General features: G+C 36.4%; 60 protein-coding genes. 57 read left to right on the top strand and 3 right to left on the bottom strand.

Annotated elements, in window-relative coordinates; all coding sequences use genetic code 11:
* Positions 1 to 105: 105 nt before the first annotated feature.
* The gene (locus BZK16_RS12605) at positions 106 to 810 is read right to left on the bottom strand and encodes an XRE family transcriptional regulator (RefSeq protein ID WP_077929253.1); all 705 of its coding nucleotides are present in this window, start codon (positions 808 to 810) and stop codon (positions 106 to 108) included.
* A gap of 137 nt (positions 811 to 947) precedes the next feature.
* Between BZK16_RS12605 and BZK16_RS12600 the strand changes: the two genes are divergently transcribed.
* The 45 genes from BZK16_RS12600 (at position 948) to BZK16_RS12385 (ending at position 25,356) form a co-directional block, all read left to right on the top strand.
* Complete coding sequence (locus BZK16_RS12600) at positions 948 to 1,241, top strand: hypothetical protein (RefSeq protein ID WP_077929252.1); 294 nt, start codon at positions 948 to 950, stop codon at positions 1,239 to 1,241.
* Positions 1,242 to 1,243: 2 nt separating this feature from the next.
* Positions 1,244 to 1,453, top strand: a complete 210-nt coding sequence (locus BZK16_RS12595) for a hypothetical protein (RefSeq protein ID WP_077929251.1) — start codon at positions 1,244 to 1,246, stop codon at positions 1,451 to 1,453.
* A complete protein-coding gene (locus tag BZK16_RS12590) occupies positions 1,450 to 2,322 on the top strand; it encodes a helix-turn-helix domain-containing protein (protein WP_077929250.1) in 873 nt (290 codons plus the stop codon). Before BZK16_RS12595 ends, BZK16_RS12590 begins: the two co-directional genes overlap by 4 nt.
* A complete protein-coding gene (locus BZK16_RS12585) occupies positions 2,210 to 2,830 on the top strand; it encodes a hypothetical protein (protein ID WP_143691181.1) in 621 nt (206 codons plus the stop codon). Before BZK16_RS12590 ends, BZK16_RS12585 begins: the two co-directional genes overlap by 113 nt.
* Before the next feature lie 2 nt (positions 2,831 to 2,832).
* A complete protein-coding gene (locus BZK16_RS12580; protein ID WP_077929248.1) occupies positions 2,833 to 3,513 on the top strand; it encodes an antA/AntB antirepressor family protein in 681 nt (226 codons plus the stop codon).
* Positions 3,513 to 3,710: a hypothetical protein gene (locus BZK16_RS12575; RefSeq protein ID WP_077929247.1), complete on the top strand. Its 198-nt coding sequence runs from the start codon at positions 3,513 to 3,515 to the stop codon at positions 3,708 to 3,710. The genes BZK16_RS12580 and BZK16_RS12575 overlap by 1 nt, the downstream gene beginning before the upstream one ends.
* Positions 3,704 to 4,330, top strand: a complete 627-nt coding sequence (locus BZK16_RS12570) for a hypothetical protein (protein ID WP_077929246.1) — start codon at positions 3,704 to 3,706, stop codon at positions 4,328 to 4,330. The genes BZK16_RS12575 and BZK16_RS12570 overlap by 7 nt, the downstream gene beginning before the upstream one ends.
* Positions 4,323 to 4,982, top strand: a complete 660-nt coding sequence (locus tag BZK16_RS12565) for a DNA methyltransferase (protein ID WP_077929245.1) — start codon at positions 4,323 to 4,325, stop codon at positions 4,980 to 4,982. Before BZK16_RS12570 ends, BZK16_RS12565 begins: the two co-directional genes overlap by 8 nt.
* The gene (locus tag BZK16_RS12560; RefSeq protein ID WP_077929244.1) at positions 4,979 to 5,446 is read left to right on the top strand and encodes a recombination protein NinB; all 468 of its coding nucleotides are present in this window, start codon (positions 4,979 to 4,981) and stop codon (positions 5,444 to 5,446) included. The genes BZK16_RS12565 and BZK16_RS12560 overlap by 4 nt, the downstream gene beginning before the upstream one ends.
* Positions 5,446 to 5,757, top strand: a complete 312-nt coding sequence (locus tag BZK16_RS12555) for a hypothetical protein (RefSeq protein ID WP_077929243.1) — start codon at positions 5,446 to 5,448, stop codon at positions 5,755 to 5,757. Before BZK16_RS12560 ends, BZK16_RS12555 begins: the two co-directional genes overlap by 1 nt.
* Positions 5,758 to 5,760: 3 nt before the next feature.
* Positions 5,761 to 6,156 (top strand): hypothetical protein, encoded by a 396-nt coding sequence (locus BZK16_RS12550; protein ID WP_077929242.1) that lies wholly within the window; start codon positions 5,761 to 5,763, stop codon positions 6,154 to 6,156.
* Entirely contained in the window at positions 6,156 to 6,362 is a 207-nt protein-coding gene (locus BZK16_RS12545) for a hypothetical protein (RefSeq protein WP_077929241.1), read from the top strand. The genes BZK16_RS12550 and BZK16_RS12545 overlap by 1 nt, the downstream gene beginning before the upstream one ends.
* Positions 6,349 to 6,642: a DUF1364 domain-containing protein gene (locus tag BZK16_RS12540; RefSeq protein WP_096777524.1), complete on the top strand. Its 294-nt coding sequence runs from the start codon at positions 6,349 to 6,351 to the stop codon at positions 6,640 to 6,642. Before BZK16_RS12545 ends, BZK16_RS12540 begins: the two co-directional genes overlap by 14 nt.
* Complete coding sequence (locus tag BZK16_RS12535) at positions 6,636 to 6,848, top strand: helix-turn-helix domain-containing protein (protein ID WP_077929240.1); 213 nt, start codon at positions 6,636 to 6,638, stop codon at positions 6,846 to 6,848. The genes BZK16_RS12540 and BZK16_RS12535 overlap by 7 nt, the downstream gene beginning before the upstream one ends.
* Positions 6,842 to 7,018 carry a helix-turn-helix domain-containing protein gene (locus BZK16_RS12530; RefSeq protein ID WP_077929239.1) on the top strand — a complete coding sequence of 59 codons (177 nt, stop codon included), beginning with the start codon at positions 6,842 to 6,844 and terminating at the stop codon, positions 7,016 to 7,018. Before BZK16_RS12535 ends, BZK16_RS12530 begins: the two co-directional genes overlap by 7 nt.
* Positions 7,018 to 7,383 (top strand): RusA family crossover junction endodeoxyribonuclease, encoded by a 366-nt coding sequence (locus BZK16_RS12525; protein WP_077929238.1) that lies wholly within the window; start codon positions 7,018 to 7,020, stop codon positions 7,381 to 7,383. Before BZK16_RS12530 ends, BZK16_RS12525 begins: the two co-directional genes overlap by 1 nt.
* Positions 7,380 to 7,844: a hypothetical protein gene (locus tag BZK16_RS12520; RefSeq protein WP_077929237.1), complete on the top strand. Its 465-nt coding sequence runs from the start codon at positions 7,380 to 7,382 to the stop codon at positions 7,842 to 7,844. Before BZK16_RS12525 ends, BZK16_RS12520 begins: the two co-directional genes overlap by 4 nt.
* 791 nt (positions 7,845 to 8,635) lie before the next feature.
* On the top strand, positions 8,636 to 8,809 hold the full coding sequence (locus tag BZK16_RS14480; protein WP_198932463.1) for a hypothetical protein: 174 nt from the start codon (positions 8,636 to 8,638) through the stop codon (positions 8,807 to 8,809).
* 54 nt (positions 8,810 to 8,863) lie between these two features.
* Positions 8,864 to 9,238: a D-Ala-D-Ala carboxypeptidase family metallohydrolase gene (locus BZK16_RS12515; protein ID WP_077929236.1), complete on the top strand. Its 375-nt coding sequence runs from the start codon at positions 8,864 to 8,866 to the stop codon at positions 9,236 to 9,238.
* Positions 9,239 to 9,692: 454 nt separating this feature from the next.
* Positions 9,693 to 9,923, top strand: coding sequence for a hypothetical protein (locus tag BZK16_RS14165; RefSeq protein ID WP_143691180.1), 231 nt, complete (start codon positions 9,693 to 9,695; stop codon positions 9,921 to 9,923).
* Positions 9,895 to 10,110 carry a DUF2644 domain-containing protein gene (locus BZK16_RS12510; RefSeq protein WP_077929235.1) on the top strand — a complete coding sequence of 72 codons (216 nt, stop codon included), beginning with the start codon at positions 9,895 to 9,897 and terminating at the stop codon, positions 10,108 to 10,110. The genes BZK16_RS14165 and BZK16_RS12510 overlap by 29 nt, the downstream gene beginning before the upstream one ends.
* 62 nt (positions 10,111 to 10,172) lie before the next feature.
* Positions 10,173 to 10,604, top strand: coding sequence for a hypothetical protein (locus BZK16_RS12505; protein ID WP_077929234.1), 432 nt, complete (start codon positions 10,173 to 10,175; stop codon positions 10,602 to 10,604).
* 20 nt (positions 10,605 to 10,624) lie between these two features.
* Entirely contained in the window at positions 10,625 to 10,879 is a 255-nt protein-coding gene (locus BZK16_RS12500; RefSeq protein ID WP_077929233.1) for a hypothetical protein, read from the top strand.
* 152 nt (positions 10,880 to 11,031) lie between these two features.
* Entirely contained in the window at positions 11,032 to 11,334 is a 303-nt protein-coding gene (locus BZK16_RS12495) for a hypothetical protein (protein WP_077929232.1), read from the top strand.
* 50 nt (positions 11,335 to 11,384) lie between these two features.
* Positions 11,385 to 11,819, top strand: a complete 435-nt coding sequence (locus BZK16_RS12490) for a hypothetical protein (RefSeq protein WP_077929231.1) — start codon at positions 11,385 to 11,387, stop codon at positions 11,817 to 11,819.
* A 75-nt stretch (positions 11,820 to 11,894) separates the two neighbouring features.
* Positions 11,895 to 12,341, top strand: coding sequence for a terminase small subunit (locus tag BZK16_RS12485; RefSeq protein ID WP_077929230.1), 447 nt, complete (start codon positions 11,895 to 11,897; stop codon positions 12,339 to 12,341).
* Complete coding sequence (locus BZK16_RS12480) at positions 12,304 to 13,785, top strand: terminase (protein WP_077929229.1); 1,482 nt, start codon at positions 12,304 to 12,306, stop codon at positions 13,783 to 13,785. The genes BZK16_RS12485 and BZK16_RS12480 overlap by 38 nt, the downstream gene beginning before the upstream one ends.
* 528 nt (positions 13,786 to 14,313) lie before the next feature.
* The gene (locus BZK16_RS12470) at positions 14,314 to 15,231 is read left to right on the top strand and encodes a DUF4055 domain-containing protein (protein WP_077929227.1); all 918 of its coding nucleotides are present in this window, start codon (positions 14,314 to 14,316) and stop codon (positions 15,229 to 15,231) included.
* Positions 15,228 to 16,232 carry a minor capsid protein gene (locus BZK16_RS12465; RefSeq protein ID WP_077929226.1) on the top strand — a complete coding sequence of 335 codons (1,005 nt, stop codon included), beginning with the start codon at positions 15,228 to 15,230 and terminating at the stop codon, positions 16,230 to 16,232. Before BZK16_RS12470 ends, BZK16_RS12465 begins: the two co-directional genes overlap by 4 nt.
* Entirely contained in the window at positions 16,229 to 16,465 is a 237-nt protein-coding gene (locus BZK16_RS12460) for a hypothetical protein (RefSeq protein WP_077929225.1), read from the top strand. The genes BZK16_RS12465 and BZK16_RS12460 overlap by 4 nt, the downstream gene beginning before the upstream one ends.
* A gap of 89 nt (positions 16,466 to 16,554) precedes the next feature.
* Entirely contained in the window at positions 16,555 to 17,313 is a 759-nt protein-coding gene (locus BZK16_RS12455) for a DUF6651 domain-containing protein (protein WP_077929224.1), read from the top strand.
* Positions 17,314 to 17,322: 9 nt separating this feature from the next.
* Entirely contained in the window at positions 17,323 to 18,300 is a 978-nt protein-coding gene (locus BZK16_RS12450; RefSeq protein WP_077929223.1) for a major capsid protein, read from the top strand.
* A 46-nt stretch (positions 18,301 to 18,346) separates the two neighbouring features.
* Positions 18,347 to 18,616, top strand: a complete 270-nt coding sequence (locus tag BZK16_RS12445; RefSeq protein ID WP_077929222.1) for a hypothetical protein — start codon at positions 18,347 to 18,349, stop codon at positions 18,614 to 18,616.
* A 23-nt stretch (positions 18,617 to 18,639) separates the two neighbouring features.
* Positions 18,640 to 19,047: a hypothetical protein gene (locus BZK16_RS12440; protein WP_077929221.1), complete on the top strand. Its 408-nt coding sequence runs from the start codon at positions 18,640 to 18,642 to the stop codon at positions 19,045 to 19,047.
* The gene (locus BZK16_RS12435; protein ID WP_077929220.1) at positions 19,044 to 19,394 is read left to right on the top strand and encodes a hypothetical protein; all 351 of its coding nucleotides are present in this window, start codon (positions 19,044 to 19,046) and stop codon (positions 19,392 to 19,394) included. The genes BZK16_RS12440 and BZK16_RS12435 overlap by 4 nt, the downstream gene beginning before the upstream one ends.
* Positions 19,391 to 19,735: an HK97 gp10 family phage protein gene (locus tag BZK16_RS12430; protein WP_077929219.1), complete on the top strand. Its 345-nt coding sequence runs from the start codon at positions 19,391 to 19,393 to the stop codon at positions 19,733 to 19,735. The genes BZK16_RS12435 and BZK16_RS12430 overlap by 4 nt, the downstream gene beginning before the upstream one ends.
* Positions 19,713 to 20,105: a phage tail terminator-like protein gene (locus BZK16_RS12425; protein ID WP_077929218.1), complete on the top strand. Its 393-nt coding sequence runs from the start codon at positions 19,713 to 19,715 to the stop codon at positions 20,103 to 20,105. The genes BZK16_RS12430 and BZK16_RS12425 overlap by 23 nt, the downstream gene beginning before the upstream one ends.
* Positions 20,106 to 20,113: 8 nt before the next feature.
* Entirely contained in the window at positions 20,114 to 20,590 is a 477-nt protein-coding gene (locus BZK16_RS12420) for a hypothetical protein (protein ID WP_077929217.1), read from the top strand.
* The gene (locus BZK16_RS12415; protein ID WP_077929216.1) at positions 20,590 to 20,952 is read left to right on the top strand and encodes a hypothetical protein; all 363 of its coding nucleotides are present in this window, start codon (positions 20,590 to 20,592) and stop codon (positions 20,950 to 20,952) included. Before BZK16_RS12420 ends, BZK16_RS12415 begins: the two co-directional genes overlap by 1 nt.
* 2 nt (positions 20,953 to 20,954) lie before the next feature.
* The gene (locus tag BZK16_RS12410) at positions 20,955 to 21,314 is read left to right on the top strand and encodes a phage tail assembly chaperone (RefSeq protein WP_077929215.1); all 360 of its coding nucleotides are present in this window, start codon (positions 20,955 to 20,957) and stop codon (positions 21,312 to 21,314) included.
* Positions 21,315 to 21,405: 91 nt separating this feature from the next.
* Positions 21,406 to 21,921 (top strand): Rha family transcriptional regulator, encoded by a 516-nt coding sequence (locus BZK16_RS12405; protein WP_158076863.1) that lies wholly within the window; start codon positions 21,406 to 21,408, stop codon positions 21,919 to 21,921.
* A 91-nt stretch (positions 21,922 to 22,012) separates the two neighbouring features.
* On the top strand, positions 22,013 to 22,375 hold the full coding sequence (locus tag BZK16_RS12400; protein ID WP_077929213.1) for a hypothetical protein: 363 nt from the start codon (positions 22,013 to 22,015) through the stop codon (positions 22,373 to 22,375).
* 230 nt (positions 22,376 to 22,605) lie between these two features.
* Positions 22,606 to 23,955: a glycosaminoglycan attachment protein gene (locus BZK16_RS12395; protein ID WP_233145301.1), complete on the top strand. Its 1,350-nt coding sequence runs from the start codon at positions 22,606 to 22,608 to the stop codon at positions 23,953 to 23,955.
* 106 nt (positions 23,956 to 24,061) lie between these two features.
* Positions 24,062 to 24,880: a hypothetical protein gene (locus tag BZK16_RS12390; RefSeq protein ID WP_077929211.1), complete on the top strand. Its 819-nt coding sequence runs from the start codon at positions 24,062 to 24,064 to the stop codon at positions 24,878 to 24,880.
* A gap of 293 nt (positions 24,881 to 25,173) precedes the next feature.
* Entirely contained in the window at positions 25,174 to 25,356 is a 183-nt protein-coding gene (locus BZK16_RS12385) for a phage antirepressor N-terminal domain-containing protein (RefSeq protein WP_077929210.1), read from the top strand.
* Positions 25,357 to 25,389: 33 nt separating this feature from the next.
* On the opposite strand, the gene BZK16_RS12380 is transcribed toward BZK16_RS12385, so the two are convergent.
* The gene (locus BZK16_RS12380) at positions 25,390 to 26,232 is read right to left on the bottom strand and encodes a hypothetical protein (protein ID WP_077929209.1); all 843 of its coding nucleotides are present in this window, start codon (positions 26,230 to 26,232) and stop codon (positions 25,390 to 25,392) included.
* A gap of 383 nt (positions 26,233 to 26,615) precedes the next feature.
* Here BZK16_RS12380 and BZK16_RS12375 point away from each other — a divergent pair, with 383 nt between their 5' ends.
* From BZK16_RS12375 to BZK16_RS12365, 4 genes are all read left to right on the top strand, one after another.
* Positions 26,616 to 27,494, top strand: a complete 879-nt coding sequence (locus BZK16_RS12375) for an antA/AntB antirepressor family protein (protein ID WP_077929208.1) — start codon at positions 26,616 to 26,618, stop codon at positions 27,492 to 27,494.
* 157 nt (positions 27,495 to 27,651) lie between these two features.
* Positions 27,652 to 27,819, top strand: coding sequence for a hypothetical protein (locus tag BZK16_RS14335; protein ID WP_158076862.1), 168 nt, complete (start codon positions 27,652 to 27,654; stop codon positions 27,817 to 27,819).
* A gap of 89 nt (positions 27,820 to 27,908) precedes the next feature.
* Positions 27,909 to 28,424, top strand: a complete 516-nt coding sequence (locus BZK16_RS12370; protein ID WP_077929207.1) for a hypothetical protein — start codon at positions 27,909 to 27,911, stop codon at positions 28,422 to 28,424.
* A 93-nt stretch (positions 28,425 to 28,517) separates the two neighbouring features.
* Positions 28,518 to 31,784, top strand: a complete 3,267-nt coding sequence (locus BZK16_RS12365) for a tape measure protein (protein WP_077929206.1) — start codon at positions 28,518 to 28,520, stop codon at positions 31,782 to 31,784.
* A gap of 123 nt (positions 31,785 to 31,907) precedes the next feature.
* Here BZK16_RS12365 and BZK16_RS12360 read toward each other — a convergent pair whose 3' ends face one another.
* Entirely contained in the window at positions 31,908 to 32,558 is a 651-nt protein-coding gene (locus BZK16_RS12360) for a pilin (protein ID WP_077929205.1), read from the bottom strand.
* Between the two features lie 115 nt (positions 32,559 to 32,673).
* Between BZK16_RS12360 and BZK16_RS12355 the strand changes: the two genes are divergently transcribed.
* The 8 genes from BZK16_RS12355 (at position 32,674) to BZK16_RS12320 (ending at position 41,428) form a co-directional block, all read left to right on the top strand.
* Complete coding sequence (locus tag BZK16_RS12355; RefSeq protein WP_077929204.1) at positions 32,674 to 33,006, top strand: phage tail protein; 333 nt, start codon at positions 32,674 to 32,676, stop codon at positions 33,004 to 33,006.
* Positions 33,003 to 33,722: a phage minor tail protein L gene (locus BZK16_RS12350; protein ID WP_077929203.1), complete on the top strand. Its 720-nt coding sequence runs from the start codon at positions 33,003 to 33,005 to the stop codon at positions 33,720 to 33,722. The genes BZK16_RS12355 and BZK16_RS12350 overlap by 4 nt, the downstream gene beginning before the upstream one ends.
* An 87-nt stretch (positions 33,723 to 33,809) precedes the next feature.
* Entirely contained in the window at positions 33,810 to 34,511 is a 702-nt protein-coding gene (locus BZK16_RS12345; RefSeq protein WP_077929202.1) for an NlpC/P60 family protein, read from the top strand.
* Positions 34,492 to 35,214: a tail assembly protein gene (locus BZK16_RS12340; RefSeq protein WP_077929201.1), complete on the top strand. Its 723-nt coding sequence runs from the start codon at positions 34,492 to 34,494 to the stop codon at positions 35,212 to 35,214. The genes BZK16_RS12345 and BZK16_RS12340 overlap by 20 nt, the downstream gene beginning before the upstream one ends.
* 1 nt (position 35,215) lies before the next feature.
* Positions 35,216 to 38,833, top strand: a complete 3,618-nt coding sequence (locus tag BZK16_RS12335; RefSeq protein ID WP_077929200.1) for a host specificity protein J — start codon at positions 35,216 to 35,218, stop codon at positions 38,831 to 38,833.
* A 113-nt stretch (positions 38,834 to 38,946) separates the two neighbouring features.
* Positions 38,947 to 40,038 (top strand): carboxypeptidase-like regulatory domain-containing protein, encoded by a 1,092-nt coding sequence (locus BZK16_RS12330; protein ID WP_077929199.1) that lies wholly within the window; start codon positions 38,947 to 38,949, stop codon positions 40,036 to 40,038.
* Positions 40,039 to 40,048: 10 nt separating this feature from the next.
* Positions 40,049 to 40,627, top strand: a complete 579-nt coding sequence (locus BZK16_RS12325) for a tail fiber assembly protein (RefSeq protein WP_077929198.1) — start codon at positions 40,049 to 40,051, stop codon at positions 40,625 to 40,627.
* A gap of 72 nt (positions 40,628 to 40,699) precedes the next feature.
* Positions 40,700 to 41,428, top strand: coding sequence for an endonuclease (locus tag BZK16_RS12320; RefSeq protein WP_077929197.1), 729 nt, complete (start codon positions 40,700 to 40,702; stop codon positions 41,426 to 41,428).
* Positions 41,429 to 41,593: the final 165 nt, after the last annotated feature.

Below are 41,593 nucleotides of genomic sequence, written 5' to 3'. Positions count from 1 at the left end.
TCAAGATGCACAATATATGGTTTTAAAGCATCTGCGGTAGTTTATTGGATATTTATTGCAATAAAAAACATTGTGTTACAGTAAAAATCAAAATTGTGCACAAATTTATTTTTCTGAGATATATAGACAAACTCTTCCTATTATTTTTAGATCATTGGTTTTTGCTTCCAATGCTGGATATGCTGAATTTTCTGATGTTAATAGCACGGTGTCAGGCGAAATTCTACGTAGATATTTAATAAATACATCACCACTATAGTTAACTACATAAGCATCACCATCAATGATATTTACAGCTCCTCTATCTACAGCAATTGTGCTGCCATTCATATAAATAGGGTACATGCTATCACCTCTTACGCGCATACAAAATGCATCTTCAGGTTTAATTCCTTTCGCTATAAAAAATGAATCATGCAGCCATACTCTATCTTCTGTGTCATCTTCAATTGCCTCGCACCCATTGCCAGCAGAAGCACATGTCTCTGTATAGTATGGGATTGCTCGCATACCTTGAGGAAGCTGAGTGTTTTTGTCCCATGATGAAACTTCAGAATGATATTCAACGCTAGGGTCTCTTTGTGAGTTTTTATTAATTGGTACAACATCACCACCATACATTAACCATTCAGTTGTAGTTTTTAATGCTTTTGCTAAATCTGCAATCTGAGGTGTTTTCTTGTACTCGCCTCTTTCTAATTTAGAAATGCTGGCCTGACTTAATCCAAACTCCTCAAAGTCATCTTGTTTCATTCCTAGTTCTAAGCGACGCATTTTAATTCTTTTACCTAATTCGTTGTTACTTTCCATAATATTATATTCCAAATGGAATAATTATGACGCATAAAAAAGATTTAAACAAATCTTTATAGAATATTCTTGTTGAGTAAAATAAATTCTTCTATATAATTAAAAGAATATTAAATATGTTTGGAGAATAATATTTTATGAATGCATTTAGAGAGGCTGTTAAATTGATCGGTGGTCAAGAGGCAGTAATCCAAGAGTTATCCAAGCATGGAATCATGGTAACTCAAAGCTGTATCAGTAAATGGCTTAATACAGGCGTTGCTCGTCCAGATTGGGCGGTGATACTTGAGGCTAAGACGAATATTAGCAAAAAGAAATTATGTCCACAGTTTGCTTTTGATAAATCAGATCTTAAGAAAATATCATTGGCTGAAAGCTCTCTATCTCCAAAATTTAGATTGGGCGGGTTTCAGAAACCACAGGAGAGCTAATCATGACTCCAAAATCAGTACGTGATCACATCATCAGTGATCTGAAAAATGGTCGCTCTGTAACTGTGCGTGGAATTAATCTCAAATATCACACAAATGGCGCTACAGCACGATTAAGTGAGATTGGCACTATTTATCCACTTGCTAAACGCTGGGCGACTAATCAGCGTACAGGCAAGCCATACAAGATTTATTCGTTGGAGGTTCAATGAGTAGGTTAGCCACTAATTGGGCTTGGGATTTAGATATCAAGCCAGCAACACTGAAATTAATACTTTTATCAATGGCTGATAGAGCAGATGAATATCACTCATGCTATCCAAGCAATTCACGCTTAGAGAAAGATACTGGATTGAATATTAAAACTGTTCAAACAGGTATTTTGAAATTAATTGAAATGGGGTTGATTAAAGATACTGGTAAACGTAAAGGTCCTACAAATTCAGTCCGCGTATTTCAATTAAATATTGAGATTAAAGAGGTTAAAACAAGCTCACCCAAAAACGGTAGCTCTACCAAAATTGGGGTTGCTATAAGCGAACCCGAAAATGGGGTAGGTAGCTCACCCGAAATTGGGGTGGATAGCTCACCCGAAATTGGGGTACAGAATCTACCAACTGAACCTCCCATTGAATCTATTAGTAGTAGTGGTGGTAAGGCAGATGATTTTAATGATTCAGAAATTAAGCCAAATCCATATCAACAAATTATCGACAAGTGGAATGATTCAGGATTTACAAAAATTAGAGCAATTGGTGGAGAGAGAGAAAAGTTACTTAAAGCAAGAATCAAGGAATATTCACTTGAATTAATCATTGAAGCTATCGAAGTGGCTAGTCAATCCAATTTCCTAAAAGGTGGCGGAGATAGAGGCTGGGTAATGGATTTTACATGGTTCGTTAAGCCTAATAATTTTATCAAAGTTTTAGAGGGTGGCAGATATGTTGATCGACCACAAGGAGGAGTTTATGCAACCAATCAATCAAATCACACAGACAACTCGCTTGTTGGTAGGGCAAGAGCCAAAGCAGAAGCAAGCTATCAAGCAATGCTCGACGAAGAAGCAAGAAGCAATCGTTGATCGGTTTTGGTTAAAAATGGCTGAGATTTGGGGGCATAAATGGGGTTCACAATATGGTGCAAATGCTAATTACGATGGTGAGTGGGCTGAAATGCTTTTATCCCTAAGCATGCAAGAAATCGCAAGAGGCTTGGAGGCTGAAAAGCGCAGCGAAGATAAATGGCCGTCACCAGTACCAGTGTTCAGAAAAAATGCAGAAGGTGGGTCGCTTGCTTTCAATGAAATTTATGAAACTTGCATCTACTGGGGCAATGAATCGGTACTTGAGCGTAAAGGGCTAAGTCGTACAAGAGAATGTTTATTCATCATGAGCTTGATAGGTGCAGATATTAAAACAGCAACAACCAAACAGGCAGAAATATTGGTTAGATCAGGAATCAATCAGCTTAAAAAACATTTGGAAATGGGAAATGAATTACCTGATTTTCTAGTTGAAATTGATGAATTTCCTCAGGGTGAAAAAGTTGGATTTAGCTTGGCGGCATTTAATGAATTGGCGGAGGGTTAAACATGGAATTAATTAAAATCGAGTTATCAAATATCAATAACCAGGACATTAAGACTGTAAATGCTCGTGAATTACACGCTTTCTTAGAAAGCAAACAGGATTATTCAACCTGGATAAAATCACGCATTGAAACCTATGGTTTTGAAGAGAGCGCAGACTTTATCCGCTTCCACAAAAAAATGGAAGCGAACAATGCAACTGTTATTGAGTATCACATCTCAGTGGATATGGCTAAAGAATTGTCTATGGTTGAGCGCAATGAAAAAGGCAAGCAAGCGCGTCAATATTTTATCAAGTGCGAAGAAATTGCAAAATCAGCAGTTCCACAAATCCCAACTAATTTTGCTGATGCTCTTCAATTAGCAGCAGACCAAGCAAAGCAATTGGAGCAACAAGCTCCAAAAGTGAATTACTTCGACAAAGTTGTTGAGCGTGAAAACTTGCTCAATGCAACTCAAGTGGCTCAAAAATTAAAGATGTCAGCAGTCAAGATGAATCGCTACTTGGATGAAATGAAAGTTTACAACAATACGATCAAGCGTGGTCGTGCGTTCCAACAGTGGTTTGTAGATAAAAGCTATGGCGTTATGCGTCAAACAGAATTGGGCTATGCACAGCCAATGTTTACGCTAACTGGCGAGGCTTGGATTATTGAATGTTTAACTGCTGAAGGTGTGGCGTGATGAGTGTTTTAGAATCGCAAGAAGAACGACAAGAAAGACTGAAAAGAACATTAGCCCTCATGTTTTCAGATGCTAAATCGCATAAGTGTAAATGCGGAACAATGATTTTTCTTGATGCAGAGGAAGAGCAAGCGTTTAAAGATGGGCGATTACAGTGTGCAATATGCGGCGAGATTTTGAGAGGTACAGAATGTTAAAAATTGAAGATGTGAAAGCTGGTGATAAGTTGGAGTGTATTGATCGTGATGGTTATGTTAACCAAGATAATGGCTATGGCCGTATTCGCAAGCAAATACTAAAAGGCCCTATTGTTGTTTTTGAGATCACAAAAAATGGTGTGAGCTTGACTAGATCAGGCCTTCAAATTCCTTTGGATTCACTCAAATACTTCAAAAAGAAAGAGCAATCACAGCAATATACGTTTGATGATCTGATTGATGTAGCGACTAAAGCATTTAAAGATAGAGCAATATTCAGTGTAGGAATTACTATTTGTGCGGTCAGCATTAAACTGCATGATAAAAGTGAAGAAGTTTTTACAATTGCGGATATTGACGAAGGCATTGAGTTTATCCAATCCCTCTACAAAGAAACCTTTGTGATCGAATGTGAAGAAGATATTAAGCGCATCAAAGTTGATTCGACAATTACATTAGCGAATGGAAATATCATAAAAGTTAAAGAGTTGTGTAGATATGGTGTTGAGTATTCAAATTTATCTATCGTGTATAGAGATGAAAACTATCATGTAATCATTCATACAATATTAGAATTAAAAGGCGCAACAGTAGAGCAAGAGCGAGGTCGCGATGACTAAGTTAATTAATGCTGATTGCATGGAAACAATGCGTGAATTTAAAGATGGCCAATTTGATTTGGCAATTGTAGATCCACCTTATTTTCACGACTCAAAAAGAATGATTACACCAGGCGCAAAGATTTCAACAACTGGTGTTGAAAGAAATAATACAGATTTTGATTATAAGTATTGGCAAGTGCCAAGCTTTGAATATTTTGCTGAACTGGCTCGAGTATCGAAACATCAAATCATTTGGGGTATTAACTATTTTGATTTTGCAGGATTGGCGAAAGGTGGGCGATTGATTTGGGATAAAAAGAATGATCAATCTACATTTAGTAATGCTGAAATTGCATCGTGCAGCATGATCGATGCAGTTAGAATTTTTCGATATACGTGGGATGGAATGCGCCAAGAGAGAATGGATTGGCGTAAAGAAGAAAAAATACATCCAACTCAGAAGCCAATCGCACTTTATGAATGGTTGATGATGAATTATGCCGAAAGCGGTCAAAGTATTTTAGATACTCACATGGGAAGTGGTTCAAGTGCTATTGCTGCTGCAAATCTTGGAATCGATTATACAGGTATTGAAATTGATCCAGTTATGTTTGAAAAAGCCAAGTGTCGAATTGAACAAATGACACAACAAGAGAGGTTATTTGCATGACTAAGTTCTACATCATCAATAACAACATTCTACAAAATGCCATCACTGAGATTCGCGCAGTCATGGCAAAAGGAATCACGCCTTTAGTTTCTATCTCTGAAAAAAAAGAAGATCGTTCAAAAGCTCAGAATCGCTTAATGCATCAATGGTTTAAAGACATTCATAACATGACAAACCACGGCTTAGAGTTTGAATCTGGTCGCTGTAAGTATGCATATTTCTTGCCTGTAATGGCTTCAAGTGAAGATGAAGAAGTCAGAGATCAGTATTTGCTAATTAAAGAAATCGAAAAATTACGTGACTATGAATACGTTTGCAAGGCTCTTGGTGCGAGCGCTATTTCATCAACAAGTATGTTGAAAGTAAAAGAATTTGCACAGGCATTAACAGCAATGCAACAAGGCGAATATCAATATTGTTTAACTGATCCGTCAATGATGGGCTTGGATATGGGGAGGTTTTAGTGGCTGATAAGGAAATTAGCAATGTGATTCAATTCAAAAGGGATTGCGAGCATATATTTATTGGCAGGCTACATCATCCAGAAGCGTTGACAGCAATTTATTGTGATCATTGTGGCTATGTTGCCAATGAAATTGAGCGCCTTGTGTTCTTGCGAACATACTTAACAAATCATATCAATATAGCAATAACGCTATTAGAGCAAGGCAAAATAGATGGTTTTAATGATTACTCTCAAAGAAAGATAAATACCAGCTCAAAGAATGTAGTTGATGCAATTTTGATGAAGACAATGCATTTTTTGGAGGATTGAATAATGGATAAGCAAGAAAAGATTGTGTGTGCTGCGATTCAATTCCGACCATACATTTGTGAGCATGATGGCTTTGGAGATAAAACAGAGTTGAATGGATGTAGTTATGACGAGATTAGATCGTCTTTTGCGTATGAATATCTTTGCGTGACGGGGTCGTCAAAGGATGAAAAAGAAGGCTTTATTACATCCAAAAACCGCTTTGTAGATGCTAAAGAGGCTATGAAGATTGCTGTTGAAGAAAATCAAATAGAAGCAATTAGAAAAGTATTTGATGCAATACCAAATTTTCATGATAAAGGGATTGATTCCCATGAATTTGGAGAGGCTGCTAATGCTGCAATTGATATTCGTGATGAATATTTGGCTAGAGAACTAAAACCAGAGGACTTGTACTAATGGCTAAGGGAATTATCAATATCGTATATAACGGTCAGAAAAGATCATTTGGTGGCATTCATCATTTTAATTGGTGGGTTGATCTACAAGAACGATTTCTAAAATCAAAGGATATGAAAAATCATAAAGCAAAGGACCGGCTTGTTCATGAGCTAAATAGAGTTAAAGCAAATGTTTATTTCGGTGGTGAAAATGGCAAATCTTAGAAAACTAGCTCATGGGAAAGAATGTCAGGTTCGCATTCCCAATGTATGCAACTTCAATAATGAAACAACTGTACTTGCACATGTGCCAATTAAAGGCAGTGCAGGAATGGGACAGAAAACAATTGATCTGATTGGCACCTGGTGCTGTTCAAATTGCCATGACGTAATAGATGGTCGTGTTAAATCTCAATTCTCAAGAGAAGAGATCGACAATATGAAGTATGAAGGCATGATCAGAACTCAACTCAATGTAGTAAGAATGGGGGCGGTAAAATGGTAGAGATTAAAGAAGAATTATTACCTGAAGCATTCGTTCACTCAAAAGTAATGAGAAAAGTTGAGAAAGATCTATTTCTAATCGCATGCCGTAAATGCAAAGGCAATCAATCGGCAATGGCTAAGTATCTTGGGATTTCAAGATCAAAGGTAATTGATCGCATGAAGCTGTACGGCATTGAGGGCAATAAAAGGAGGGAGGGATGGTGATTAACTTTGAAGGCATGACGCTAAAAGAGATTGTAGAGGTCATTGAAAAGGAAGCTATCAGAAGCCAGTTGCTTAAAACTAATTGGAATAAAGCGCAGGCATCAGCTGATCTTGATATTGACAGAAAAACAATGAATAAAAAAATCAAGGAATATGGGATTTCAAGATAATGAAAATCAAAATTAACCATGAGATTTTAGACTTCAATTTGAATGAAGTAGTGCGCCAAGCTAGGGCTAGCAAGTATGGCAGTGCATCCAAGAAAAAGAAACTCATGCGTGATTTATATTTTCAGATCAAGCCACAAGTCAAAGGTGTATTGAGTGGTAAATATCACATCAATGCTCTTTGGCTTGTGCCAAGTAAAAATAGAGATTTAGATAATCTGTTATTGAAAGCAATCCTAGATTGTATGCAAGAAAATGGCATGTTAGTGAACGATAATCTAAATCATATTGTCAGCATCAATCATTCGTTTGAAGTGGTTAAGAAAGATAAGCAAGGCGTAGAAATTGAATTTGTGGAGGTAGCATGAGTTTTGGTTTAATCATTGAAGATGGAGTTCTTAAAGGCTTTAAAATGCCTGAGCATGATGTTCATAAAAAGCAATTTGCAGAACGTGAATTAAAACAGAGGATCACTAAAGAACAGTTGAGATACGCTGATCATGCTTTAGAGTTCCGTGCGCGTTGGTTGCTTGAATCAGTCGGATATGGTGATTCATCATGCAATATCAAAGATGGTGATAGAATGCCTGCAGGTAGTAATATTCCAATTGGTTGTGAGATTCCCGAAGTGGTTGCAAAGGCTATTCGTGCTTTGGATGAAATGAAAAAGATTAATAAAACCCATAAGCAATATGTTTTTCTTCTAAATGAGGTTTATTTGGCTAGAAAAGACAATGAAAGAATTGCAGATGTTATTAAGGAAAAAGGCTATTCAGCCAAGCAATTTGAGAATGCACGTAATAGATTTGCATATTTTTTAGTCAATTAATAATTTAATATGAAAATAGGGGAATAGTTCCCCACTTTAAGGGGAAATTTTTGATACATTATCTTTGTAGTGGTTGTTGTGTCTAGCGAAAGCCATTACAAAGCCCTCTGGTAAAGGGTTCGATTTCTGAGCGACAGAATGCAAGTAAATATTCGTGTTATCCAATAGCTTGCAACTGAATTTGAAAGACTATTTAGTGGTCTTCTGCATTTAATATCTATTTGCTGTATTAAAATAAGTCATTAATTTATTTTATAAGTATTTTTGTTGACGGAGTGATTAATATAGTAGATATTGAACTTGGAGATGCTGTTAGTTTGATGTGCAAAAGACCTCATAGAAATATGGGGTCTTTTGTTATAAGCCATCTATTATAGTAAAGATATTTAATTTCTGAGTAAATTATTCAGTGTATTTTTATATATACTGATGGCAATCATATAGTTTTATGTTTGGTTGTTAATTTTAGTTGTAATAGTTTAATCTATGTGGGCTTAGAGAAGTCTAAGTGGATAATTACAATTTAGTGGTATTGCTACCCCATTCAGTTGGGGTTTTTTTATGTTTAAAATAAATACAGCTAGCTCAGATAGTATTTTGTCATTAAGTGTAATGTTGACATTTTTAAAGTAATTTTATATAAATTAGTCGCTAAGTAATTAGCTCGCTTTGGTAGACCCTGCTTTGATACTTTTAGTCCCTCTAAGCGGGGTTTTTTATGTCTGATTTTACTAAGTTGCTCATTAACATTAAGAGTAAAATAACTCACTTTAAACGTGAGGCAATTGATCATGAAAAAATGTAATACATGCGGTAAAGAATTAAATATTGGCTTCTTTAATGAACAAAGTGGCGATGATTGTGTATTGTGTGCAGCATCAAGAGTAGAGCTCGCACCAGTAGAAAAACACGATCACGAAGAAGTAGAAGATACAGGCTGTGCAGGTGGTGCTTGTACGCTATAACAAACGAATTGATAAACAGCCCCTTAATTGGGGCTTTTTTGTGGGAGCAATAAAATGCTAAGTAAACACTTTAAAAAGAAAGAATTTGCATGTAAGTGTGGCTGTGGTCTTGGGCTGAATGACGGTGATGTTAATCCTGAATTAATCGAAGTGCTTGAAGATGTGCGAACTCACTTTGGCAAGCCTGTTGTGATTAATAGTGGATTACGTTGTGAAGCTCATAACAAGAAAGTTGGTGGTGCAAAAGCATCACAGCATTTACTTGGTACAGCTGCAGATATTCGCATTGCAGGTGTTAGCCCAAACGATGTTTATGCGTATTTAAATGAAAAATACACAACCAAATATGGTGTAGGTAAATACAGAACATTTACTCACATCGATGTTCGTGCAAATAAAGCTCGCTGGAAAGGTACGGGCGTTTCTTAGATCAGGGAATGAATATGGAAATAATGAAGATTGTTTTACTAATGATTGCACTTGGATATGCAACATTGGCAATGATCCTTGTTCCGTTTCTTCTCATGCGCTGTATTCAATATTTAAAGTTCATTAAAAACGATGAATATTATGATTACGAAAGATGGCTAAATGACCAGAAAGAAAAGTGGCGACGGTAAAAGGTAAGCGGTAGCATCGCAAAAGTGCAAGTTAAAGAGATTGATCTAGCATCTTGGCAGGGTGCTAGGCTGAGTTTCTATGTAGTACAGACAAACGAGATACATGCTGTTATTTGCGTTTAAATAACGACAATTGTGGAGGTTGGTATGCGTAAGAAAATTGTCTTGATTTAAATAATATTTGGTGAGATTGACGATTCACTCAATACTTTGAAAAGAGTATTGGGCTGAGTTGTTAAGTAATATTTAATAACTGGTGGTGTATGGATAAGAAGATAGTGATCATTGGATCTCATGCTTTGGTGTTTATTGGGCGATTTGTTGAATGTGTAGAACGGCATAGAGAAAAGAGTGAGTTTGCAGTATTGGCTGAACATCATGTTTCATTGCAATCTTTATCTAGTCAAAATCAAATGCCTATTAATAATGTTGACCATTTAAGAAGCACAAACAAAAGGTATCGCAATGCAGTTAAAAGAACTATTCACAAATGACAATGGGCGATTGAGCACAACCAACACTATACAGATGATGAGTGCTATTACGTTGTGCATTGGCTTCTTTGTTGCGATGCTGTTTGATCTAACTGTGCCAAGTGAATTAGCTTTCATTATTGCAGGCATGGCGACATTGACGGCAACATCTAAAGGCTTTGTTGCATTGAAACAGCTTAAAAAATAACAACATATGGGTTAATAGTATTATATTGTTGATTCCTCCTAGTAATGTACGTTGAGAGATTAATGAAAAAAATAAAAATTTTAGCAGTCTTATTGATCACACAATCCATTGTTACTACTGCCTATGCCACTGTATGCATGGGAGATGGTAGAATAAAAGAACAATATATTGTAATAATTGATGGAATATCCAATGGTGAGTATAAGGATAATTTTATAGAAAAGTCCTTGAATTTTTCAGCAAAGGTGGATGTAACGGTTCGAGAAGTAATAAAAGGTAATAAAAAAAACATAATCCCTCGTAATAAAGGGATGTTATCTATAGATGAAACATCACCGTATTTCCCTAAAAATTTTGAAGAGCAACAAAGCTTAATTTCTTCGTTGTGGGTGATTTATTCAGATAGTCATAATGACAAAGACAGTAAAGTTTTTGTATTTAATGGTATTCCATTTGAGTGCCCAGGTCATAAAAATAGCTCTAAATTGGAATAGGGTAGCGAATAAAAGGATGTATGAATAAGATCAAAACATATCTATTAATAGCATGGGGCGTTTTAACCGCCCTTTTTTATGTCCTGCTGAAAAGTAAGGATAGAAAGATTGAAAAACAACAAGACGAAATCAAACAACACAAAAGCAAGAATGAAGAGCTTTCATTCATCAATCAAAAAGAGCAGGAATCTAAAGATGTTCAAGATCATATTAGTGTTAGCAGTGAGTCTGATGTTGATCGCCTGCTCGAACAAAACAAAGCATACAGAGATTGATTACCAGGCAATTAATTGTGCAGGGTGGAAGCGTGGTTCTATCAGCAGACAGGACCAGCTAACATCAGGCACAAAAGAATGGATTCTATCGCACATCATTAAATACGATAGAGATTGTAAACGCCCGAGCGGCATAGATAAGGAAGCCGCTAATGGCAGATCATTTAAAAACTACATTTGAAAAATATCAATTTTGGGCGTTTACAGCCATGGCAAGTATCTTGGCTGGGATTGTCCTGAATTCACAGGCAGATACAAATAGACGACAAGAAGAAACACAGCGTGAGATAGTTGCTATGTCAAAGCAAGTTGCTGTTGTGGTGGTAAAGCTTGAATCATATGAAATGGCGCAACGCTCACTTCAAGATGAAGTTAAGGAGTTATCCAAAAGAGTTGGAACATTAGAGCGTGACAATGGTGAGATCAAACAACAATTAAGGCAGTTAAGTAAATAACATAAAACACCTATATAATTGCATCATCTAATAATAACTATAGGTACATCATGAAGATTTTAATTGGTTTCATTTTGTTTTTATCCGTTTCATTTGCATGTGATCAGCCTTATGAAAATATAGGTAGGTATAGAATCGGCTGTCCTCTAATAGATAAAGGAAAGTATAGCTCTTTAATATTTAATGAGGATATGACTATTTATGAGGATAGTGGTAATGAAACAGTCCAGAAAATTTATGTTGTAGAACTATATGGCAAAGTAGAAGGTATAGGATTTGAAAAGCTATTAGATTATGATAATGCTGAACATGATGTTAAAAGGTATTTGAGAGGGATACATAAAAAGTTTGGAAGAAAACTCAATACAAGCCTATACAGTAAAAGGATGGTTTGGTTGGATAGTATAAAAAGCGATACATCTTATGTTTCAATATTCTCTCATAAGTTAACTGACTATATTAATCAAATTATTGCATCAGACTAATACCATAAGACGAGCTAACAATATAGCTTGCTAGCCCCTTAATTGGGGTTTTTTATTACCTAAAGGAAAGTCACTATGGCGGCTAAAAACAAAGGCGGTCGTCCAACAGTATATGATCGATCGGTGCTTGATAAGGCAGAGGAATATATTTGGTTCTTTCAGTTATCAGAAGAAGAAAGAAATAATTTGCAAGATAGCAAAATTAATCCCACTGAAAACATCCCGACAGTTAGCGGTTTAGCTCTTTATTTAGGGCTTGCTAGGTCAACAGTTCAAGAATGGGAGAAATCTAAAAATCATGAGTTTTCGGGCACGTTAGAGAAGCTAAAGGCCGTACAGGAAGTTTTGATACTTAATAATGGATTGATTGGTAAATTTAACCCTACTATCGCAAAGCTTGCATTGGCTAATCATGGTTATTCAGATAAGCAAGACATTAAAATGTCAGTTAATCCGCTTTCTGACTTGATAGATGAGATTGGAAATGAAGCACGAAATAACAGTCGAGAATCTAAAGAGTAAAAGATGGCGGCTTAATAATTTATACAAAATTACAAATAAACGTAGACAGGTAATTACGTTCAATTTTAACAATGAGCAAGATGATTACTTTAACCGTGAGCATTCTCGAAACATCATATTAAAAGCGAGGCAATTAGGCTTTACAACATTAAAAGCAATCATGCAGTTAGATAGTGCATTTTTTGAGCGTGCAGCATGTGGGATGATCGCGCATAACTTGGATGATGCTAATAAGTTATTCAGGGAAAAAGTAAAGTTTGCTTATGATCGCCTGCCTAATTCATTAAGACTAAGCAATCCAGCATCAAATGATCGTGCTGGCGAATTGGTATTCGATAAAGGCGGTTACATATTCGTGGGTACTTCGGCTCGTGGTGGAACGCTTAATGAGCTTCATATTTCGGAATTTGGAAAGATATGTGCTAAGTATCCCGATAAATCCAAAGAGATTGTAACTGGTGCTTTTGAGGCTGTTTCTAAAGATGGAATCATCACATTAGAATCAACTGCGGAAGGAAAAGCGGGGTATTTCTATGAGTATTGCCAAGAATCACAAAAACTAGATCAAAGTAATTTGGGTGATTTAGATTGGAAGTTCTTTTTTTATGATTGGTTTAGTAATCCAGAATATGTATTGAATGGCAATAAAGACCAGATCACGCAAGGCACAGATGAATACTTTGATAAGTTGGCGCATGAATTAAACCAAGAGTTTAGTTTAGGGCAAAAGCTTTGGTATCAAGCAAAAGCAAGTACGCTTAAAGACGAGATGAAGCGTGAATATCCAAGCACTCCAAAAGAAGCATTCGATCAAGCGATTGAGGGTGCTTATTACGCTGAACAGTTTAGGCAATTAAGAACTAAAAACAGAATTGGCAAGTTACCTGATAATTCTCATTTGCCTGTTTTCACTTATTGGGATTTGGGTGTTGGTGATAGCACATCAATATGGTTTGTGCGAAAAGTTGGTGAAGAATATCACGTCATAGATTTTTATGAGAATTCAGGTGAAGGCTTAAGGCATTATTTTAAAGTGCTAAAAGATCGTGGCTATAACTATGAATCTCATTATGCGCCGCATGATATTCAAAACAGAGAGATTGGCAGTGATGCGAAAAGCCGTCAAGAATTAGCGCGAGAAGGATATATGATTGATGGGCAAAATTATTCAATTAACTTTGAAGTAGTACCTCGTCAATCCGTTGATGGTGGTATTGAGTTGGTTCGTGAAATTCTTCCATTATGCGCGTTTGATGAATATCAATGCGGCAAAGGCCTTGTGCATTTAGAAGCTTATAGAAAGGCTTGGGATGATAAAAATGGAGTGTGGCGAGATAAGCCGCTTCACAATGAAGCATCTCACGCTGCTGATGCTTTTAGATACTTTGCAGTTGCTAATAATATGAAAGATCGAACAGCTAAACGTGTTGATCTGCCATTCTAGGAATTAAAATGAAAGTAGATACAATTTCAAATGACATTGCCGAATTCCGTACCATGATAGAGCCTATTATGGCTCTACTTGGCGGAACAAGTGCCATGAGAAGTGCTCGTGAATCTTATTTACCTAAGTTCAAGGCTGAAACGGCAGATGATTATAATCGCCGCTTAAGTGTTGCAACATTAACGCCATATTTTGAAGATACAGTAAAATCTATGGGTGGTCGTGTATTTTATAAAGCATTAGTTGTTGATGATTTGAATGAAAAAGTCAGCGCCTATAAAGAAGATTTTAACGGCTCAAATAAAAGTATGAATGGTGTATTTGAATCTATTTTCTTTGAAGCTTTGGCGTATGCTAGATCATACATTGTTATTGATTATTCTTCTGTAGAGCAAGCGAAGTCACTGCAGGAAGAAAAAGAAAACGGCGCAAGGCCTTATGCTTTTAAGATTGGCGCTGATCAAGTGATGGATGTGCGTAAAGATCAGGGCGGAATCACACTACTTAAATACATACACAGCGTGATTGATGAAGCTAANNGGCGCTGATCAAGTGATGGATGTGCGTAAAGATCAGGGCGGAATCACACTACTTAAATACATACACAGCGTGATTGATGAAGCTAATACAGATGAATTTGAGATTAAATATCTTGATGAAATTGTATTAATGACACCTGGGCGAACACGATTCTATAGAAAAAGTGGAGATAATGAAGCTTGGTCATTACATGATGATGTTGAGATCAAAGTTGGTGGCAAAGATTACCCATATGTCATGGCCTCTGAATTAAAGCTTGCGAAAAAACCTCCCTTGGCTAATTTGGCTGATCTGAATATCAAGCATTGGCAGTCACAATCAGAGCAAGACAATATTTTAGGAAAGGCAAGAATGCCAATCTTAAAGCTGAAAGGCACTAATATTGGTAAAGACGAAGAGTTGCTAATTCAGGGGGCGATTCAGTTGCCAGCTGATGGTGATGCTTCATATATTGAACACTCAGGTGCGGCGATTGAAGCAGGTCAAAACTCTTTGAATAAACTTGAAGAGCAAATGGCTGTTGCAGGATCCAAGCTTCTCATGCGAACCAAAATGGCCTTGACTGATACTCAGGCAAAATCAGAAAGTACGAAAGAAGTCAGTGAATTGATGTTGTATGGAATGATGCTTAATGACTTTATCAATGATGTGATCTATAAATTTGGTTTGTGGCTAGGTTTAGAAGATGCAGGCTCTATTGATATTACAGATAATCTCAAATATACGGTTGATAGTGATGTCACTACATCAGATTTACTGCAATCATTAACACATGGTGTTATTTCAAAACGCACAGTATTTGATACGTTGGTTGCTCGTGGTGGCATTGCTGATACTCGTACTTATGAGGAAGAGCAAGATCTGGTTGGTATTGAAAGAATTGGGAGCATTGAGGTTAATGAATGACAACAATCAGCTACAACGATTTAACGGTTGCTTTATGTGAATATAAGATCAATATTTTTCGTTATGATGCTTATGTGCGATCAATCGTATTTAAGCATCTTGATAATACTCAGAAAGACCTTATTGCCCGTATTATCAGTGATGATATTGCTAATATCACTAAACGAGATCTTGATCTTCTTGTACGTGATATCAAAGGCATTATCACAGATGAATATGAACGAATCATCGCGTATTTGAATGATACGAATCAGCAATTCTATGTTGCATCTCATAAGATTGAAGCCAATATTTACAACTCATGGCTTGGCTATAAAGCATTTAGCTCAATGCCGAATTACAAGCTAGAATCCATTAAATACGCACCATTGTTTGATGGTCGAGATATCCGTGATTGGTGGGAAAAGCAATTGAGCGATCTACAGTTCAAGATTGAAACTATTATCAGAAATGGCAATGTTATTGGTGATTCGCAATATAACATTTCAAAAGATATAAGAAATCAAATCAGAATCAGTAAGGTTCACGCTGATACATTAGTGAGAACAGCCAATGCGGCGATTGCAAATGATGCCCAAGAAAAACTAATTGAATATAATTCTGATTTAGTAGAAGCAAAACAGCATCTATCCACACTTGATAGTAGAACGACAGATGTATGCAAGGCTCGTGATCTGAAAAAGTGGACTTTGGATAACAAGCCAATTGGCCACAAAATGCAATATAGAAAGCCACCACTGCATTATCGATGCAGATCAATCATCAGAATGATATTGAAAAATTCAGTTGCTTCTACACGATCAAGTCAATTTGGGCAAGTGAATGACAATGTGGATTATTCTAATTGGCTTAAATCTCAGCCGATCAATTATCAAGATCGAGTATTAGGCATTCAACGAGCCAAGTGGTTCAGAGAAGGAAAATTAATGATTGAGCAGATGCTTGATCAGAGTGATCGGCCACTAACATTGAAGCAATTACAAGGGATTTATGACCTATGAGCAAAGAGAAGATTGAGTTAAAAATTATTAAGTGCGAAATCAATGAACATCAAATATTCGATATCACAGATCAGCACGGTAACAAATACGAAATGATTGGTGCGGTTGAGTTTGAAAAAACAGGAAAATTTGTAGCTGCAACAGTCGAGTTTATGTTCATTGACGAAGATGGTGATTTGCCCTGTGGTAAATATCGGCTAGAGCCGCAGCATATTCCTCACATTAGAAAATAACAGCTCCGAAAGGGGCTTTTTTGTTACTCAAAATTTATTAATCGAGCGTGATGCTCAAATAATTAGGCGAGAAGCCAAGGAAATAAAATATGTGGAAAACAGATGAAAATGGCAATTTAGTTGTAGTTGATGGCAATCCTGTGGTGATCACAGCAGATGGCAAAGAAGAGGCTTTCTCTTTGGAATCAAACAAGCAATACATTGAATCTTTGAAAGCTGAAGCAATTGGCCATCGCCAAAAAGGCAATGGATACAAAGAACAGTTGCAGGCATTTGATGGTATTGACCCAGTTAAGGCGCGTGAAGCAATGGAAAAGGTCAAATCATTCAGTGAAAAAGATTTGATTGATGCTGGCAAGGTTGAAGAAATCAAAGCAGAAATGAGACGTGTACATGATGTTCAGTTAAGTGAAGCGACTTCAAGAGCTGAACAATATAAACAACAAATGCAATCCTACATCATCGGGCAATCATTTGGTGAATCAAAATTCATTGCAGATAAATTGAATATTCCAAGTGATATGGCACGTGAGTTCTTTGGTAAGCACTTCACTGTCGATGCAAATAATCGCGTTATTGCATTGCATGACACAAATAATCTAGAAAGCATTATTTATTCTGATTCTAATCCTGGTGAACCAGCATCTTTTGATGAGGCATTAGCGAAGTTTGTTAATGCATATCAACACAAAGACACAATTTTAAAAGGTAGTGGCAATAAAGGTGGTGGCACTAGTAACTCAGGTAATGCACCATCAGGTATTAAACGATCTGAAATGAGCCCATCAGAAAAAGCTACATACATTCAAAAACATGGACAAGAAAATTTCTTAAAACTTCCAAAATAGGTGAAAACAATGGGAACAACTGTAAATAAAGATATGGTTATTTATAACCAAACAGCACAGACTGCATTTTTAGAACGTCGACAAGATAATATTGACGTTTTTAATAGCATGTCTAATGGTGCAATTGTATTGGAAAGCAAGATTATTCCAGGTAATTTTGCACAATCATCCTTTTATAAATTAGGCGGCGAGATTGTTCATCGCGATGTGAATTCAACGGCAAAAGTAACACCTGATATTATTGGCATGGGTGAACAAGTTGGTGTTAAAGTTCCATATAAATATGGTCCATATGCTTCAACAGAAGAAGCATTCAAGCGTAGAGCTCGAAGCCCTGAAGAGTTTGCCTATGTTATTGGTCAAGATTTAGCAGATGCAACATCAGCAGGCCATTTACTTTATGGTGTTGGTGCATTAACAGGGGCGATTCTAAGTAATCCTGCGATGAATGTTCAAGGCAATATTGCTGTGGATGGCCGTAAAGCCCTCACACGTGCAATGCGAACATATGGGGATAAGTTTAATCGCGTTGCATTGTGGGTAATGAACTCTGATACATATTTTGACATTGTTGATGAAGCTCTGACTAATCAGATTTACTCTGAAGGTGAGATTATTGTTTATGGTGGATTGCCAGGCACAATGGGCCGTCCTGTTTTAGTCACCGACATGATCAGCCAAGATGTCTCTTTTGGGCTCCAAGCAGGTGCATTGAAAATCACTGAATCACAAATGCCAGGATTCCGAATCTGGGATATTAACGATGAAGAAAACATGGCAATCGGTGCGCGTGCAGAAGGTACATTCAACCTTGATTTGCTTGGCTATTCTTACAAGATGTCAGAAGGTGAAAATCCTGATATTGAAAAGCTTAAAGCTAAGACAAGTTGGGAAAAACACGCTAAGAGCAACAAGCTTACTGCTGGTGTTCTTATTGATCTTACATCAACGGGTTCTAATGGCCCTGGTGGTCAAGTCGGTGATTAATCATTAATGGCGGTGTAATAACCGCCTTTTCTATGGAGAAAATAATATGTTTGAAAAACGTCAATGGATTCCAACCGACAGCCATCCTGGTGCGAGCGATTTAAATCGAATTGAAAATGGTATTGCTGATAACGATGCAGTAATTCAACGCATCAAGCAATTACCGAAACTTGAAAATGGCGCAAAAGCTGCTGATATTACCAAGGCTTACAATGCTTTAATTGATACAGTAAATGGCATTGCTACTGTTGATCATGTCGATAACTCTGATAATCAAGATAATGTCGACAACCAAGAACAAAAAGAGGGCGAATAAGTCCTTTTTTATTGGAGTGAATTATGGATAGTTATGTCACGCTTCAATATGCTGATGATTATCACTCAAAGCGAACAAGTGCGGAGAGATGGGCGATTCTCACAGATGATCAAAAGGAAAAGCGGTTAGTTTCGGCTTCTGATTTCATTGATGAAAACTTTGATTTTGTCGATGATCTAAATGAAAAGATCAGAAATGGCGAAGTTGAGGCGCCAATTAAGCTGATGAATGCCATTTGTGAAGTTGCTGCAAGTAATGAATTAATTATCTCTCGTTCACGCACTCAGAATAGCGTCAAAATCGATGTTATTCAGATTGAGTATAAAGATGATGATTCGGCATATCAAAATTCGTCAAATCGCATTAAAAATATGCTGGGCGGCCTTATTGAAGTTGAATCATCATCACTATTCGTGAGATTGTCGCGATGAACTATGAAGAAATCCAAAATATCGTCAATGAGTTGCTGCCTGAGTTTGGCGTTGCTTGCACTGCTGTTACTAAGATTGATGGTGAATATGATCCTGAAACTGGCATGACGAACAGTGAAAAGCATACAAAAGGACAAGTGGTTGTTACTAATATTGATATGCGCTTTGGCAATCAAAATAATCTCATTGAAGTGGGCGATCAAACACTTTTAGCAACTGCATCGCTTGAACTAGAAGTTGGTACGATCTGCACGGTTAATGATGTTAAATATCAAGTCATTGCACCAAATCCAATTAAGCCAGCTTCTACTATTGTGATGTATAAAGCACATGTGAGAAAGATATGAGTATTAAAGATCGTATCACTAAGCGAAAAGCAGAGATATTTGCTGAGATTGAGGGGGATTTAAACAAAGCATCAAACAGCCTTTTGTCAAAAATTCAGGCGAAAGTACCTGTTGATAGTGGAGAGCTTGAGATTTCATGGAAAATATCTCAAAAGGGCGATTTTCACTATGTTGTATTTAGCCCATCGGCATATGCTCACATTGTTGAATACGGCCTTTACCCCAATCCTCCCAAAAATCCAACAGGCAAAACTCAAAATGGTTTTTCAATTCAAGCACCAAAAGGCTATGCCAGAATTTCATTAGAAGAGGTTAAAAATGAGTTTAAGCGAGGCTCGTAAATCACTTGAGATTTATGTTCGTGATTTTGCTAAAAAGCATGGGCTAGGTGTTAGCTATGAGAATGTGAAATCAGACCACAAAGGTGAATATCTCGAATGCTTTATCTTGCCTATTTCACCGCACGATGAAACTTTCTCAAGCGAAAATCATCAATATATTTTTCAAGTTAATTTCTATTTAAATGAGAATGAGTCGGCTAAAAAAACAGATGAGTTGATAGATGGCTTCTCGCATGGCTTATCAAGTAGAAGAATTAATAACACTTCTGCGATTTATAAGCCCATCTCTAGGTCACCAAGTATTCGATCAGGCGGCAAATATATGACTGCCATCTCTATTTATTTTCAATTTTCTAAAACAATTTACTAGGAGTAAATATGTCAAAAGTAAGAGCAGATAAAGTTAAAATCTTTATCTCAAAATTGCCAATGGACAAAATGCCATCTACTGCGCCACAGGAAAGCGATTTAGTTGGTCTTTCGTGTGACTTAACAAATATGTCGATCGATTTTGGCTCAAGCGAGGAGATTGATGTCTCAACACTTTGCACTGTTGAAAATCGTGACGTTGAGTTTGGTTTAAGTAATGCAGGCTCATTATCAGGTGGGTTGTTCTTTGAGCCTGATAAAGGGGCTTATAGAGTACTCAAGTCAAGTCATAGCGGGAAACGAAAGCATTATATCAAGATGGTTTCTAGTGATTTGAACGACAAGGTGCTATTGACTGAAACCACATTGGGCACGGTAACTGCACTTTCACGCGCTGCAGATGTTGGCGCATACCAAACATGCGAAACAACAATTACTTTTAATCAAAAAGTTAATGATGAATATGCAGAAGAAGGGGAAAATTAATGGATATTACTAAATTTAGTCGTGATGAGCTTTTAAAACCAAGATCATTTAACCCTGAGTTGCCAGATGGTCAGATTGCCAAAGAAATTGAAATCACAATTCGATCATTTAAAAGTGATTCTGCACTCGACGATATTGATCGTGCTTTAAAGAACGAAGTAAAAAGCAATCAAGAAGCCATTAAGAGTGAAATTCGTCATGCGAAAACTATCTTAGTGGGCTTTAAGGGTATCAAGGTTAGTGGGAACGAATTGAAAGATGATGCTGATGGTATTGACTTTTTGCTGACTAACTTTGACTGGCTACGCACGCAAATTATCGATAAATCTAGAGATGATAAGTTTTTTTTGCTCAAAGATTAAATGTGCTCGAAGAGGATTTCTCTAAGTTTGTCCGTTTTTTCTATAAAGCAAATAAAAGCGGGCAAACTGAATATCAGAAGCACTTATCTCTACACAAGGCAACAGGGTTTATCTCAGATGAGCTAAAAGACCTGCCATCAATTCCTAGTGAGTTTGAGCATATATTTAAATGGTTTACTGATTTAGATAAAACTCGCAGGAATTACATTGGCATGTCGTTTGCATATGGATCGCTGATATATCAAGAGATCAAAGCTTATTTTGATTTGAAATCAATCGACTATATCAACTTGGAATTAGAGATTTTATTGATGCTAGATAGTCTGTTTTTACAGATTATGAACGAAAAAGAGAAAGAATGATGATGCCGCTTAAATGCGGTTTTTTATTATCCAAAAAAATAGCCCTGTAATCGCAGGGCTTTTCATTACAACCATTATTAGGAGAATTGCAATGAATGAATTAATTTTAACACAAGATTTAGTATTTGTAGATCAAAACGAAATTTACACAGATAGTTTGATTGTGGCTAGAGTATTTGAAAAATCTCACGCTAGAGTTTTGAAAGATATTAGAAATTTAATAGATGACCTTGATGGGATTACTAGCGAAGTCCAATTAGACTTGGCTAACTATATTGATTTTCAAGGAAAAGAAAGACCTAAATATAATCTATGCAGGGATGCTTTAACCTTATTGGTTATGGCTTACAGAACGAAAAAGGCTATGGAAATTAAGTTAGCTTACATCAAAGCTTTTAATGATATGGCGAATCAGCTTGGCTATTTTGCTAAATATCAAGATCTGATGCTATTTAAAGATAAAGCAGAAAAAAATGCTTCTCAGTGTGGTTATGGATTAAATGAATGGAAGCATTTAAAGCCTAAAATAGAAGAGGAACAAAAGTTTCTTGAAAGTAAAATTCAACCAGATTGGATAGATCAGTTGGACAAAAAGAAGATTCACTAAAGCCCGATAGCAAGGGCTTTTATTTTGCTTGCTATCCTGTACACTTCTAGAAAATATTTAAATGTATATAATTCAGGATAGCAAAATCAAAATGGAAAATTTACAAGCTAATTTATACCCATGTGCTCATTGTGGACAAACAGGCGTATGTGCAAATGGAGAGAATGGGCAATCGTGTATTGCATGCATAAAAATGAATGACCTTAAAGTAAAACCAGGTGTATCTGGTATTCCTTGCAGTATTTGTGGTGGAATTGGATTAGCTGAGCCAAAGACGGAACGTATTAACAAAAGGATGGGCAGTATTCTTGGTTTAACAGTTGTTATGGGGTTGATAATTTTAGTTTTTGTAACTCTAATAGGCCATAGCCAGCATTTACCTCAAATATTAACGTTTTCTAGTACTTTGCTGAGCTTTATTTTTGGTTATTATTTTTCAAGGCAAAAGTCTTGATTGTGGGTAAGAGAATTATACGTGAATGGGATAAAGAATCAAAGAAGTAGTTACTCATAACATAAAAGCCATTTAATTTATGGTACTTTAATAGAATTAATCATCTCCTATAGGTCTTTAATATATCTTTTTCGGCATGATTTATGTATTTTGTTTGCATATAAGTAGTGTATTGAAGATAAAATTGCGCATCACAAATTTAATGTTTTATTGAGGGTATGAGAAAATATATGGCCACTATAAAAAAATTAGATATTAAAAGATTTAGAGCACTAGTATGGGCATCTCGTCAGCCAGGAGCTTGTGGTATGGGTAGAGAAGTTATGTGGTTCAGTAATGGAGATGAATCTATTATAGGTACTATTGTTGTAGATATTGAAGATAGTAGTTTTGTATCAATTTTGCTAAAACGTGATGAAATTAGGCGCTACTGTGCATTTGAAGTACGCACTGGATTTAAAAAGGCGGATGATGCTTATGCATGGGCTAAACAGTACATCGATCAACATATTCCTGTGGATAAAGAAGGTTCTGAAAAACATAATGATAATAAGAAAATTATCAATTTATTTTTGCCAGTAGTTGCAGAAAATAAATTTCATCCATTTTTTAAATTGTTAAATGAAAGTAAGGAATATTCTTCAGCAAAAGGGATTATTGAGGAAATTATGCCTCATTTTGTAGATATTGATGGTAATTATATTGAGCAATTTCAAACAACTGGATTTGATGCTCGCCTTTGGGAGCTGTATCTAAATTCATATTTAACAGAAGAAGAATTTTTATTTAATCGTGAGCATAATGCCCCAGATTTTATTGTTCAAAAGCACAGGAAATCTATTGCTATTGAGGCCGCTATTGTAGGTAAAAAAGATGAGGTGATAAGTAGTCAGGGGTACAAGTCACCTTCATTAGATATAAAAGAAAAAATTAAAAATGAAATGCCAATAAGATTTGGCAGTGTTCTATACACAAAATCTAAGAAAAAATATTGGAAATTAGATCATGTAAAAGGATTACCTTTAGTTATGGCATTAGCAGATTTTCATGATGATATGTCGATGCTTTGGAGTAGCTCTGCTTTAATTGAATATTTATATGGCTCTCGCTTTAATGCCCATCATAATGAGAGTGGAGATTTAATTATAAAGGCCTCTCCTATTGAAGAACACAGACTTGGAGAAAAGGTTATCTCTTCAGGGTACTTTTTTCTACCAGAATCAGAATATGTTAGTGCTATTTTATTTTCCACAGAAGGCACAATATCTAAGTTTATTAGAATGGGTAAGCAGGCAGGGTTTGGTGACCCTTCTATATCAGTATCTCGAAAAGGAACCCGTTATGATCACAGCCCCAATGCTTCAACACCTATACCTTTTTCGTATAAGGTGAATGAGGAATGTGATGAGACTTGGGCCCAAGGTCTATCAATGTTTCACAACCCTAAAGCATTGTATCCTGTTCCACAGAAGCTATTTCCTTCTATTGCTCATCACCATTTTCGTGATGGGGAAATCGTCAGTACAATTCCAAAATTTCATAGTTATAGCTCCTTGACACTATTGAACAAAGTGATATGACTAAGGCATGCATTTAATCAAAAATAAGACTAATAGCCTTTATATTGCTATTGTTTGAATAAATAGAGATAATAATTAAAAAAATTAATTGAAATGAGATTATATAATGAAAAAATCTATTGAATATATTGATATGAATAATACTTTAAGGATTACTATAAGTAATTCTAAGCCAGTGAAATTAACTGAGTTGACAGATTCATTAACTGGAATTGCTGATCAGTATTATAGTTATATTGAAAATGATGCTAAGGGGTTAGCTGAGAGCTCATTATATGTATCTGAGATAAAAAAAGGGTCAATGGTCTTTGAGCTAGTGGCTCAATCATTACCATATGTTTCTTTGATTGCAGCAACAAGTCCTCTTGAAATGTGGATTAATCAGCTTGTCAAAACAATGGAATGGCTATCTGGAAAGGGGAAAAAACCTGATATAGATATTACTAAAAAGGATCTACAAAATATTTGTAAAACATTATCTCCTGTGGCTAATGATGAGTCTTCAAAAATTCAATTAAATCTTATTGGATGCAATATATCGGGTGATTTTCGCCCAGTTTTTTATGATAGCCCTCAGGCTAAAAAGATCCAAACGAAGGCTAAAAAAGAAATAGCATTGATTGAAAATAAGATGGATCATAAAGCTACCAATAGATTAATGGTATGGTATCAAACAAGGCATGTTCCAAATACTAAAACTGGGGATATGGGGATTATAGAAAGCATATCTAATAAGCCATTAAAGATCATTTTTGCCAATGAAGAAGATAAAGTTTATATGTATAATGCTGGTAAAGAATTCGATGTTCCTTGGCAGGAGCTTGGCTTTATTGTTGATGTTGATGTTCAGTATTTAAACGGGGTTCCAAAAGTGTATAACATTATAAAGGTTCATAAGAATGACACATTTGTATTAAACGATTAGTATTGACACATTTTAAATTTCAGCTATCATTTACTTAGCTCAAATGAGCTAGAGGCGTCGAAACCTTTTAATACCAACAGCGGATATCCGCTACCCGTCAGATGCGGTTTTTTTGCGCTCATAATTTCTTCGTGTTTGTTATTTGTGTATGAGCTAAAAAATTACTTCTTTTTGGTCGGGTGGGCGACTAATACAATACCCTTTCGAGGGAAATACGTCCGGCAGTTCTGTTGGCTGTTTTCGAACCTCCCGATCACCCTATATGGGTTTTTAAATGAAAAGGAGTAAACAGCATGAACATTCAATCAGTAACATTTCACAACCAAGAAATCCAAGTTTTAAACCATGATGGCAAGCCTTATGTTGCTATGAAGCCTATTTGCACAAATATAGGTCTAGCTTGGAATGCCCAGTATGAAAGAATCAATAGAAATGAGGTGCTAAAACATGTTTCTCTAATTGAAAGCTATTGTTAAATACAGTTTTCGATTAGAGAAAGCGTAAATATTTTATTCATTGTTGTTAATATTAGACATTCTCATGTCAAGAAATTTATTAATTTCATCTAATTCAGAATGGGTGGCGACTATAATAATGTCATCCTTATTCTCATCATAGTATTCCGCATTGAAAATGCGTAGTAATGAATTAATGTCAGAAGGAGTTGTTTCATAAAATTTATTTCGTGATATCCCATACAGCTTTTTCTTTTGATTGTTAAAATTATTTTTCATTTCAGATGATTGTGAAGATGTTGATCTGGCAATTTGAGTTAGCATCTTACGCATGTCTGATATTTCTGTGCGGAACTCATCTTCTGGGCTCATTTTGGGAAGATTGACATTGCTTACATCAAATGACCCAAAGCTTTGTAAAATAGGGCTTATTTTAGGGTTAGTTAAATATGCATCCAATGTGTGTTTAATTTTAGCTTTTAATTGTACTTTAAACCCTTCAATCGATGAATAGCGTAGATCTTTAGGATATACTAAATGCTCTATAACACCTGAATCAAAACAAAACTTTGTTTCATCATCAATGATTATAACTACAGGCTTATCAAATGCGATTCTCATGCCGAGTTCAAGCATTACATTTGGGTTTTGTGAGCTTACATCACATACAATGATGTCGTCATTAAACAAATTATTAACAATTTTTTTATGAATTGTTGTAGAAACGAGCCCTGAGCTAACGATGCGAGTTTCTTTAAATCCTAGATCTTCTGTGATTTCATTTAACAAATTTTTGACATCTTCCCAGTGCCCAGCTTTGTATCCTGGGGTGTCAGATATCGGCATTACATAGCCACAAGTTTTATCTGAAAAATCTATAGTTGTTTTTTTTGTCATTGCTATTCTCTTCACTAGTAAAAATATTGTTTGAATGATATATGCTTTTTTTAAAAAATCCAGACAATTGGGTTATTGTTTTTGTAATAATTGAAAATTATAGATTTGACACTTTTCAATTTTCAGCTATTATTTACTTAGCTCAAATGAGCTGAGGTCTCAAAACCTTTATACTAAGCGGACAGCCGCTACCCCGTCAGATGTGGTTTTTTTATGCCTGCGTTTTGTTGTTTGTGTGCGCAAAATTCAGCTACAGAATACTCCTTTATGTCGGGAGGGTGACTAATACAACACCCTTGTGGAAATACGTCCAGTAGACTTAGTACTACTTTTGAGCCTCCCGACGCCCTTATGGGTTTTATATAAAGTTAGGAGTAAGTAGTATGAAAAATAATTTAATCGAAGTATTCACAGGCGAAATTAATAATCAAAAAACTAATTTAGTTGATGCTCGTACGTTACATCAATTCTTAGAAGTTGGCACTCAGTTCAAAGATTGGATCACAAGACGAATTGAAGAGTATAAATTCTCTGAAAGCGTTGATTTTATGAGTTTCGCTCAAAAAAGAGCTAAACCTCAAGGCGGTAGAAGCTCAAAGGAATATCATTTAACACTCGATATGGCAAAAGAATTATCTATGGTTGAACGAACTGAAAAAGGTCGTGAAGCTAGAAGATATTTTATTGAGTGTGAAAGACAGTGTTTAAATCTTACTCAAGACATGTGCAACCAAGAATGCCAAACTCGAAAAGTAACAGTTGATCAAGCAAATACGATTAGAAAGGCAGTTGAAGAATATTGCAAAAAGAACAATGTAAATTGGCAGAAGTTTTACCCTGCACTTAAAAAGGACTTTGGCATAGATGGCAGTTATAGCGATATTCCTGCAAAAGACTTTGATGCAGTGATTGAATATATTTGTGGTGAAGTTGTAGAGGAGCAATTTTTCTCTAGGGCAACACGAGAGCAAATTGTATTTGCAGTGGCATTAATGAAGCATGGCTTATTAAGATACTTTGAAATTGATCGTGCTTATGGAAAGCTCCAAAATGAATTGACTGATATTCGAGATCGAATCAGTAGAGTTGCCATGGCAATTGGTGAGATTAGCCGAGCAGATGGTGCGGTGCATGATGGATTAGCAGAATCCCAATTGTATTTGATGTTTGATTCAAGTATTTACAAAGAAGCTTCTGCTGTTGCTAAAACCATGATGACCAATAACTTTGAATTGGATTTTGGGTGGTGTCATGGACGATAAAGCCTACGCACAAAAACTTTTTAGCTCGCTAGTTCGCAAAACGAATCCAAAGGATTTGAAGCAAATTATCATCATATTGGAATCAGTGGGAAATCTACTGAGTGGTGNGCTAAAACCATGATGACCAATAACTTTGAATTGGATTTTGGGTGGTGTCATGGACGATAAAGCCTACGCACAAAAACTTTTTAGCTCGCTAGTTCGCAAAACGAATCCAAAGGATTTGAAGCAAATTATCATCATATTGGAATCAGTGGGAAATCTACTGAGTGGTGATAATAAGCAACTGGAAGATTCACTGCGGAATATTAGACAGCAAAGATAAATTTCATTAAACCTATTCAAAAGCCCATTAAGTTGGGTTTTTGTCGTCGCCATTGTATTATGTTCTCATTCAAATAATAAAGGTGACTTATGAGATTTTTACTTGGGATTATATTGGCATTGTCTGTTTCATTTGCTTGCGATCAACCGCATGAAGAGGTTGGGGGTTATAAGATTGGGTGTTATTTGAACCCTGCAAAGATGCCTTATGACAAAGGCTCTTCGGATGAAAATATAAGAGTGCTGTCAAATAACAATCTTCCTAGCAATTCTTTTTTTCAGGTAGTGGTGACAACGTTATTATTTGGAAATATCGAGAAAATTCAATTTTCTCGTTCTTATCCAGACTACACTCAATTGTCGAAGGATAGATTGGTGCTATTAAACGCAATCAATGATAGATGGGGGGAATATCAGGAGATAAGCCCTAATGTTTACTTATTTGGTAATATTGATAGCCCTGTCTTGGATCATATCGTTATAGATGAAAGCCTGAATAGTAATACACTGAGTATCGTTTATATATCCAAGAAAATAGAAGAATATAGGAAAAAGCATTCACTTGAAGACACTATCAAAAAAACTGAGCAGCTGATCGGGTTTTAAACTTTAGCTGAGCGCTTAAATTCTTCATTGGATATTTTTACCTCTTAAACACAACCGCTTAATTGCGGTTTTTTTACGCCAAAAGGAAAAGTAATGTCAGAAGAAATTGGAATGTATATTAATGTTAGAGCCAAAGGCATTGCACAGGCTGATAACGAGCTAGAAAAGCTTGCTAATACAGCTGAAAATGCTGAGAAGAAAGCGCAAAAGCTTGGAATGACATTTGATTCTTATAATAAAACGTTAAAAGGATTGCAGTCAGTTGCAAAAGCAGCAGGAGCAAGCCAAGATGTTCTTGCGAGTTCAAATTTGCGTGTATCACAAACTGCAAATACTCTTGTTGATGCCAATGGCAATGTTATTGCCTCGTTAAAGCGCATCAGCGATACAGCGCAACAAGCAGGCATGGGGGTGGGTGATTATTTCAAACGCTTAGAAAGCATGAAGCGTTCCGCTTATACGGCAGGAATGAGCCAAAAAGAATTAGCAAACTCATATTTGACAGTCACACAGGGCGCTTATCATCTAACCAATGCTAATGGCGAAATTGTGCGTTCATTGTCACGTACAAAAGACGGCATGAAAAGTGCAACTGAAGAGGCTAATAGATTAAATCAAATTAATGGGTCATTAATTGGCTCATTTGATGGGTTAAAAGTTGCTATTACTGGGTATTTATCAGCCCAAACAGCCAACAAGATCATCGGTATGGCTGATTCAATGACGATATTAAACAACCAAATTAAACTTGTAACGAATAGCCAACAAGAAGCAAAAGAGGTTCAGTCTGAATTAATCAGCATCTCAAATAGTACATTTGCAAGTTTAGAATCAACAACGAAACTTTATACCCGTACAGCACGAGCAATGTCTGCTTATGGTAAAACTCAAAAAGAAATATTAGATTTCACTGAATCTATCAACAATGCGATGCGTATTGGTGGTGTTAATGCAACAGAGCAAGCAAGCGCCTTACTTCAATTGTCACAAGCTTTAGGTTCAGGACGATTACAAGGCGATGAATTTCGTTCTATTTCCGAAGCGGCGCCTATTTTATTGGATTATATTTCTCAATATATGGGTGTTGCACGTTCTGAGCTGAAAAAGCTAGGCTCGGAAGGCAAGATTACAGGCGATATTATCTTTAATGCCATGAGTAAAGCAGGTGAAGGCTTAAAAGAAATGACAAAAGACTTGCCAGTAACATTTGAGCAATCATTGGTAACGCTTAGAAATGAATCTATGTCGCTAGCGGATGAATTACTCAATGGCACGGGGATAATAAAAGGGCTAAGCGATACAGTGGGCTTTCTTGCTAATAATTTAAATGTGGTACTTATCCCTGCTGGATTGTTAGGCGTTACAATGGCTGGGAAACTAACGACATCATTGATTGTAAACACGGGAGCATTTTTAAAAAATGAATATGCTTCAGCAAAAGCATCTCTAGGTTTAACAAATTATTCAGCGACAGCAAGGCTAGCGGCAGCATCTTCCGCAAGTGTTTCATTAGCATCAAGAGGTTTGGGCGGGGCTTTAAGTCTTATTGGTGGTCCAGCTGGGTTATTATCATCTACCGTTATTGGGCTTAGCGCTTATGCATTAATGAGCAGGGATTCCGCAAGTGAAACATCTAACCTTAGAAAATCGGTATCAGAATTAAGCAGTGACCTTACAGAATTAAGTAAAAAATTTGGTGAGCTTAATAATCGCCAAAAAGAGATTAAAATTGCGCAGCTTGATATCGATGCAAGAGAATTAAGAAAAAAAGCAAGAGAAATTCAGCAGGAGATTCTAGACTTAGAGAGAGCTAGAACTTCAGAGAGATCAGGTGGATTTTTGGGTATATTTAAAGTTGATGAAGACGAGGTTGCACGCATTTCTCGTGATCTAAAAGTAAAGCGAAATGAACTCATAGAAACCAACCAATTGATCAACAAAACAACTCAAAGCGCAAGAGAATTTCAAAACGTATTGAACAACTCAGGAACTGATGGTTTTGTAAATACATCTAAAGACGTAGTTGATGCGCTTGCAAGCATTGATAGGGAGTACAAGAATTTATTCTTGACTGTTTCTGAAAAGCGTCTTGCTGATTTCTTGGATCTAGAACCAACAATCCAAGATTTTGTTAAGTTCAAAACGGTGCTAGAAGGTATCAACGACAAGAAAGCCTCAGATAAAGAGGTAAAAAAATCATCAAGCGGAGGCAGATCAGATCCATTCACAGATAGACTAAAATCACTTTCTCAAGAATTGAGTAGTTTGCAGGCTCTTAACCTTGAATATGCAAAATATGGTGATATCAGTAAATACAATGCAGCAAAAGAACTGACATTAGAGTTTGCGAATCAGTCTAGCGCTTTGTATAGAATATCACATGCCCAAAAGGCAGTTTTGATGCTTCAAGCTCAATCGCTAGATAGCCAAAAGCAACTCAATGAGATTTTAATGCTTAGCAATGACTACAGCAAAGACTTCGATGATATGAGGTTTGAAATTGAGTTGATTGGCAAAACTCAAGACGCTATTAAACAATTAACATTTGCGTACGAGCTAGAAAAACGAGCGAAAGAGCTTAGCATTGGCATGAGCGCTGAAAATATCGCAAAACTACAAGAGGAAACAACAGGGATTTTACAGCAGAAAGCAGCAGTTGAAGCATTGAAGGCGATTAAAGAAAATGATGCCTTAGGTGGTATTGGTGATGGTGTTAGAAAGTCTATCGAAGAAGCAGGAAAGGTTCGTGATCAATGGGCAGAAGCTAGTAAGTTTGCTTTTGATAGCATGACCGATTCATTCGCAAGTTTTGCAAGTGGAACACAGACAAGCTTCAGAGATATGACAACATCAATACTTCAAGATTTATCAAAAATCCTAATTAAGGCGGCGCTTGTTAATGCTGTAAAAACAGGCTTGAGTGGCACTTCACTTGGTGCTGCACTTGGGTTTTCTAATGGTGGTTACACTGGTGCAGGTGGTAAGTACCAAGAAGCGGGTATTGTTCATAAAGATGAATTTGTTTTCAATAAAGAAGCTACAGGAAATTTAGGTGTTGGATTCTTAAACAGCCTTCACAATGCAGCGAAAAGTGGGCAACCATTGCCGATGCTTTCTGCTCCAAGAGGCTATTCAAACGGCGGATTAGTTGGCGGTATGCCTACATCTGCTCCAATGCAGTATCAGCAGGCTCAGCAATCTTCGGGTGATATCATTATTAACATCACTCAGCATGAAGATGGGTCGCAAGAGATCGATGTGACTAGAGATGGTAAGACTTTGGAGAATCTTGTTAAGGTAAATGTGAAAAAAGAAATTGCTAATCAATTAAGATCGGGTGGGCAGTTAGCTAGACGTTAATAAAAAGCCCTTAATCGGGCTTTTTATCATCTAAACAACCATTTAAGTGCAGTTTTTATTGCCTAAAATAACCGAGTAAATGCAATTTTATTGTGACCTATATTATTATATAGATTAAATAAGTTAAAAGTTTATTGCACCATCTTGTATAACTACAGGGGTTGGCCATAAATAAACAGACCCATCCCTGCAACCTTGTGGCAGCCATTTTCTAGGCAGGGATTTTCTTTTTAGATTGGCCAAGTCTGTAGGGGCGCCAGATTGACCGCAAAATGTTCTAAGACTTATATCTCCAGTTTCGGTAGCGCCAAACCCTTTGATTGTGTGAAGCGTTCCAGAGAGATCAACGTAAGAATACCCGCTAACGTAATTCATAAGAGTAATTGTATTATTATATGAATTATAACCAGAAGGTAAGATGTCATCTTGCAACATTATCTCCATGCCAAAAGCGGTATAATTCCATCCTGTGCCTGATCCAATATTAACAATGTTTGTTAGCCTTGCTGATTTTGCAGATTTCCCATCAATTTGAATTGTTGCAAGTAGACCGCCAGGGTATAGCATTTCATTCATAGCAGGCGAACCTTGACCCTCTGTAAAAAATATCTCAAGAAATTTTTTTTGAATACTAGAAGCCTCGTATAAAGCTTCTGTTACTCTAACCCTAATGACATAGTCTCTATAAAATGGCATCGCTATTAAGGATAAAATCCCTATGATTGCAACAGTAATCATTAGCTCTATTAATGTAAAACCTTTATTTTTATTCATTTCAATATTCACTATTTTAAATAATAGAAGCTATCATATTAGTTTTTTTGTATATTAATGTAAATTTAAGTGATTATTTTACATTTAATTAATTTTTTAATAAAAAGGATAATAAATGATCGAAACATTTAAGTGGTGCCCACTTCTCGGTGCATCCAAAGAAACTGAGGATTTGATAGATATTATTAGCCTTGGTGATGGTGTCGAGCAACGGCAAGATAAGGGATTGAGGAAAACAGTTGAAAAATTCCCAGATTTAAAATTCATAGCAAAGAAAGCGGAAATCAAAGAGATGACCGCTTTTTTATTGCGCAATAGAATTTCGCCATTTCAATTTGATTTTGATGGGGAGTTGTTTTTAGTTCGTAAAGATGGTCCGCACAAAGTAGTGCCAAAAGGTGCAGGGCTATCTGAGTTATCAGTGTCATTTATTGAGGTGGTTCGATGATAAGCAATTCAGTTAAAGCTAGCTTAGATAAAGTCGAGCAATCTGCTTGGATTGATTTGTATGACTTGGATATTAGCAAGATCAATGATCTTGGCGGCTCAAATCATTTCTATTTCTGTAATGAGATGAATGAAAAGAATGAACCTGTAGTTTGGCGTGGTCAGAAGTACTTAGCAATCCCAATTCAAATTGAAGGCGTTGAGATCAAAAGCGATGGTCCAAGTAATCGACCAACTTTAACCATTGGTAATGGTGCGGGTTATATTACAGGGATTTTAAATCAATATCGCGGCTTAATTGGCGCAAAAGTTACTCGCTATCGTGTGCCTGAGCAGTTCCTAGATGCAGTCAATTTCATTGATGGTAATGATCATGCAAATCCTGACGAATACTTAGATCAAAGCTATATCATTAATTCAACTCAACACAGCAAGACATTTGCATCATTCACATTAGCTATTCCGAGTGAGTCAGATGGTGCGGTGATTCCTAATCGTACGATATATGCAACTGTTTGCCCATTTAGATACCGCGGTGAAATGTGTGGCTATGATGGCTGGGCAATTGCTGATGAAAACGACAATGCAATTCAGGCACATGAACGAGATAAAGATAAATGCAGTAAGCGATTGGGCGGTTGCCAAGCTAGATTTGGCATCAATGGTCAGTTGCCTTTTGGTGGATTCCCAATGGCAGATAAAGTGAGTGGAAACTAATGAAAGAGATTNNCAAGCTAGATTTGGCATCAATGGTCAGTTGCCTTTTGGTGGATTCCCAATGGCAGATAAAGTGAGTGGAAACTAATGAAAGAGATTTTAGAGTATTGTCAAGGTGAAGAAGAAAAAGGCGGCATTGTCATTGGCGGTGAATTCATTCCTTTGAAAAATATTGCCAAAGATAAAGTGAATAACTTTGAATTCAAACTAGATAACTACAATTTCGAGCGAATTGAAGCAATTGTTCATAATCACATTGGTGATTATCCATATCTATCGAGCTTTGATCGTATTGCACAAATTGAAACAGGTTTGCCATGGTGGATTGTGGCTAACGGCAAAATTCATCAATACAAATGTGTTGATCTATTGCGTGGTCGTGAATTTGAATATGGCAAATACGACTGTGGCACATTGATCGAAGATGCTTATGCAGTTTGTGGTATTAATCTTCGTCACTATAAGCGTAAAACAATGGAAGCCGATGAAGCTAACAGTGTAATCATTGATCGATTGCCAAAGCTTGGTTTTTCCAAAGTATCCAGTGCTCAACCAGGTGATGTAATTGCAACATCTATGGGTGGCAATCCAAATCATTTAGCACTGGTCCTCGATGATGGAAGAATTCTGCACCACGTTGCAGGGCAATATTCTCGAGTAGTTGCCTATGGCTCAGTCATGAAAAAACGTACTCATTCAATCTGGCGACATAAGAAATGGCAACCAAGAATGATTGAAGCAATTAACTATGATTTAAAGGCGAGTGATTATGAAGAAAATAACATTTAAATTTTATGGTGCATTACGCAGGTATTGCGGCAAAGAGATAGAAATTTATGGGCGCACAGTTAATGAAACTATGCGCTCTCTTTGTATTCAGATTCCCAATTTAAAGCGTCACATGAAATACAAAAAATATAATTTAAAAGTTGGTCGTCGTGATGTTGGCCAAGATGAATATATTGATGGCATTGATGTTGAAAAGGATATTGTTGTCCGTGTTATTCCCGTGATTCATGGCGCAGGCCCATTCGCTTTGGTTGCAGGTGCAGCTTTAGCTGCATTGAGTACAGCATCATTTGTTTCTGCGGCAGTTGGCGCAGTGCTTTTGCAAATGGGTATTGGTTTGATGTTATCAGGCGCGGCAGCACTACTCACTAAACAACCAAAATTCAATCAGGACCATCAAGGCGTTGAAGATTCCAAATCCTCCTCATTTTCTAATTTGTCCAACATGGTTGGGCAAGGAAAACAAATACTTCGAGTGTATGGGGAAATGCTAGTTGCAGGTTATGTGATCTCACAAGGTTTATCTAGTCGTCGAATAGATGCTTGGGGTACAGATATTAAAGATGTTCAATCAGCTAATTATATTCGACACAGTGTTGATTTAATTGCATCAACAGATCCCAATGGCAAAACATACAACATTGATAGAAATTGTGATTCTGTTAGAAATGCAGCCGTAAATATTCAAGCAAATTGGAGTTAACATGGGTGGGAAATCAGGTGGTGGTGCAAGGTCACCACAAATTGCGCCAAATACTTTAAATTCAGCACAAAAGCTTAAAGTTTTAGATTTAATCAGCAGTGGTGAAATTTCAGGTTTTATTCATGGCAATGATTATCCTTTAAAATCTGTTTACTTAAATGATACGCCTGTGCAGAATGATGATGGTTCTATGAATCATGCGGGAGTGCAGTTTGAGTTTAACCGCGGCACATTAGAGCAAGACTATTTGCCAAGCTCTACATCGGTTGATAATTCTATCAGCGTTGGTGTTGAAGTTAAGAAAAACACACCGATAACTCGGACTGTGACAAATCAGCAAGTCACAAGCGTTAGAGTAACAGTGGGTGTCGATGCTTTGATGTTTACAACACAAACAGGCGATCAATGGCCAGCCGCTGTCGGTATGCATGTTCAAATCATTAAAGATGGCAAAGAGTTTGCATCTCAGCCGATGGGAATGTTCGAGAAAGGAAATAAGCCATTTTACATGGATTTAGTTTTCCAAAATGTTCCTCAGGCCCCTTTCGATATTCGCTGTGTTCGTGTGACAGAAGATTCTATGGATGACATGCTAAAAAATAAAACATATTTTTTTAGTTATGTTGAATCAGTGGATGCCAAATTTAGAATGCCTGGCTCTGCTGTTGCAATGCTACAAATAGATTCACAGCAATTTGGTAGTAATAATCCAACGCGAAACTATGGTGTAAAAGGTTGTGTTGTTCAGGTGCCATCTAATTATGATCCAATCAATAGAACATATACAGGGCTTTGGGATCGTTTATTTAAACCTGCTTACACAAATAATCCTGCATGGGTTTTATATGATGTTCTCACAGCAGATGAATGCTTAGGGGAAAAATTCTCTGATTATCGAATTGATATTGATAGGTTGTATGAATTATCCAAATATTGTGATGGGTTAGTGGATGATGGTGCAGGCGGTAAAGAGCCACGCTTCGTTTGTAATATGGTGCTATTTGGTGGTGATGCATCAACAGTATTAGATAATATCTGCTCTATATTTTTTGGCACATATTCAGATGCAAATAATCAATTCACTGTGCAGTATGATCAAAAAAGTGATCCAGTTGCAGTATACAACAACTCATCTGTAGAAAATGGTGAGTTTAATTACTCATATGTGCCAGCAACGGAATTATACAACCACGTTAAGTATGAATATATTGATGAAAATGATGGATATCGCACAAAGATTGACGAGGTATCTGATGAAGCAAATATTGCAATGTATGGTTTGCGATCAATATCAATTACTGCATTTGGCTGTACAACAAGTTCTCAAGCTAGAAGATGCGCATTAAGATTTTTAATTACAAGCCTTACAGAGAATGAGACATCTACTTTCGTTTTAGGTGCTGCAGGTATTCGCCATGAGCAGCATGACATTGTTAAGCTTGCAGATAATAATTATGCAGGCGCACAGATTGGCGGCCGCATTGATTCAGTTGATGGCAATACAATCACTGTAGATCGTGAATTGAAGAATGTTAAAGAGTTTATGATTAACATCGATGGCTCAGTTAAAACATTTCAAGTGATTAAAACTATTGATGCTAAAACATATCAATTGGATAGCATTGTGAATGCTGTTGATTATGTACAGTTTGTTGCGACTTTGAATAATCTAGAACCACGTTTATTCCGTTGTATTCACATTGAAGAAGATAGCGAAATCAATAAATACACTGTAACTGCGATCAAACATAATCCACAAAAAGAAGCGATTGTTGATAAAGGCGCAGAGTATATTGAGGGCAATCATTCAATTTTAAATTCATTACCACATTTGAGTAATGGATTAGTTACAACTGAAGGTAAATTCATTATTTTAAGATGGGATAGCTTAGAAACTGCAGGATCAAAAAATAAATATATTGTTAACTTATATAAGGGTAGTGATTTTTATCAGAAATTCGAGACAGAAGAGACCTTTGTTAAATTAGAAAACCTTCCTCAAGGCAATTACACTGCAAAAATTAGAGCGGTGAATGAAGCTGGTCAATATAGTGCTGAGCTTGTTATTGCCTTCAGCACAACATATGAAATTAGTGGCATGAGATTTACGCCCATTGTTTTTGGTATTCGTTTGAACTGGGAAGTGCCAGAAATATTAACGGCTGATGCACATACAGAAATTTGGTATGCAAAAGAAGATAATCGTGAAATAGCAATACAGCTTGCAAAGATGCCATACCCACAAAACACATATACTTTGAATGGCTTGAGTATTGGGGAAGCTTATTATTTTTGGTTTAGATTGGTTGATATTAATGGCAATCAAGGTGAATTCACGCGCGCAATCAAAGCCCAATCATCACAGGATTCAGATGATATTTTAGGGTATTTGAAAGGCAAAATCACAGAGACAGAACTGGGTGATGATGTTGTCAATGGGATTATTAAGGATGTGCTAAATGATCAAGAATTCAAAGATAAAGTTGATAGTATTATCAAAGAATCAGATGTTGTTTTAGCAATCAATAAACGCATTGCTGATAGCGAATCTGAGCTTCAAGTATTGGCGTTAACGCAAGTCAGTGCTAATCACGCACAAACTGCTCAAACAACATTGGTGAATGCAAAAACAGATGATAATACTGCTCAAATACAGATTATTAATCTTGCTGAAACATCTTCGAATCATGCCAATGCATCTATGATTTCAACAATAAGTGTTGAGGCTGGCGATAATAAAGCATCAATCGCAGAGATTGCAAAAGTTGCAGCAGATGTTGATGGAAAAGTAGAAGCAACTTATTCATTGACTGCCAATGCCAATGGCAAAATCACAGGCTTTAAATTTGGTACCAATGGAGAGCAAAGCATATTTAATATTATGGCTGATTCATTTGTGCTTTCAAATGAAGTGAATGGAGAAGTTGTTACACCATTTATATGGTCGCAAAACAAGCTCGCTCTTGATGGTGACTTAATTGCAACAGGCACAATAAAAGGTGAAGCACTAATAGCTGGTAGCACAATTAATGCACCCAATATTTTTGGTGGGCAGTTAAATATTGGCAATGGTTCTTTTAAAGTTGCATCAAACGGTGCTTTAAGTATTGGTGATGGGAATTTTACTGTTTCACCCCAAGGGAATCTACACGCCAATAACGGTTACTTTGGTGGCGTCATTGAGGCATCTGAAATCAAAGGTGATGTCGTAAGGGTTATCCCTGTTTCTATTAATGCGCAAGGGCAAGGAAGGGTTGTTATTCAGCCTGAAAATTTTGATAGAGTATTAATTATCAATAATTTATCTATTATGACAGGATTTTACACAGCGCCCGTTGGATCTCCACGTATTGAATCTTATAGGTCTCTTATGAGACATAATGGTAATGAATCAAGTATTGTTTCATCTTCTTATGCATTCTATCGAGATGCAACATCAATCCATTACATGATTCCTCCTAAGGTTGTGGCATATGAGAGAAATATCCTAAAAGGAGAGACGGTTGTTTTTGAGATTCAAGGTGGCACAAGTATTGGAGAGATAGTGCCAGGCTCTTATAGAAACTCAAATATATTCCAAGGAAACTGCCAGTTATTATTATTTAAAGGAAAAATATAATGATTCAAACAGGAACTTTATATACCGTTGATTCAACAGGAACACCAACAGGTGTTCCAATTAAAGGTGCGACGATTGTATTNCCAGTTATTATTATTTAAAGGAAAAATATAATGATTCAAACAGGAACTTTATATACCGTTGATTCAACAGGAACACCAACAGGTGTTCCAATTAAAGGTGCGACGATTGTATTTAAACAAAATAACTCAGTCATTAAAACAGTTCAGACAGATGTTGAAAATGGCGAATACACTATTGATCTAGAACCGGGTAAATATCTTGTGGAAGTGGCAAAAGGCAATATAACAATTGCAATGCGTGCTGGACAGTTGTTTGATCTTAAGGACTCAGATGGTAGTGATGCTTTTCAAAGATGGTTATATTCAAAATCTGGTGATATTGATGATCAGTTACTTAATTCTTTTAAAGAAATAGCAGATCAAGCTAATAAAAGCGCGATAGAAGCAAATGAAAGCGCTGTAAAATCACAAAAAATATATGACAGCATAGTCGATGAGATTGAAGACTTTGCTAATTCTCCAATAACAAAAGGTTATGACGAGAATAGGCATTATGAAAGCGGTGATATTGTAAAAGTTAACGGTATTTACTATGAGTGTTATGCACAAAATGGCTGCAAAGGCATTGATCCTGCTGACCCAAAAAATAGGCCTTCAGGATGGGAGAGTGCAGATATTCATGCACAGTATCACTGGATTGAAATTGGCAAGTTTTTAATGTTACCTGAAATTGGATCTCCAATATATTTGCCTTCTACTGTAATGCGCGAAGCATTAATTAAATATAGAAACGATGGCTTATTATCGGCTAAAAAATATTGGAGGATTGCAGAGCTATACCCCAATCTTGTTAAGAATGGATTTATTACCATTGCAGATCTTAGATCTATGACAATTAGAGGTCTAGATGATGGTAGAGGTATTGATGTAGGTCGAGAGATCAACTCATATCAAGAAGATGCCACTCAGCTTCTAAAAGGTAGTTTGGCATCTTTATATAGAGCCGCTGCAGTATCTTCATCGGGAGCATTATATGTTAGTAGTTACGGATCAACTCCCGCCCAACAGGGAACAGGCGCTGGTGATAATGTCAGTGCTCACTTGGATAACTCAAGAAGTATAAGAACATCAACAGAAGAGCGTGTAAAAAATATTGCAATGCTAATAGGGTGCAGGATTTAAAGGGTGAAAAATGAAATATTATTCAATTGATGAAAAAACAAACGAAGTTTTACTTTATACATTGAGGGAATTTGATTACTTGGATAATGTAACACCAAGCTACCCTGTATTCTCTATCATTCATGATGCGAATCTTCCTATTTTGAAAGATAAAGAGGCGTTGATTACAGTTGGTGATCGAACTAGCTATACATATAATAAAGGTAAATTTGAGATTACGATTAATAACGTATTTTTAATTTCTTGTAATGTGCAGGTTGTAGAAGATCATCGTGGTGAAAAATATTACTCAACTCAAGATGGTTTTGAAATTGAAATTAAAGAGCTTGGATCTTTACCACCAACAATTACAACAATTCCTCGCCCTGATATTTGGCATGTGTATATTGATGGTGAATGGGTAATGACAGCAGAAAAGGAAGGAGAGAAAGCTGAATATGAAAAACAGCAGAAAATCACTTCTTTAAATGCAGAATTGAATCAACTCAAGCAAGATATAGTCTTTGCTCAAATTATGGGTGATGATATTTCAGAGATGAAAAATCGCGTTTTAGAAATCAGAGCTGAATTAGAAAAGCTACAAGTATAAAGACAGGGCCATCAGAAATGATGGCTCTTTTTTGTTATCATGCCTTCCAATATTATTAAGTAGGCAATAAGAATGAAAATTATCAAGGTATTAAGTGCATGTTGTATGTTTGCTTCACCTGTTTTTGCAAATGATGAAAGAATCGCTCCTCCACAGAACTTTATTGAAGCTAAAGCCGCAGCAGTTCAGAGTATTTATTTTGATACAACCAATGATTTATATTGTGATTGCCCAATTACATGGAGAGGGGTTAAAGGCTCAGGATTAATTGACGTGGAAGCTTGTGGCTATGAAATACGAAAAGATGAAATTAGAGCTAGGAGAGTAGAGTGGGAACATGTCTTACCTATTTCTATCGTTGGTAGGCAATATCAATGCTGGAAGAATGGTGGTCGCAATAATTGTAGAAATGTATCCGTAGAATTTAATAATGCAGAAGCTGATCTTCATAATTTCTTGCCAGTTGTTGGTGAAGTTAATGGTGATCGGGCAAATTTTATGTATGGCATGTTAAATGAAACTCCATATCAATATGGATCATGCCAATCAGTTGTGAATTTTAAATCTAGAAAAATGATGCCTAAAGAAGATGTTAGAGGTATGGTTGCTCGTATCACTTTGTATATGTACGATCAATATAATATGAGATTATCAAAACATGATAAGCAGCTGTTCGATACATGGAATAAAATGTACCCAGTAACCAAATGGGAAAAAGAACGCAATCAAAGAACGGCATGTGTAATGGGTTGGGGAAATAGCTATGTATCCAAGGTTGATTTGGGGGAATGTAATAAATAAAGGATTTTTTATTATCTAAAATAAATGTATGATTACTATCACATAAAATTATTAGACTATAGTCGGAAAATATTTAAACATGAAAAAAATTAAAGCCCAATTAGGAACTATTGTATTGGTTGTGTTTGTTCTGACCATGTGGGCATATACACATTATAAATTTAA

This window comes from Wohlfahrtiimonas populi (assembly GCF_002006795.1).
Classification (GTDB): domain Bacteria; phylum Pseudomonadota; class Gammaproteobacteria; order Cardiobacteriales; family Wohlfahrtiimonadaceae; genus Wohlfahrtiimonas; species Wohlfahrtiimonas populi.
Note: the sequence above shows the minus strand (reverse complement) of the source record. Positions and strands in the feature narration are given on the sequence as shown.

What these genes read in the sequence shown, in the direction of transcription:
- BZK16_RS12415 (WP_077929216.1), top strand. Translation starts at nt 20,590, where the DNA reads ATGGATATTACTAAATTTAGTCGTGATGAGCTTTTAAAACCAAGATCA.
- BZK16_RS12355 (WP_077929204.1), top strand. Translation starts at nt 32,674, where the DNA reads ATGATCGAAACATTTAAGTGGTGCCCACTTCTCGGTGCATCCAAAGAA.
- BZK16_RS12375 (WP_077929208.1), top strand. Translation starts at nt 26,616, where the DNA reads ATGAAAAATAATTTAATCGAAGTATTCACAGGCGAAATTAATAATCAA.
- BZK16_RS12450 (WP_077929223.1), top strand. Translation starts at nt 17,323, where the DNA reads ATGGGAACAACTGTAAATAAAGATATGGTTATTTATAACCAAACAGCA.
- BZK16_RS12400 (WP_077929213.1), top strand. Translation starts at nt 22,013, where the DNA reads ATGGAAAATTTACAAGCTAATTTATACCCATGTGCTCATTGTGGACAA.
- BZK16_RS12535 (WP_077929240.1), top strand. Translation starts at nt 6,636, where the DNA reads ATGGTAGAGATTAAAGAAGAATTATTACCTGAAGCATTCGTTCACTCA.
- BZK16_RS12575 (WP_077929247.1), top strand. Translation starts at nt 3,513, where the DNA reads ATGAGTGTTTTAGAATCGCAAGAAGAACGACAAGAAAGACTGAAAAGA.
- BZK16_RS12495 (WP_077929232.1), top strand. Translation starts at nt 11,032, where the DNA reads ATGGCAGATCATTTAAAAACTACATTTGAAAAATATCAATTTTGGGCG.
- BZK16_RS12335 (WP_077929200.1), top strand. Translation starts at nt 35,216, where the DNA reads ATGGGTGGGAAATCAGGTGGTGGTGCAAGGTCACCACAAATTGCGCCA.
- BZK16_RS12595 (WP_077929251.1), top strand. Translation starts at nt 1,244, where the DNA reads ATGACTCCAAAATCAGTACGTGATCACATCATCAGTGATCTGAAAAAT.
- BZK16_RS12345 (WP_077929202.1), top strand. Translation starts at nt 33,810, where the DNA reads ATGAAAGAGATTTTAGAGTATTGTCAAGGTGAAGAAGAAAAAGGCGGC.
- BZK16_RS14335 (WP_158076862.1), top strand. Translation starts at nt 27,652, where the DNA reads ATGGACGATAAAGCCTACGCACAAAAACTTTTTAGCTCGCTAGTTCGC.
- BZK16_RS12395 (WP_233145301.1), top strand. Translation starts at nt 22,606, where the DNA reads ATGGCCACTATAAAAAAATTAGATATTAAAAGATTTAGAGCACTAGTA.
- BZK16_RS12325 (WP_077929198.1), top strand. Translation starts at nt 40,049, where the DNA reads ATGAAATATTATTCAATTGATGAAAAAACAAACGAAGTTTTACTTTAT.
- BZK16_RS12530 (WP_077929239.1), top strand. Translation starts at nt 6,842, where the DNA reads ATGGTGATTAACTTTGAAGGCATGACGCTAAAAGAGATTGTAGAGGTC.
- BZK16_RS12515 (WP_077929236.1), top strand. Translation starts at nt 8,864, where the DNA reads ATGCTAAGTAAACACTTTAAAAAGAAAGAATTTGCATGTAAGTGTGGC.
- BZK16_RS12465 (WP_077929226.1), top strand. Translation starts at nt 15,228, where the DNA reads ATGACAACAATCAGCTACAACGATTTAACGGTTGCTTTATGTGAATAT.
- BZK16_RS14480 (WP_198932463.1), top strand. Translation starts at nt 8,636, where the DNA reads ATGAAAAAATGTAATACATGCGGTAAAGAATTAAATATTGGCTTCTTT.
- BZK16_RS12590 (WP_077929250.1), top strand. Translation starts at nt 1,450, where the DNA reads ATGAGTAGGTTAGCCACTAATTGGGCTTGGGATTTAGATATCAAGCCA.
- BZK16_RS12430 (WP_077929219.1), top strand. Translation starts at nt 19,391, where the DNA reads ATGAGTATTAAAGATCGTATCACTAAGCGAAAAGCAGAGATATTTGCT.
- BZK16_RS12340 (WP_077929201.1), top strand. Translation starts at nt 34,492, where the DNA reads ATGAAGAAAATAACATTTAAATTTTATGGTGCATTACGCAGGTATTGC.
- BZK16_RS12405 (WP_158076863.1), top strand. Translation starts at nt 21,406, where the DNA reads ATGAATGAATTAATTTTAACACAAGATTTAGTATTTGTAGATCAAAAC.
- BZK16_RS12350 (WP_077929203.1), top strand. Translation starts at nt 33,003, where the DNA reads ATGATAAGCAATTCAGTTAAAGCTAGCTTAGATAAAGTCGAGCAATCT.
- BZK16_RS12360 (WP_077929205.1), bottom strand. Translation starts at nt 32,558, where the DNA reads ATGAATAAAAATAAAGGTTTTACATTAATAGAGCTAATGATTACTGTT.
- BZK16_RS12540 (WP_096777524.1), top strand. Translation starts at nt 6,349, where the DNA reads ATGGCAAATCTTAGAAAACTAGCTCATGGGAAAGAATGTCAGGTTCGC.
- BZK16_RS12460 (WP_077929225.1), top strand. Translation starts at nt 16,229, where the DNA reads ATGAGCAAAGAGAAGATTGAGTTAAAAATTATTAAGTGCGAAATCAAT.
- BZK16_RS12380 (WP_077929209.1), bottom strand. Translation starts at nt 26,232, where the DNA reads ATGACAAAAAAAACAACTATAGATTTTTCAGATAAAACTTGTGGCTAT.
- BZK16_RS12500 (WP_077929233.1), top strand. Translation starts at nt 10,625, where the DNA reads ATGAATAAGATCAAAACATATCTATTAATAGCATGGGGCGTTTTAACC.
- BZK16_RS12320 (WP_077929197.1), top strand. Translation starts at nt 40,700, where the DNA reads ATGAAAATTATCAAGGTATTAAGTGCATGTTGTATGTTTGCTTCACCT.
- BZK16_RS12420 (WP_077929217.1), top strand. Translation starts at nt 20,114, where the DNA reads ATGTCAAAAGTAAGAGCAGATAAAGTTAAAATCTTTATCTCAAAATTG.
- BZK16_RS12330 (WP_077929199.1), top strand. Translation starts at nt 38,947, where the DNA reads ATGATTCAAACAGGAACTTTATATACCGTTGATTCAACAGGAACACCA.
- BZK16_RS12505 (WP_077929234.1), top strand. Translation starts at nt 10,173, where the DNA reads ATGAAAAAAATAAAAATTTTAGCAGTCTTATTGATCACACAATCCATT.
- BZK16_RS12445 (WP_077929222.1), top strand. Translation starts at nt 18,347, where the DNA reads ATGTTTGAAAAACGTCAATGGATTCCAACCGACAGCCATCCTGGTGCG.
- BZK16_RS12390 (WP_077929211.1), top strand. Translation starts at nt 24,062, where the DNA reads ATGAAAAAATCTATTGAATATATTGATATGAATAATACTTTAAGGATT.
- BZK16_RS12520 (WP_077929237.1), top strand. Translation starts at nt 7,380, where the DNA reads ATGAGTTTTGGTTTAATCATTGAAGATGGAGTTCTTAAAGGCTTTAAA.
- BZK16_RS12580 (WP_077929248.1), top strand. Translation starts at nt 2,833, where the DNA reads ATGGAATTAATTAAAATCGAGTTATCAAATATCAATAACCAGGACATT.
- BZK16_RS12365 (WP_077929206.1), top strand. Translation starts at nt 28,518, where the DNA reads ATGTCAGAAGAAATTGGAATGTATATTAATGTTAGAGCCAAAGGCATT.
- BZK16_RS12490 (WP_077929231.1), top strand. Translation starts at nt 11,385, where the DNA reads ATGAAGATTTTAATTGGTTTCATTTTGTTTTTATCCGTTTCATTTGCA.
- BZK16_RS12585 (WP_143691181.1), top strand. Translation starts at nt 2,210, where the DNA reads ATGCAACCAATCAATCAAATCACACAGACAACTCGCTTGTTGGTAGGG.
- BZK16_RS12370 (WP_077929207.1), top strand. Translation starts at nt 27,909, where the DNA reads ATGAGATTTTTACTTGGGATTATATTGGCATTGTCTGTTTCATTTGCT.
- BZK16_RS12545 (WP_077929241.1), top strand. Translation starts at nt 6,156, where the DNA reads ATGGCTAAGGGAATTATCAATATCGTATATAACGGTCAGAAAAGATCA.
- BZK16_RS12525 (WP_077929238.1), top strand. Translation starts at nt 7,018, where the DNA reads ATGAAAATCAAAATTAACCATGAGATTTTAGACTTCAATTTGAATGAA.
- BZK16_RS12455 (WP_077929224.1), top strand. Translation starts at nt 16,555, where the DNA reads ATGTGGAAAACAGATGAAAATGGCAATTTAGTTGTAGTTGATGGCAAT.
- BZK16_RS12560 (WP_077929244.1), top strand. Translation starts at nt 4,979, where the DNA reads ATGACTAAGTTCTACATCATCAATAACAACATTCTACAAAATGCCATC.
- BZK16_RS12550 (WP_077929242.1), top strand. Translation starts at nt 5,761, where the DNA reads ATGGATAAGCAAGAAAAGATTGTGTGTGCTGCGATTCAATTCCGACCA.
- BZK16_RS12480 (WP_077929229.1), top strand. Translation starts at nt 12,304, where the DNA reads ATGAAGCACGAAATAACAGTCGAGAATCTAAAGAGTAAAAGATGGCGG.
- BZK16_RS12605 (WP_077929253.1), bottom strand. Translation starts at nt 810, where the DNA reads ATGGAAAGTAACAACGAATTAGGTAAAAGAATTAAAATGCGTCGCTTA.
- BZK16_RS12385 (WP_077929210.1), top strand. Translation starts at nt 25,174, where the DNA reads ATGAACATTCAATCAGTAACATTTCACAACCAAGAAATCCAAGTTTTA.
- BZK16_RS12440 (WP_077929221.1), top strand. Translation starts at nt 18,640, where the DNA reads ATGGATAGTTATGTCACGCTTCAATATGCTGATGATTATCACTCAAAG.
- BZK16_RS12425 (WP_077929218.1), top strand. Translation starts at nt 19,713, where the DNA reads ATGAGTTTAAGCGAGGCTCGTAAATCACTTGAGATTTATGTTCGTGAT.
- BZK16_RS12570 (WP_077929246.1), top strand. Translation starts at nt 3,704, where the DNA reads ATGTTAAAAATTGAAGATGTGAAAGCTGGTGATAAGTTGGAGTGTATT.
- BZK16_RS14165 (WP_143691180.1), top strand. Translation starts at nt 9,693, where the DNA reads ATGGATAAGAAGATAGTGATCATTGGATCTCATGCTTTGGTGTTTATT.
- BZK16_RS12485 (WP_077929230.1), top strand. Translation starts at nt 11,895, where the DNA reads ATGGCGGCTAAAAACAAAGGCGGTCGTCCAACAGTATATGATCGATCG.
- BZK16_RS12600 (WP_077929252.1), top strand. Translation starts at nt 948, where the DNA reads ATGAATGCATTTAGAGAGGCTGTTAAATTGATCGGTGGTCAAGAGGCA.
- BZK16_RS12510 (WP_077929235.1), top strand. Translation starts at nt 9,895, where the DNA reads ATGCAGTTAAAAGAACTATTCACAAATGACAATGGGCGATTGAGCACA.
- BZK16_RS12565 (WP_077929245.1), top strand. Translation starts at nt 4,323, where the DNA reads ATGACTAAGTTAATTAATGCTGATTGCATGGAAACAATGCGTGAATTT.
- BZK16_RS12435 (WP_077929220.1), top strand. Translation starts at nt 19,044, where the DNA reads ATGAACTATGAAGAAATCCAAAATATCGTCAATGAGTTGCTGCCTGAG.